This window comes from Marinicella marina (assembly GCF_030065545.1).
Lineage (GTDB): Bacteria > Pseudomonadota > Gammaproteobacteria > Xanthomonadales > Marinicellaceae > Marinicella > Marinicella marina.
Genome location: NZ_JASJNC010000002.1, coordinates 400,767 through 458,437, shown reverse-complemented (window position 1 = coordinate 458,437; position 57,671 = coordinate 400,767). Strand labels below are relative to the sequence as shown.

57 protein-coding genes (2 of these 57 cut by a window edge) are annotated in these 57,671 nt (G+C 44.0%); 19 read left to right on the top strand and 38 right to left on the bottom strand.

Going from position 1 to position 57,671, the window contains the following annotated elements; all coding sequences use genetic code 11:
• The 8 genes in view from metG to QNI24_RS04690 are tightly spaced (at most 10 nt apart) and all read left to right on the top strand, a layout consistent with a single transcriptional unit that may run on beyond the window.
• A protein-coding gene (metG, locus tag QNI24_RS04725; protein ID WP_267175134.1) for a methionine--tRNA ligase crosses the window boundary here: on the top strand, window positions 1–846 show its final stretch. Its footprint begins 1,203 nt before the window's first position; only the last 846 of its 2,049 coding nucleotides appear in the window; its start codon lies off the left edge, out of view; its stop codon occupies window positions 844–846.
• A 10-nt stretch (window positions 847–856) separates the two neighbouring features.
• Window positions 857–1,435: an electron transport complex subunit RsxA gene (rsxA, locus tag QNI24_RS04720; RefSeq protein WP_267175133.1), complete on the top strand. Its 579-nt coding sequence runs from the start codon at window positions 857–859 to the stop codon at window positions 1,433–1,435.
• A complete protein-coding gene (rsxB, locus tag QNI24_RS04715) occupies window positions 1,432–2,031 on the top strand; it encodes an electron transport complex subunit RsxB (RefSeq protein ID WP_410174819.1) in 600 nt (199 codons plus the stop codon). Before rsxA ends, rsxB begins: the two co-directional genes overlap by 4 nt.
• On the top strand, window positions 2,028–3,584 hold the full coding sequence (gene rsxC, locus QNI24_RS04710; protein ID WP_267175132.1) for an electron transport complex subunit RsxC: 1,557 nt from the start codon (window positions 2,028–2,030) through the stop codon (window positions 3,582–3,584). The genes rsxB and rsxC overlap by 4 nt, the downstream gene beginning before the upstream one ends.
• Entirely contained in the window at window positions 3,584–4,660 is a 1,077-nt protein-coding gene (locus QNI24_RS04705; RefSeq protein ID WP_267175131.1) for an RnfABCDGE type electron transport complex subunit D, read from the top strand. The genes rsxC and QNI24_RS04705 overlap by 1 nt, the downstream gene beginning before the upstream one ends.
• Window positions 4,653–5,312: an electron transport complex subunit RsxG gene (gene rsxG / locus QNI24_RS04700; RefSeq protein ID WP_267175130.1), complete on the top strand. Its 660-nt coding sequence runs from the start codon at window positions 4,653–4,655 to the stop codon at window positions 5,310–5,312. Before QNI24_RS04705 ends, rsxG begins: the two co-directional genes overlap by 8 nt.
• On the top strand, window positions 5,309–5,965 hold the full coding sequence (locus QNI24_RS04695; RefSeq protein WP_267175129.1) for an electron transport complex subunit E: 657 nt from the start codon (window positions 5,309–5,311) through the stop codon (window positions 5,963–5,965). Before rsxG ends, QNI24_RS04695 begins: the two co-directional genes overlap by 4 nt.
• On the top strand, window positions 5,958–6,254 hold the full coding sequence (locus QNI24_RS04690; protein WP_267175128.1) for a GIY-YIG nuclease family protein: 297 nt from the start codon (window positions 5,958–5,960) through the stop codon (window positions 6,252–6,254). Before QNI24_RS04695 ends, QNI24_RS04690 begins: the two co-directional genes overlap by 8 nt.
• A 6-nt stretch (window positions 6,255–6,260) precedes the next feature.
• Here QNI24_RS04690 and QNI24_RS04685 read toward each other — a convergent pair whose 3' ends face one another.
• From QNI24_RS04685 to QNI24_RS04665, 5 genes are all read right to left on the bottom strand, one after another.
• Window positions 6,261–7,658 carry a hypothetical protein gene (locus tag QNI24_RS04685; RefSeq protein WP_283708510.1) on the bottom strand — a complete coding sequence of 466 codons (1,398 nt, stop codon included), beginning with the start codon at window positions 7,656–7,658 and terminating at the stop codon, window positions 6,261–6,263.
• 85 nt (window positions 7,659–7,743) lie between these two features.
• The gene (locus tag QNI24_RS04680; RefSeq protein ID WP_267175126.1) at window positions 7,744–8,202 is read right to left on the bottom strand and encodes a nuclear transport factor 2 family protein; all 459 of its coding nucleotides are present in this window, start codon (window positions 8,200–8,202) and stop codon (window positions 7,744–7,746) included.
• Complete coding sequence (locus QNI24_RS04675) at window positions 8,186–8,779, bottom strand: BON domain-containing protein (RefSeq protein WP_267175125.1); 594 nt, start codon at window positions 8,777–8,779, stop codon at window positions 8,186–8,188. The genes QNI24_RS04680 and QNI24_RS04675 overlap by 17 nt, the downstream gene beginning before the upstream one ends.
• A gap of 60 nt (window positions 8,780–8,839) precedes the next feature.
• Window positions 8,840–9,247, bottom strand: coding sequence for a YraN family protein (locus QNI24_RS04670; RefSeq protein ID WP_267175124.1), 408 nt, complete (start codon window positions 9,245–9,247; stop codon window positions 8,840–8,842).
• Window positions 9,205–10,974 carry a penicillin-binding protein activator gene (locus tag QNI24_RS04665; RefSeq protein ID WP_267175123.1) on the bottom strand — a complete coding sequence of 590 codons (1,770 nt, stop codon included), beginning with the start codon at window positions 10,972–10,974 and terminating at the stop codon, window positions 9,205–9,207. The genes QNI24_RS04670 and QNI24_RS04665 overlap by 43 nt, the downstream gene beginning before the upstream one ends.
• Window positions 10,975–11,014: 40 nt before the next feature.
• Between QNI24_RS04665 and rsmI the strand changes: the two genes are divergently transcribed.
• Window positions 11,015–11,875, top strand: a complete 861-nt coding sequence (gene rsmI, locus QNI24_RS04660) for a 16S rRNA (cytidine(1402)-2'-O)-methyltransferase (protein WP_267175122.1) — start codon at window positions 11,015–11,017, stop codon at window positions 11,873–11,875.
• On the opposite strand, the gene QNI24_RS04655 is transcribed toward rsmI, so the two are convergent.
• From QNI24_RS04655 to QNI24_RS04510, 30 genes are all read right to left on the bottom strand, one after another.
• On the bottom strand, window positions 11,850–12,656 hold the full coding sequence (locus tag QNI24_RS04655; protein WP_267175121.1) for a glycosyltransferase family 2 protein: 807 nt from the start codon (window positions 12,654–12,656) through the stop codon (window positions 11,850–11,852). The genes rsmI and QNI24_RS04655 overlap by 26 nt on opposite strands.
• Before the next feature lie 5 nt (window positions 12,657–12,661).
• The gene (locus QNI24_RS04650; RefSeq protein WP_267175120.1) at window positions 12,662–14,464 is read right to left on the bottom strand and encodes a hypothetical protein; all 1,803 of its coding nucleotides are present in this window, start codon (window positions 14,462–14,464) and stop codon (window positions 12,662–12,664) included.
• 2 nt (window positions 14,465–14,466) lie between these two features.
• A complete protein-coding gene (locus QNI24_RS04645) occupies window positions 14,467–15,339 on the bottom strand; it encodes a class I SAM-dependent methyltransferase (RefSeq protein WP_267175119.1) in 873 nt (290 codons plus the stop codon).
• A gap of 13 nt (window positions 15,340–15,352) precedes the next feature.
• Window positions 15,353–16,147, bottom strand: coding sequence for a glycosyltransferase family 2 protein (locus tag QNI24_RS04640; protein ID WP_267175176.1), 795 nt, complete (start codon window positions 16,145–16,147; stop codon window positions 15,353–15,355).
• Window positions 16,148–16,154: 7 nt separating this feature from the next.
• Entirely contained in the window at window positions 16,155–17,315 is a 1,161-nt protein-coding gene (locus QNI24_RS04635) for an ABC transporter ATP-binding protein (protein WP_267175118.1), read from the bottom strand.
• A 10-nt stretch (window positions 17,316–17,325) separates the two neighbouring features.
• Window positions 17,326–18,081: an ABC transporter permease gene (locus QNI24_RS04630; RefSeq protein ID WP_267175117.1), complete on the bottom strand. Its 756-nt coding sequence runs from the start codon at window positions 18,079–18,081 to the stop codon at window positions 17,326–17,328.
• The gene (locus QNI24_RS04625; RefSeq protein WP_267175116.1) at window positions 18,082–19,050 is read right to left on the bottom strand and encodes a peptidylprolyl isomerase; all 969 of its coding nucleotides are present in this window, start codon (window positions 19,048–19,050) and stop codon (window positions 18,082–18,084) included. It abuts the gene before it with no gap.
• Window positions 19,051–19,052: 2 nt separating this feature from the next.
• On the bottom strand, window positions 19,053–20,303 hold the full coding sequence (locus QNI24_RS04620) for a hypothetical protein (protein ID WP_267175115.1): 1,251 nt from the start codon (window positions 20,301–20,303) through the stop codon (window positions 19,053–19,055).
• 125 nt (window positions 20,304–20,428) lie between these two features.
• Window positions 20,429–21,811 carry a hypothetical protein gene (locus tag QNI24_RS04615; RefSeq protein ID WP_283708509.1) on the bottom strand — a complete coding sequence of 461 codons (1,383 nt, stop codon included), beginning with the start codon at window positions 21,809–21,811 and terminating at the stop codon, window positions 20,429–20,431.
• Window positions 21,812–21,988: 177 nt separating this feature from the next.
• Window positions 21,989–22,399, bottom strand: a complete 411-nt coding sequence (locus tag QNI24_RS04610; RefSeq protein WP_267175113.1) for a hypothetical protein — start codon at window positions 22,397–22,399, stop codon at window positions 21,989–21,991.
• Window positions 22,392–24,536 (bottom strand): type II secretion system secretin GspD, encoded by a 2,145-nt coding sequence (gene gspD / locus QNI24_RS04605; RefSeq protein WP_267175112.1) that lies wholly within the window; start codon window positions 24,534–24,536, stop codon window positions 22,392–22,394. The genes QNI24_RS04610 and gspD overlap by 8 nt, the downstream gene beginning before the upstream one ends.
• Window positions 24,533–25,228: a hypothetical protein gene (locus QNI24_RS04600; protein ID WP_267175111.1), complete on the bottom strand. Its 696-nt coding sequence runs from the start codon at window positions 25,226–25,228 to the stop codon at window positions 24,533–24,535. The genes gspD and QNI24_RS04600 overlap by 4 nt, the downstream gene beginning before the upstream one ends.
• A complete protein-coding gene (gspM, locus tag QNI24_RS04595; protein ID WP_283708508.1) occupies window positions 25,218–25,832 on the bottom strand; it encodes a type II secretion system protein GspM in 615 nt (204 codons plus the stop codon). Before gspM ends, QNI24_RS04600 begins: the two co-directional genes overlap by 11 nt.
• Window positions 25,822–26,970: a PilN domain-containing protein gene (locus tag QNI24_RS04590; RefSeq protein ID WP_267175109.1), complete on the bottom strand. Its 1,149-nt coding sequence runs from the start codon at window positions 26,968–26,970 to the stop codon at window positions 25,822–25,824. Before QNI24_RS04590 ends, gspM begins: the two co-directional genes overlap by 11 nt.
• Window positions 26,967–27,863 carry a type II secretion system minor pseudopilin gene (locus QNI24_RS04585; RefSeq protein ID WP_283708507.1) on the bottom strand — a complete coding sequence of 299 codons (897 nt, stop codon included), beginning with the start codon at window positions 27,861–27,863 and terminating at the stop codon, window positions 26,967–26,969. The genes QNI24_RS04590 and QNI24_RS04585 overlap by 4 nt, the downstream gene beginning before the upstream one ends.
• Window positions 27,860–28,576, bottom strand: coding sequence for a prepilin-type N-terminal cleavage/methylation domain-containing protein (locus tag QNI24_RS04580; protein WP_267175107.1), 717 nt, complete (start codon window positions 28,574–28,576; stop codon window positions 27,860–27,862). Before QNI24_RS04580 ends, QNI24_RS04585 begins: the two co-directional genes overlap by 4 nt.
• Complete coding sequence (locus tag QNI24_RS04575) at window positions 28,573–29,010, bottom strand: type IV pilus modification PilV family protein (protein ID WP_267175106.1); 438 nt, start codon at window positions 29,008–29,010, stop codon at window positions 28,573–28,575. Before QNI24_RS04575 ends, QNI24_RS04580 begins: the two co-directional genes overlap by 4 nt.
• A complete protein-coding gene (locus QNI24_RS04570; protein ID WP_267175105.1) occupies window positions 29,010–29,456 on the bottom strand; it encodes a GspH/FimT family protein in 447 nt (148 codons plus the stop codon). Before QNI24_RS04570 ends, QNI24_RS04575 begins: the two co-directional genes overlap by 1 nt.
• A gap of 24 nt (window positions 29,457–29,480) precedes the next feature.
• The gene (gene gspG / locus QNI24_RS04565) at window positions 29,481–29,894 is read right to left on the bottom strand and encodes a type II secretion system major pseudopilin GspG (protein WP_267175104.1); all 414 of its coding nucleotides are present in this window, start codon (window positions 29,892–29,894) and stop codon (window positions 29,481–29,483) included.
• 5 nt (window positions 29,895–29,899) lie between these two features.
• On the bottom strand, window positions 29,900–31,111 hold the full coding sequence (locus tag QNI24_RS04560) for a type II secretion system F family protein (protein ID WP_267175103.1): 1,212 nt from the start codon (window positions 31,109–31,111) through the stop codon (window positions 29,900–29,902).
• Window positions 31,111–32,844 carry a type II secretion system ATPase GspE gene (gene gspE, locus QNI24_RS04555; RefSeq protein WP_267175102.1) on the bottom strand — a complete coding sequence of 578 codons (1,734 nt, stop codon included), beginning with the start codon at window positions 32,842–32,844 and terminating at the stop codon, window positions 31,111–31,113. The genes QNI24_RS04560 and gspE overlap by 1 nt, the downstream gene beginning before the upstream one ends.
• Before the next feature lie 96 nt (window positions 32,845–32,940).
• On the bottom strand, window positions 32,941–33,546 hold the full coding sequence (locus QNI24_RS04550) for an exosortase H-associated membrane protein (RefSeq protein WP_267175101.1): 606 nt from the start codon (window positions 33,544–33,546) through the stop codon (window positions 32,941–32,943).
• A 32-nt stretch (window positions 33,547–33,578) separates the two neighbouring features.
• Window positions 33,579–37,424, bottom strand: coding sequence for a phosphoribosylformylglycinamidine synthase (gene purL / locus QNI24_RS04545; RefSeq protein WP_267175100.1), 3,846 nt, complete (start codon window positions 37,422–37,424; stop codon window positions 33,579–33,581).
• Between the two features lie 142 nt (window positions 37,425–37,566).
• Window positions 37,567–38,295: a thioredoxin fold domain-containing protein gene (locus QNI24_RS04540; protein ID WP_267175099.1), complete on the bottom strand. Its 729-nt coding sequence runs from the start codon at window positions 38,293–38,295 to the stop codon at window positions 37,567–37,569.
• A gap of 201 nt (window positions 38,296–38,496) precedes the next feature.
• Window positions 38,497–39,768: a tetratricopeptide repeat protein gene (locus tag QNI24_RS04535; protein WP_267175098.1), complete on the bottom strand. Its 1,272-nt coding sequence runs from the start codon at window positions 39,766–39,768 to the stop codon at window positions 38,497–38,499.
• Between the two features lie 17 nt (window positions 39,769–39,785).
• Window positions 39,786–40,418 carry an energy transducer TonB gene (locus tag QNI24_RS04530; protein ID WP_267175097.1) on the bottom strand — a complete coding sequence of 211 codons (633 nt, stop codon included), beginning with the start codon at window positions 40,416–40,418 and terminating at the stop codon, window positions 39,786–39,788.
• 4 nt (window positions 40,419–40,422) lie between these two features.
• Complete coding sequence (locus tag QNI24_RS04525) at window positions 40,423–40,827, bottom strand: ExbD/TolR family protein (RefSeq protein WP_267175096.1); 405 nt, start codon at window positions 40,825–40,827, stop codon at window positions 40,423–40,425.
• 57 nt (window positions 40,828–40,884) lie between these two features.
• Window positions 40,885–41,409 (bottom strand): MotA/TolQ/ExbB proton channel family protein, encoded by a 525-nt coding sequence (locus QNI24_RS04520; protein WP_267175095.1) that lies wholly within the window; start codon window positions 41,407–41,409, stop codon window positions 40,885–40,887.
• 2 nt (window positions 41,410–41,411) lie between these two features.
• Complete coding sequence (locus QNI24_RS04515; RefSeq protein WP_267175094.1) at window positions 41,412–42,776, bottom strand: MotA/TolQ/ExbB proton channel family protein; 1,365 nt, start codon at window positions 42,774–42,776, stop codon at window positions 41,412–41,414.
• Window positions 42,777–42,779: 3 nt separating this feature from the next.
• Window positions 42,780–43,553 carry a DUF3450 domain-containing protein gene (locus QNI24_RS04510; RefSeq protein WP_267175093.1) on the bottom strand — a complete coding sequence of 258 codons (774 nt, stop codon included), beginning with the start codon at window positions 43,551–43,553 and terminating at the stop codon, window positions 42,780–42,782.
• Between the two features lie 241 nt (window positions 43,554–43,794).
• Between QNI24_RS04510 and QNI24_RS04505 the strand changes: the two genes are divergently transcribed.
• On the top strand, window positions 43,795–44,208 hold the full coding sequence (locus tag QNI24_RS04505) for an RDD family protein (RefSeq protein WP_267175092.1): 414 nt from the start codon (window positions 43,795–43,797) through the stop codon (window positions 44,206–44,208).
• Between the two features lie 9 nt (window positions 44,209–44,217).
• Here the strand turns inward: QNI24_RS04505 and lptG are convergent, their stop codons facing one another.
• Together lptG and lptF are read right to left on the bottom strand one after the other, a co-directional pair.
• Window positions 44,218–45,300: an LPS export ABC transporter permease LptG gene (gene lptG / locus QNI24_RS04500; protein WP_267175091.1), complete on the bottom strand. Its 1,083-nt coding sequence runs from the start codon at window positions 45,298–45,300 to the stop codon at window positions 44,218–44,220.
• Window positions 45,300–46,394: an LPS export ABC transporter permease LptF gene (gene lptF / locus QNI24_RS04495; protein WP_267175090.1), complete on the bottom strand. Its 1,095-nt coding sequence runs from the start codon at window positions 46,392–46,394 to the stop codon at window positions 45,300–45,302. Before lptF ends, lptG begins: the two co-directional genes overlap by 1 nt.
• Window positions 46,395–46,543: 149 nt before the next feature.
• Here lptF and QNI24_RS04490 point away from each other — a divergent pair, with 149 nt between their 5' ends.
• From QNI24_RS04490 to QNI24_RS04450, 9 genes are all read left to right on the top strand, one after another.
• A complete protein-coding gene (locus QNI24_RS04490) occupies window positions 46,544–48,010 on the top strand; it encodes a leucyl aminopeptidase (protein ID WP_267175089.1) in 1,467 nt (488 codons plus the stop codon).
• A gap of 111 nt (window positions 48,011–48,121) precedes the next feature.
• A complete protein-coding gene (locus QNI24_RS04485) occupies window positions 48,122–50,893 on the top strand; it encodes a valine--tRNA ligase (RefSeq protein ID WP_323373309.1) in 2,772 nt (923 codons plus the stop codon).
• Between the two features lie 178 nt (window positions 50,894–51,071).
• Entirely contained in the window at window positions 51,072–51,659 is a 588-nt protein-coding gene (locus tag QNI24_RS04480; protein WP_267175088.1) for a peptidylprolyl isomerase, read from the top strand.
• The gene (locus tag QNI24_RS04475) at window positions 51,656–51,961 is read left to right on the top strand and encodes an STAS domain-containing protein (protein ID WP_267175087.1); all 306 of its coding nucleotides are present in this window, start codon (window positions 51,656–51,658) and stop codon (window positions 51,959–51,961) included. Before QNI24_RS04480 ends, QNI24_RS04475 begins: the two co-directional genes overlap by 4 nt.
• Window positions 51,954–52,754: an MlaE family ABC transporter permease gene (locus QNI24_RS04470; RefSeq protein ID WP_267175086.1), complete on the top strand. Its 801-nt coding sequence runs from the start codon at window positions 51,954–51,956 to the stop codon at window positions 52,752–52,754. Before QNI24_RS04475 ends, QNI24_RS04470 begins: the two co-directional genes overlap by 8 nt.
• A 4-nt stretch (window positions 52,755–52,758) precedes the next feature.
• Complete coding sequence (locus QNI24_RS04465; protein WP_267175085.1) at window positions 52,759–53,580, top strand: ABC transporter ATP-binding protein; 822 nt, start codon at window positions 52,759–52,761, stop codon at window positions 53,578–53,580.
• Complete coding sequence (locus tag QNI24_RS04460; RefSeq protein ID WP_283708506.1) at window positions 53,577–54,521, top strand: MlaD family protein; 945 nt, start codon at window positions 53,577–53,579, stop codon at window positions 54,519–54,521. Before QNI24_RS04465 ends, QNI24_RS04460 begins: the two co-directional genes overlap by 4 nt.
• On the top strand, window positions 54,518–55,078 hold the full coding sequence (locus QNI24_RS04455) for an ABC-type transport auxiliary lipoprotein family protein (protein WP_267175083.1): 561 nt from the start codon (window positions 54,518–54,520) through the stop codon (window positions 55,076–55,078). Before QNI24_RS04460 ends, QNI24_RS04455 begins: the two co-directional genes overlap by 4 nt.
• A gap of 1 nt (window position 55,079) precedes the next feature.
• Window positions 55,080–55,481 (top strand): hypothetical protein, encoded by a 402-nt coding sequence (locus QNI24_RS04450; protein ID WP_267175082.1) that lies wholly within the window; start codon window positions 55,080–55,082, stop codon window positions 55,479–55,481.
• Window positions 55,482–55,897: 416 nt separating this feature from the next.
• Here the strand turns inward: QNI24_RS04450 and QNI24_RS04445 are convergent, their stop codons facing one another.
• Window positions 55,898–57,671, bottom strand: partial view of a S8 family serine peptidase gene (locus QNI24_RS04445; protein WP_283708505.1) — the end only. The gene runs 2,129 nt beyond the window's last position; only the last 1,774 of its 3,903 coding nucleotides appear in the window; the start codon falls outside the window, past its right edge; the stop codon is at window positions 55,898–55,900.

Sequence of the window (57,671 nt, the reverse complement as noted above, 5' to 3'; positions counted from 1 at the left end):
ATCAAAAAGAAATTTAACTCAACCTTGTCCACTGAACTACACAATACCGAATTGTATGCAGAGTTTCTCAGCCATTCAGAGGAAATTGCGCAGTTGTTCGAAGCACGTAAATACAACGCTGCCATCCGCCAAATCATGGCCTTGGCTGACAAGGCCAACCAGTACATTGCTGACATGGCACCTTGGGTCGCAATCAAAGACGAAAACAAACAAGAAGAGGTACACCAAGTGTGTTCTACCGGTATCAACTTGTTTCGTGTTTTGATGAGTTGGTTGGCGCCGGTTATACCCTTCACGGCCAGCAAAGCCGAGACATTCTTGAACGTGGAATTGAACGATTGGTATGCCATCAATGAACCGTTGTTGAGTCATAAGATCAATCAATTCAAACCGCTAATCAGTCGCATTGAGGCAGAGACATTGGATAAAATTATTGAACAAAGCAAACAAGACTTAGAAGCCACTACTAGCACAAAAAAGACTGAATCAAATGGTCAGTTAGAGGCAGATCCCATCAGTGAAGAAATTGATTTTGATGCCTTTGCCAAAGTGGATTTAAGGGTGGTTAAAATCATCGATGCCCAACACGTCGAGAAAGCCAACAAATTGTTACAACTGACTCTGGACCTAGGCGGCGTGACAAAGAAAGTCTTTGCCGGTATCAAATCGGCATACAAACCTGAGGACTTGATTGGTAAACACACCGTGATGGTGGCTAATTTAGCCCCAAGGAAAATGCGTTTTGGTGTCTCAGAGGGCATGGTTTTGGCAGCTGGACCTGGTGGTGATGATTTGTATATCTTGGAACCACATGATGGCGCCCAACCGGGCATGCGAGTGAAGTAACGCTTCAGCCATGACCGATATATTCCTCATATTTATCAGCGCTGCCTTTGTCAATAACTTTGTGCTGGTGCGATTTTTAGGACTGTGTCCATTCATGGGTGTATCGACCCAATACCAATCAGCCTTGGGTATGAGCTTTGCTACGGCCTTTGTTTTGACCATGTCCTCTATTGCCAGTTACTTGGTCAATGAGTACTTGTTACAACCGCTGGGATTAGAGTATTTAAAAACTTTGAGCTTCATCCTGGTGATAGCTGTGACGGTACAAATCACTGAAATGATACTGCACAAATCATCGCCTTTGCTGTACCAGGTACTGGGCTTATTCCTGCCGTTGATTACCACCAACTGCGCGGTGTTAGGCGTGGCTTTATTGAATGTTCAAAAGCAAAACTCATTGTTGGAATCAGCCTTTTTTGGTTTTGGTGCAGCCGTTGGGTTTGGCCTGGTGCTGGTGCTGTTTTCGGCCATTCGAGAACGTTTAGAAATGGCCAATGTGCCACCCTCATTCAGGGGCTTACCCATTGCTCTGATGACAGCGGGTTTGATGTCTTTGGCATTCATGGGCTTTTCGGGGATGACCTCATGATGGCCTGGATTGACCATTGGGTTTTGGCCCTGTTAAGTATGGTGTTACTGGCCTTGGCCTTTGGTTTGTTGATTCTGTGGGTCTCGAAAAAGTTCAAAGTCGAAGGCAATCCGATTGTTGAACAAATCAATGCCATCCTGCCGCAGACCCAGTGTGGCCAATGTAATTATCCTGGGTGTAAACCTTATGCTCAAGCCATTGCAGCTGGCGAGGCACCCATCAACCAATGCCCACCGGGCGGCCAGGAAGGCATCAAAAAATTGGCCGAGTTATTGGATGTTGAAGTGCTTGAACTGAATCCAGAGAACGGTGCCGAAGAAGCCGATCAGGTGGTGGAAATCGTTGAGCCTGATTGCATCGGCTGCACCAAATGTATTCAAGTATGTCCCGTCGATGCCATCGTCGGTGCAGCAAAACAAATGCACACTGTCATACTGGATGAATGTACCGGTTGTGATTTATGTATTCCAGCTTGTCCGGTTGACTGTATCATTAAAATTCCAGCGCCATTACCGGCACCCATCAACAGAAAGCCCAAACCATCCTTGATGCACACCGTGCGCGAGGCCCAAGGATTTCCGGAGGCTTTGTCATGAATCAAGACAGGCTGTCACACTTTCACGGGGGTTTGGTGTTGCGACACCACAAAAAAGCCTCATGTGAAAAACCAATGTTACCAGCAGGACTGCCAGAGCAGCTTGTCATCGCCATCAAATCCAGTCGCGGACACACCTCGGAACCGGTGGTTGCCATTGGTGACCATGTATTCAAAGGCCAGGTCATTGCTGAACCTGAAGATTCATTAGGCACCGTTTATCACGCCCCCACATCAGGACTTGTGGTGGCCATCGAGGAACGGCAAACCGCCAGTGCCGAGGCAAAACAAGCGGTGTGTGTGGTCATTGAGCCCGACGGCGAAGACACTTGGTTAACACGCCCAGAAAAACTCAAACTGCCGGCATCTGCCCAAGAAATCATTGCACAAATCAGCGCTGCTGGTATTGTTGGCATGGGCGGTGCAGGCTTTCCGACTCACATCAAATACCACGCCACTCAAACCGATACGGCGCCAACACTGATCATCAATGGTGCAGAATGTGAACCCTATATTTCCTGTGATGAGCGGCTGATGCTGGATGAACCCGAGGCCATCGTCAGAGGCACCGTGTGGTTATTGAAAGCAGCACAGGCCAACCGCGCCATCATTGCCATTGAAGACAACATCGGCGGCGTTAAGAAACAACTGGATGCAGCCATCAAAAAGCTCGAGCTTGTTGCCCAAGGCTTTGACTTGAGCGTGATTAAAGTGCCTACCATTTATCCAACGGGTGGCGAAAAACAGTTAATCAAGGTGCTCACTGGCATTGAGGTTCCCAGCGGTTTAACCCCGCTTTCAGTGGGGCTTATCATGCAGAATGTGGCCACCGCCAAAGCAGTATATGATGCCATTGAACTGCGAAAACCACTGATCAGCAGGGTTATTACAGTCACTGGCGATGCGATTGAGTCACCACGCAATTACGAGGCCTTGATAGGCACGCCTTTTCAACACCTGCTGCAATTGGCTGCCTGTGACTTTCAAGACCTTGATAAATTGATCATTGGTGGGCCGATGATGGGTTATGCCATGCCACATGCTGACATTGGCATTGAAAAAACCACCAACTGTTTGCTGGCCTTACCAGCTGACTGCACCAAACCAGAAATTGATGCGATGCCATGCATACGCTGTGGTGACTGCGTCAAAGTATGTCCGCAGGAACTGCTGCCGCAACAATTGCTGTGGTACATCAATGGCAACGACGAACACAATGATTTAGAGAAAGCCCGTGAACACCATGTTTTCGATTGTATTGAATGCGGCGCCTGTTCATGGGTGTGTCCCAGCCACATCAACTTGGTCGATTTTTACCGCTTTGCCAAATCTGAATTGACTTACTTGGACCACAAAAAAGCCAAAGCACAACAAGCCAAAATTCGCCATGATGAACGTGAGGCCAGATTGGAGCGCATCAAAGCCGAAAGACAAGCCAAACGCCGCCGCAAAACAGCAAAATTAAGCAACAAAAAAGACGCCAAAGCAGAAATGTCAGCGGTGCTTGCCAGAATCAAACAACAAGAACAAGCCAAAGTGGATGATGAGGGTTGATGAGTAGCACAGATGTTAACAGATTAAACACCGCCAGTGCACCACACATTCCAGCACGGATCAGTGTGCAGCGGGTTATGATGTGGGTCTGTTTGACCTTATTACCAGCCACTCTGGCACATGTTTATTATTTTGGTCTCGGAATTTTATTGCAAATGATTCTGGCCATTGGCAGTGCCTACTTGTTCGAATGGTGGTGCTTGAAATGGCGCCAACAGCCCATGCAGCCATTCATCACTGACCTCAGTGCTTTGGTCACAGCCTGGCTTTTTGTGCTGTGTATATCACCAATAGCACCATGGTACGTGGCTGTGGTGGGGATGTTCTTCTCCATTGTTGTTGCCAAACACTTATTTGGTGGCATTGGCCACAATATATTCAATCCTGCGATGGTCGGCTTTTGTGTTATTTTAATTGCTTTCCCCCAGTCTATGTCTTTGTGGCTGCCACCCGTGGGCTTGCTAGAAGCCATGGACTCTATCAAAACTTTGAGTCTTTTGGAAATCATTGACTGGGTATTCACCGGCCGGCCGAATGAACACATTGATGCCGTGACTGCAGCCACACCTTTGGCAGCAGTCCAAACCGGTTTACAACAAGGCTACAGCTTGAGTGAAATGACAGCACTGCCCATTTTTGGTGATTTTGGTGGTATGGGCTGGGAATGGATAGCTAATTGGTTGTTCATAGGTGGCGCCATTTTACTGTACAAACGCATCATTACTTGGCACGTACCCGCAGCCGTTTTGATGACCACCATCGCAGCTTCTACACCGTTTTATTTATTTAATGGCGATGTGTTTTTATCACCACAGCAACACATTTTCTCAGGCGGTATCATGCTGGCGGCTTTTTTCATCGCCACTGACCCCACCTCAGGTTGCTCCTCTTTCAGAGGCAAAATTATTTTTGGTGCAGGCGTTGCCATTCTGACTGTTTTGATTCGAAATTTTGGGGCTTTCCCAGACGGTGTGGCATTTGCTGTATTACTGATGAACATGTCGGTGCCTTTGATTGACCGATTGACCATTCCAAACCCTTACGGCAAGAAAAGCAAGGTGAATGAGCATGTCTGATCAAGCCGAATCTAAGCCCATAAATAAGCCATCAAATAAATGGCTTTTGCCAATCATATTGAGCCTGATGACCTTGTTCACCAGTGGCTTATTGATGCTGAGCAATCACCTCACAGCCGACAAGATAGCAGCGATAAAATTAGCCAACAAATTGGCATCACTGCAACGATTAATACCCAATGAATTGATTGATAATGACTTATTGGCCGATGCACAAATGATCTATGAGCCAATCAAATTGGGTCACCGCCAGGAAGAGACACTTTATTTGGGCAAAACAAATGGCAGGCTGACATTCATGGCCATACCAGTGATAGCTCGCGATGGTTACTCGGGTGACATTGAGCTACTGGTTGGGGTTAAGGTTGGCGGCGATGACGGCGGACAGATAACCACAGTTGAAATCATTGCACACAAAGAAACACCTGGCTTGGGGGATTTGATCGAGCCTGAGAAAAGTGATTGGATTCAACAATTTCCCTCAAAGTCCTTAGGCTCTCCCCCTGAAAATCAATGGAAAGTCAAAAAAGACCAAGGTACTTTTCACCAAATCACTGCCGCCACCATCACGCCCAGGGCGGTAGTTTCCGCCATCAAACAAGCCTTGTTGTATCATCGTCAGTACCTTGATGATGAGGTGAGTGAATCATGAATGAATTTATCCGTACCCGTCTGCTAGACAACAATGCTGCGCTGGTTCAGATGTTGGGTTTGTGTCCATTGTTGGCGGTTTCAAATACCGCCATCAATGCCTTGGGCATGGGTTTAGCCACCATTGTTGTGGTAGTGGTCACCAATCTATTGGTCTCGTTGATTCGGCCCATAACCAAAAAAGAGATCCGCATTCCTTTATTTGTGTTGCTGATTGCCAGTGTGGTCACCACCCTAGAAATGATGATGAACGCCTACTTCCACCAGTTGTACCTCACCTTGGGCATCTTTATCCCTCTGATTGTGACCAACTGCCTGATTATGGCCAGGGCAGAAGCATTTGCGTCAAAAAATGCCTGGTTGATCTCCGTCAAAGATGGCTTTTTTGTCGGTCTCGGCTTTGCCTTGGTGATGTTTGTAATCGGTATCATGCGTGAAGTCATTGGACAAGGCACATTGTTCAGCCAAGCGCATTTATTATTTGGTCAGTGGGGTCATTTCATCGAACTGACTTTGTTTCCCAATTACGATGGTTTTTTATTGGCCATCTTGCCACCTGGTGCCTTTTTTGCTTTGGCCATATTGGTTGCTATTAAAAACAAGCGCGACATGAAAATCAAAGCATCTCATACCACCATCGTGAGTCATGACTGAGAAAAAACAATACCACCTTTACGTGTTATTGTGTGACCATAAAATATTGTACACGGGCATCGCCATTGATCCTGATGTGCGATTACAACAACACCGCCAAGGTGCACCGCTGGGGGCCAAATTCACCCGCCGCTTTGCGGATTTAAAGAAAATCTACCAAGTCGCTGTGGGCGATCGTGCGCAAGCCCAATCAATTGAAATAAAGTTCAAAAAACTCAATCGTAAGACCAAACTCAAATTGATTCAAAAACAAGCAGTTTTAGAAGATTTACTTGTCGCTTTGGGATAAGTTAAATTAACCCGCTTCGGCATTGGCGATGCGCTTCCTTACCATTGACAGTGGTGCCTTGTCATTCAGTTCAACCTCACCATAGGGTGATGTTTTGATACCCAACTCATCCAGTACTGAATGAAATTCAGGGTATGGCTTGCGCAGCACTTCTTGTTGGTAGAGCTCAGTAAAAACCTGGGTGTTGGTGATGGCATCCAATTGTGAAAATAAAGCCCTTGCTGACCAGCCGCGACCTTGCCCCAAACAGCATGTTTGCAGGCCAGCCAAAGCATCAGATAAGGTCACTTGTCCATTGGTTTCGCGCTGCAACGCCACATCAGCCTTAAGTGCAATCACTGCCCCACCCCAGTACATTTGCATATTATGCCGACGGTTTGATTGCTTTAAAACGGGTGCGCTGATTTTTGCCGCTGACCGTTGGCCACGTTCGAACCCAGCCACCAATTTCGACCACGCCGTTTTTTCATCCAACAAACCTGTTCGCAAGCGACTGATGTTTTGGTGGTAGCTGGCAAATCCTTCAGACAACCACCGGTCATAAGGCGTATAAGGAGTCAGTAGGTGACTGAATTCATGTGGTGCGGTCCAATCGGCCATCAATTCAGTACTGCCCTTATTCGCGTTGACCACCAATAAAACCCCTTGACCACCACCACGATTCACTTGGCCCCAAGGCACGGCTCCGCCATCACCGTCAATCAACACCACCAATACCTGCACATCATCCAGTGGAAAACCACCACTCACTTGAGCCACTGATTCCGCCATGGTTTTGACCCAATGGCTGATGTCTGATTGGCGATGGCGATAGGCGCCAGCCAAGATGGCCAAACGCAATTGAGAGTCTGACAATATAATTCGCTCTGTCTGCAGTTCACCAATTGCTATATAGCCATCTGAATATTTCGGGCTGGGTTTTTTTAAATAGCTGGTTTTTTGCGCTGATCGGCTGAGCAATTGCCAAGGTGATGAAATGTGAATATGGGTTGCATGGTTGAAGATGACATGGGGTAAATCTCGTACCCTCATATCATCTGGTTGCCATAACATGGCATCAATTTTCAGCAGCAATTCACCAGGGTGCTGTTGCTTCAGTTGTTTGGAGGTGACGGCATCACCATCAACTGTATAAGACAAACAGCCGGCTTGTTGGTCAGGTAACTCAATATAACCTGGGTGTACTGCTGCTTTTTGGCCTTGCCAGAGGATGTTGCTAGAGGCGTTTTGTAGTACCCGGTCATTGGCCTCAACATAATCTGGAGCTGAGGTAAAACAATGCATCACTTCAAGTGTCTTGTCTTGGTGGGCATAGTTGATGGTGATTTCATCAGCGGCCAAAGCCACAAATGACAACATCATGAGTAGCAGCATGGTGGTGCTTGTTTTAAGTTGTTGCAACATGATAGGCCAGTGAGATTGAGGTTTGCCCTGCAGGCATCAGCCAGCTGGGCCATCTCAATCAGTTTTAATTCAATGGCTTACTATGTTAGTTCTGGTCGCATTGATAAGCCGTGAAATACCACACATTGATGATTAAACCAGCATTTAACTCGTAGACAGACAAACTGCACTGAGTTTTTGCCACGCCATTTTGATCCTGCCACAAAGCACGTTCAACCTGATGTATGAAGTTGCCAGACTGTTGTGATGAAACCACTGCTGACTGTGCATCGGGGTTTTGTTTAAAATAGCCCTTCAGAAAGTTAGATAATGCATTTTTATCAGCCGTCTCTGTATACAATTGGTTTTGTTCGATGAACATGTACTGCACATCAACATCGACCAGCTGTAACATGGCATCGATGTTTTGTTGGTTATAAGCTGCGACAAAATCAACCGCCACATTCTCTGGTGGTCGCGTTTGCTTCGCCATATTGAGGTTGATGTGGCAAGCGCTGAGTAAACCGCAAGCCAGCAGCAACAAGCAATTAGTCAGTGTATTCAAATATTTTCACCACACGATCTACACCGCGTAAATGACGGATTCGCTCGACCACAGCGTCTGCCTCATCACGGCTCACAATACCCATGAGGTAAACTTCACGGTTTGCTGTGGTGATATGAACTCGGGTCGGATCGAAACCTTCCATGTCAATTTTTAGCAACGATGCTTTGGCCTTTGAACCAATGTAACCATCTTTACTGCGTTTACCAATGTGCGAAATTTCATCCACCAACTTGAGCTCATTGACCACGTTGATGACACCGTCTTTGATGGCTGCTGAATCTTCAGCCTTGATTCGGTCCTCTTGGTTTTTAACTTCACCTGCCAACAAAACCACACCATTGTAGGCCTCCACTTTGATGCGTGAATCATCAATCAATGATTTTCTGATTTCATTCTTCACGCTGGCAGTGATGATTTTGTCATCCAATACCTGACCTGCACTGCGTCGATCGTGGGCAATGTTAACGCCTGTGACTATGGCCCCGCCGATGATGACCGGCGCACATGCGGTTAAGGTACTCATCAAAGCAATCGCCAGTAAACTGACTTGGGTGAATCGGGTTGGTTTCATCATAAATGTCCTCATAACAATCTATTTTACAGCAGTCGCTTAAACACGAACTACCGGTTGGGTTTAGCAAAAAGCGTTTTTCAGCCAATTCAGGTTTTCCTCGTTGATCTCATTATCTATAGCCACCACATCAAAACGACAATACACTCGATCTGAAAGCTGTTTGTTTTGTAAATACAGTTGTGCCGTTCTGATAATCTTTTGTTGCTTGCTCAAGGTCACCGTTTCAGCGGCGTGGGCCCAATCACTGCGCGCTCTGAACTTGACTTCTATAAAAACCAGGCATTGGCCATCTCGCATAATTAAATCAATTTCACCTAATTTGGTGTTGTAGTTCTGGTCCAATAGCTTCAGACCTTGTCGCTGCAAATATTGAGCAGCAAAAGTTTCAGCTTGTTGGCCATTGCTGTGCTTTGTCTTGTTGTTGATCAAGGCAAAGCAACGATTGAGCCATTGTTGTATTCTGCCCACTTAAGCCCTCTCCTGAACTGACCATCAAAGCCCAAATTTATTTTACCTGTTAAACCCTCAATCATGCCACTGTTGACCCGGCTCATCCATTGTAAACGAGTGATTAATTGGTACGCATCATAACCCAAAGCAAATAGGTTTTTACTGTTGCCAATCCTTGACAGCTCAAAAGGCAGTATTTCATGCCACTGGCTGTTAGGTAACTCAATGGGGCTGATGGCAAACTTAACACCTTGTAAATCTCTGTTGTGCTGTTCGTTATTGAAGCCATCAAATACATGGGAGGTGGCATACACTGGGGTTTCATTGGCACGATGAAACTTAAGTTGTGGCACCATCAAACGGGCAAAATCAGGTCGTGCTGCCAGGAAAATGGCATCCATATCGGCACGAACCACTTCTTCAGAAGCCAAATTCAGTTTTAAAAAGCTTTGTAAGTTTTTGGCCCTGAGCTGACTCTCAATCAAACCAAGCGTTTGACGTAACTGCGCTGAGTAATCATTCTGCTCTGGTTGGAAATAGCTGTTATCAATGATTTGTCCACCTAAATCGACAAAACGCTGCGCAAATGCTTTGGTCATCCGTTCCCCCCAGGGGTCATTGGGTGCCAAGATTATGGCCCTTCTTTGGCCATCTTCATACATGCGTTCGGCGGCTTGCTCTGCTTCAACCTCGGGCGATAAAGTGAATTGAAAATAATCGGATTCAGATTGGTTCAACAACACCACTGGTATGGCCGGTGCGGGCATTGCTTCGATTTTTTCGATGGCTGATTTATCCAAGGGACCAATAATTAAATCAACCTCTTGCTCTTGAGCCGCATACCAAGCCGCTGAGATATTTTCTGCCTGACTTCCCGTGTCAAAAAATTGCAAATCAAATTGGTTACCCTCATCCACCACTGAAGCAGTGAGTAAACCTTTCTGAATGGCCTTGGCTGCTGCTTGGAAACGACCTGACAGAGGTAATAAAATCGCCACTGACTGTTGTTTATTGACCTGATTCATGTCTAAAAAATATTGCGCCGCCGGATGTTCCGTCCACAACAACAACCAGTTTTCCCCTGACACGCCATCAGCACCAAAGTTAACATAAGCGGCCTCGAACCAGCCTTGTGTTTCATAATCATAAGAATCATCGCCAATGGCCATGATCAACTCAGCTTGATCAATGCGAATCAGGTTATTTACAATTTCATTGTCCCATACTTGGCTCATCAACTCGTCGTCGACAGACTGTTTAAGTTGAACCAACGCAACCACAGCTTGTAAATGGCGTTGTTCACTCTGCAAACAATTGGCCCTGACTTGCCAATACCTTTGTTGCCATATTTCATCTGTAGGTGGTGAGGCCAATTCATCTGATTTCATCAGCGCTTGAGCACATTCACCGGCTTCTTGCATTAACTCGGCCTCAATCACTTTGACAATAGGTGTACGCAAGCTAGATTCACTCAGTAATTTCCATAATTGTGGCATTTCACCCAGTTGTTTCCAGGTATCAAGCAATGATTCGAATACCGCAGCATCTTTGTTGTTACTTTCCCAAGCCTGCTGTAGCCATTGTGCGGCTGAAAAGTAATCTTGTTGAGCATACAAGTCCAAGCCAGTGGTTTTTGCTTTTGAGTCCGTTGGCTTCATGCCTGGACCTGAAGGGCCTGAACCACAGGCGCTCAGTAGCAGCAATACAACAGCAATAATGATGGGGTTTTTAAATTTCGTATTCATGTTTAGGATTTTAACCCAGAAGTCATTAAAATACTGTTCGATGAATCAATCTTCTGCAACAGCAAGCGGCACACTTTATGTGGTGGCCACGCCTATAGGCAACCTCAATGACATCACCTTGCGTGCGTTAGAGGTTCTCAATCAATGTGACTTAGTGGCTTGTGAAGACACTCGCCACAGCATGCGTTTGTTTCAAGCCCATGGCATCACCACCAAAACCGTTGCCTTACATCAACACAACGAAGCAAAACAGTCGCATAAACTGATTGAACGGCTCATCAATGGAGATGATGTGGCACTGGTCTCAGATGCAGGCACGCCACTGATCAGCGACCCTGGTTTTCCGTTATTGGGTTTGGCCCACGAAAATAACATAAAAGTGGTGCCCATACCCGGGCCATCGGCTTTGATTGCCTTGCTTTCCGTAGCAGCCATCAATACCCAACCTTTTGTATTTCATGGCTTTGTTCCACCCAAATCCAAACAAAGGGTGGCCGAGTTTGTATCTTGGCTAGAGACCACAGCCACCCATGTGTATTATGAGTCATCACACCGTATAGTTGCATCGATTGAAGCTTTGATTGAAGTTTTTGGTGAAACCGCTGAAGTCGCAATGGGTCGCGAGTTGACCAAAACTTTTGAGCAAATTTTCACCGGTACTGCCATTGAGCTATTACAGCTGGTCGAAAGCAACAACAACCATCAGAAGGGTGAATTTGTGCTGGCGGTTTTAAATAAAAAACCTGCGGTATCCGATGAAATTGGTAGCCAGCCGGCTGCATTGATTGCCCAACTGATGCCACTGCTGCCACCAAAAACGGTGGCCAAAGTCGTGGCTGATCATTACGGACTCAATAAAAAACAGGTGTATAACTTTATTTTGCGCCAAGCAACCACTTAGTCACTTGATATTCCCACCGTGGTCGATGCTTCTTCAGGTAACGTAAAAGCCCTTGTCTTTTCCATTGGCTGACTTCTCTGGTGTTTTTGGATGAGTGCCCTTTGAGGTGTGTCACCGCCACTGAATCAATATAAATGATGTCATGCCCAACGGCTTTCAACCGCGCAAATAAATCCAAGTCTTCAAAGTGCAATGGAAATGATTCGTCAAAGCCATCGATGGCATCAAAACTTCGGCGCCTGACAACCATACAGGCACCATTCACCGCTTCAACTTGTAACACACCATCAACAGCAGCAGGGCTATTGATGGTGACACCCTTGACTCCTGGTATGTGGCTGAGTCGAGTCAGTTGAAACAAGATACGCCAGAAAGTGGGCAATCGACGACGAGAGGCGGCTTGCAGCGTACCATCGGTATTCAACACACGGCAGCCAATCATCGCTGCCTGCTGATTGCGGCTTAATTCTGCCACCATTGATTGTAATTGTTCATGGCTGATGAAGCAGTCAGGGTTAATAAAAGCCAGGAACTCGCCTTCACCCGCAGCAGCGCCTTGATTACAGCCTTTAGCAAAACCTGAATTTTGCAAATTTTCTATCAGTTTTAATTGTTTAGCAAATGATTGTTTTTTTAATCGCACCAATGAGTCGTCAGTTGAATGATTATCCACCACCACTACATTAATGCCTGAATCAATACCCTTAACTAATTTACTGAGGCATTGCTGTAACACATCACCGGCATTGTAATTCACCACAACCACATCAATGTTGTGCATCGAACTCACTGCCCCAGACAAAATGCCCACAGTTTTGGCCAGACATCCATGGCATCAACCACTTCTTTTAAGTCATGCCTGATTTTAGCAATGCATGACTCTAAGTCCATGGTCTCATCCCAGTCACTCAACACTGGAGACTGGTTGGATTTAATGGCTTTGCCATTGGCTTGTACTATTTCACGAACATCGGCCTGCCAGTAAATGGGTGCGTCAGGAACTTGATCGAGTATGTTCTGTAGAGACATCACCAAATCCGAACGGGTTTTAGTCATGTACTCCTGTAATCTATTGGCCAATGCTTGATCAGAACCTGTTTGTAAGTCTGTTATCGCAGCTTTGATACTGGTGAACCGGGCATTGACATCACGAGAGTGAATATTAATAAAAATGGAGGAGATATAATCTGCCACAAAGCTGTTAAAATTTGGCCTTCTGGCGATGTGATTAAAGCTACTGCGGTCACGGGTGCTGACTTGTAAGTGGCCCATCATGAAGGGGAAATGTAATGAGACTTGATCAGGATAACAACCCAACATCATGCAATTAAAGAAATGGTCTTCATTCTTATTGATAGGCATCGCAAATGGGGTCAATGTACTGTTATCGATGGCAGATGGCGCAAAATTTGAGCAGCGCAGGGCTTGGTAATTTGGCGAGTAATGCATCAAGTGCGAGGCTTCTATGTTTTCCAAATAGGTTTCACGATCCTGCCAAAAGGCCTCACGTTGCTCGCCCTCCAATAAGTACAGCCAATAATTACTTTCAGAGCGGGGACTGCCCCAGGTGCCATTACCAGTGGATTTAATCAGTGAATTTTCATTTAAGCGATCTAAATCAATCAGGCGCCAACCATACAATGAGGTGGGTTTAACTTGATTTTCTTGATTCAGCCAATGACCAAAATGATCACCACATGCTGAAATCATTTGTGCCATGATTGGCGACTCCACTTCAGCACTTTTTTCTTTGATGTCACGCACCGACAAACCAAAACCGACATCCAAACTGGCATGATCAGATAAATTGATTTGTTCAACATCATGATTGGCTGCCTTGCGCGGTTGAATCAAATAATCATCGTCATAAAAAGTGAATTTTTTGCCAGCCAAAGCCAACAAAGCCAAATTCCATACCCGACCACCAGTGAAACCATCACGCTCTGTTAGCAACCATTCAATTGATTGACGGTCTTGTTCAAATTCATCACACAACATGCCAATGAATTGATTTTGCCAAGACTGGCCATGGTATTTAACGCTCATCTCAGCGTTCATGCATATTTTCTGATTGGCTTCTTGTGATTTCACATCTGGAGAGTCATCAAAAACCAACACGGTTTTATCCAGGGTTTCGGATTCTTCATAACTGGCCAAGGATTCTAGCAGGCGCTGTAGATTCTCTGGTCTTTGGCATGTTCTGATGACCATACCAGCATACGGCACCTCACGGGATTGTTGGTGCTGGCTTTTTATCTTTGCCAACCAGTCATCGGCACTGACCAACAACCCTTTGTTTTTCAGAAAACCCAACACTTTTTTTATCGCCTCTTGCTGACCTTTAAGTTCTGCAATGTTGGCCTCGATGACATTCACATGTTCATGCATGGGCTTAAATTGTTGGGTCAAGCCCATCGCTTGAAGCACTTGGAGTGTCATCACATGATTAACACCCTCTTGGTGATCCATAAAAACCAGTTCTTCTTGTGACAGTTGCTGCACTGTGCCTGATACTGAGGCATAGAGTGTGTTGTCTAAAGGTGCTGGTTTACTTATTTGTTGTTCACCAAAATTAAATTCAAATTCCATATTTATTTCCTCTCAAACCATCTGATACAACGACCGATGATTGGGTGATTGAGCCAAGATTGTTGCTTTTCAGCCAAAGCTTTGTAGTCATTCTCAGCTTTTATGTGCGCCCTGATGACCGCGTTGTAATGACCATAAATTTGTTCTGATTGCTCAGTGAAGTTATATAAGTCCTGACCCTTACTGTTGCTGAGGTCTCCATTACTGGCGGCTACTATTAAGTAAACCGGCTCAAACAATGGCTGATTTGAAACATTGTTCTTACTGTCCAAACAATCAAACTGAACTGTTTTTGGGGTGGTATCCAATCGCCATATGGCCGATGAAAACAGCAACTTCTGTCCAAACCAATGCTGCTGTGTGAACACCTCATCAATCATCTGCTTGAACTCGTCTTGATACAATTCACGCACATGATACTCATTATTGAAACCGGTCTTATCACTGTATTCTTTTTTATCAGGTGTTGAAATCAACAACACACCATCAGGTTTTAATACCCGTTTAAATTCTGCCAATAAGGCTTCATGCTCAGCCAAATGCTCAAGGGTTTCAAAAGAAACCACTACATCGAAGCTGTCATCCTCGAATGCTAAGTTAAGCACGTCAGATTGATGAAATTTGAGATTAGATCTTTGATACCTGCTGGTAGCGTGTTCGACAGCAGTGGGGTCAATATCAACACCATCGACTGAGCTTGCAGTTTGTGCCATCAAATGGCTGCCATAGCCTTCACCACATGCTGCATCTAACACTTTTTTGTCAGCAACCCAATCCAATGCCATGGTGTACCGATGGTAATGTTCATACCAGATTTCACGTTCGCAATCAGGCAGGAACCGTTCACCTGTAAAAGTTAAACCGCTTTCAGTCATGTTTGATGGTTGTTTAAAAAGCGCCTATTTTAGCAATGATTGACTTTCTTGTTGTTGCTAACGGGTCCTTTTCAATGAATTTTTGAATCAACTGCAGGTAATCTGGGTGCTTTTTAAGTAGTCGCTGCATGGTTTCTTCATTGGGCCTTAAGTCTTTCTCTTTAAAAGACTGGTTCCCAATATGCGCCACATAGCAATTATCCACCAACACATTACGCAAACCAGCTTGGCTTACTCGCAAGGAATAATCATTCTCCTCACCATAGCCCCATCCAAATGTGGACTCATCAAACAGCCCCACTTGTTGTTTCGCAGCAGCTGAAATTAACATACAAAAACCAACTGCAGTAGGCAATTCCGGATACAATGGTTGGTGTTTTTGAGCCAGTTGTGTGGCCAAATCATCGATGTCATCCGGTACGGGGTTAACTTTCAATGTTTCCGGCAGTGAGCAAATTTCAGCGTTGTTAGACCAGGGTGTCGCTGTACCTATATCGGGGCAAATAATGGTGGCTTGTTTGAACCTGTCTAACCAAGCGCTGGTAACCAAAGTGTCTGAGTTCAAAAGAATGCTGTGTGATGAACTGTTTCTCAGGCCTATGTTAGCTGTTTTCACAAAACCCATATTGTCTTGATTGTGCCGCACTTGCCAATGACTGGGCATATCATTCAGCAGCGATTTAATTCTGTGGTCAGTAGATGCATCATTGATCAACAGCACATCGTCATTCAAATTATGCTTCTTCAGTGCCAACAAAGCCGGTTTAACAACATCATAGGCATTATAAATAGGAACAATAATTTGCACAGTCAACTTACTTCCAATCAGTTGTTATTTGATAGACACCATGTTCACGACTTTGTCCTTTGACTTTGACTAATTTTTTAAACGTATCAATCATTTGTATGTTGTCAGGTGTCATGGTGTGAAACTTAAATTCATACATACCCGGCATCAGCTTGAGTCCAGGCAATTTCAAACGATAGGTAATCATGCCATTTTCATCGATTGTTGGCTTGGTTTTAAACAGTTCTGAATAAGTACCATAAACCGGCTGATCATCATGTGTAGCAATCCCAAAACAAATACCAGGAATTTTATCATCTGGCGTATATACTTGAACTTCTATATCAATGTCGCTGTTAAATGGAAATTCATAACTCACTTGACCTTGGTGTCTGATGATGAAGTCATGGATGTGGTAAGTGGCACGATTGACTTGATCTCCTGAAGGCATGCTGTTGTGATCGGTAATTGAAGCTTGATAGGCTTGAGTCACTTCAAACACATCACCATAGCCTTTCATCACACCTTGCTCTAACCACAGTGCTTTGGCGCAGAGTTTTTGCACATGGTAAACACTGTGTGACACCAACAGTAAGGTACCACCATTTTTTAAGTATTGATCAATCCAAGTAAGGCATTTTAATTGAAAACTGTGATCTCCAACCGCAAGCACTTCATCAGTTATCAACAAATCAGGTTTGGTTTGCGTGATAACCGAAAAACCCAATCTAACAACCATGCCTGATGAATAGTTTTTCACTGGCTCATTGATGTATTCACCGATGTTGGCAAACTTAATCATGTTATTTATTCTTTCATCGGCATCATCACCTTGTAAACCATACAGAGCGGCTGACATGCGCAGATTCTCAATACCTGTATATTCAGGGTCAAACCCAGAACCCAACTCCAGTAAAGCTCCCACAGTACCGTTAATTTCAAACCGACCAGAAGTCGGCTGAATAACACTTGAAATAATTTTTAATAAAGTACTTTTACCGGCACCATTTTTACCAATGATGGCCAGTGACTCACCTTTGTTTACCGAAAATGAAATGTCTTTTAAGATGTGTTTACCGCTGTCATCGTTTTTATTAAGCAGTATTTTAAGCATGCCCCTAACCCGTTGTTGGTTGGTAGCTACATGCGGGTAGAATTTATTGATGTTCTCAATCTTAATCAAACTCATTGAGGAGTCCTCAGGCAAAATCATCAAATCGAGGCGCTAGTTTTTTAAAGAACCAGTTACTTATGAGTAATAACAGAATCGATAAAACAAATATTTTGAACAAGCTCAACCAACCCAATTCATTCAAACCAAAAGTAACATCATGAATAAAATTAAAAATCGGTAACAGAGGATTGATTGAAAAATAAGGTTGAGCAGATTCTGGAATTAATGTCCAAGAATAAATGATTGGGGTACAAAAGAATAACAGGGGCAGAAGTGCTGACACAATTTGCTTGAGGTCGCGGTAGAACACATAAAAAGCAGCAAACAATAAACTCAGAGCAATGGCCAAAACATACAAAACCAATAAGGGCACAAACAATAACCAAAGGTTGATACTCAATGTCAACCGATCCATTATCGCCAACAAAATAAGGATGGCTAAAAAGCCAATCCCATGTAGCAAGAAGTTTGCTGTGGTTCCTGCAGTAACTACATGCCTGAGATCTATTTTAACTTTGCCTAATAAATCCTTTCTGTTGACCACAGCATTGATGGAACCAAGTACAGACTCAGAAAAAGCCATCCAAGGCCACAAACCAACCGCTAAATAGGTAATGAATGCATTGGCTGGCAGATCAGGCACCCTGGCCTTAAACAAAACACCAAATACCAGGTTATAAATCAAAAGTGTAATCAACGGATGGAAAATGATCCATACTATCGCAGAAGAATTACCAAGGTAACGGTCTGTTACCTCTTTCTTCAGAAAAAACTTAAACATTTACTCTTCAGTCAACAGCGGATTATACCTTTCAAAAACCTGTGCCATCACTTCAGGGTCCATATTAACTTTGTTTTTTGCTTGTGTATTGATGATATTCTGTAGTTTTTTCTCTACAATCTGTGGCAATAAATCAGCCTTGATTTGATCACTGTAATCCTCAAGTTTTGGTTTCACCTCATCTATTTTCGCATTAACCCTTATCAAGTAGAAATAACCTTCGTGTTTGAATAGTTTTGGTATGGTTGAATTGATATTTGCTTCAAAGATTTCATCAGTGAACGGGAAGTCTAAGTCTACCGCCCTAAATTCTTTCAAGTGACCTTGATTGTACTTTACTGAATCATCATCTGAAATTTCAGGTGCAATATCACTGAAATAATCAAAACTGTCATTACTAATCAAATCAATAAGTATTGCTTTCAATTCTTCAACTGTGAATTTTTGTTCATTGATCTTTATCAGTGAAAGGTCTCGTTTTTCAGGTACGGTCCATTCCTTCAAATTTAGCATGAAGTATTCACTCACCAATTGATCAATCGCTCCTTTTTCAAGTTCAGACTGCAGATACGTAGGCATTCTGGCAAAATATTCTTTTTTGATAATGAATGCTTTGAGTTTCTCTAAAGTGTCACTTTTATCAAGCCCAAGCTTAACGAAAAAGGCTTCATCATAATCATCGGCCATTTCATCAACCGTCTGATTAACCAAGTCAGGAATCTTGTTAAATCCCTCATGCGTATCAAGACCTTGTTCATTGATATAATCATGAACGATGTTGAGGTTGAGCATGGTGATGATGTTTTTTTCAATCTGCATCTTGTCATTGATGAAGCCAGGACGGCTCTCAGGGCTTAATGATAAAACATAAGCGTCTAAATCAGAAACTGGAACAGAGGAAGAACCCTGTTCCAGTATGGTTTGTTCTGGTTGTAGACTAAGAATCAACCAAAATAAAGCTTTTATCATAATTACTGATCTTCTAATTCATTGAAAAATACGGCACATCTGCTGTCAGTTTGGAAGCCACATCTGCCAGGAGTTTGATCAAATGGATCATTGTCATGCAAGAAGTTCAAATAATATGATTGGCCCGGCTGAATCACACAGAAGGTGTTAGGGTCATCACTTGGATTGGTTGAGATCCTTACTTGTGGAAATTGTGTGGTCACGAACAATCTGGTACAAATAGCAGTAGATGGATTAAAGTCTCCAGGGCAACGACTGATACTCATAGTGGTCGCAAATGGACTATTAAAGTTAGATGGTGTTGGGAAGAACTGAAGCTTTCTTCTGAAATTTGTTTGTGATGTACTGAATCCTGAAATTTCCATATACTGGGTGACGTTAAAATCAGCAATGGCGTTGGTGTCATCATTGGTACCAAATGGAAAACCATCATTCAAAAGTGTGTAATCTGTCTGAACTGGACCTTCTGTTAAATTATTTGGCAACACTGTAGAAGCACAGGCTGGATCTACTTGTGTTTGGAAAATAATGGTTCGAGTTTGAACCGGCAAATTATCACAATCCAACGAAACAGTTGTGGTTTCTGTGATTGATAAAGGTGATGTTGTTCCATTTGTACCTATTGAAGCACTGTTCCACCCTAATAATGTTGGGTTTGAGCTGGCTGCACATGTAGATACATCTGAAGCACTCCATGCGATAGTTGCTGTGGCACCTGGCCCAGTTACCACCACTGAAGTGGCAGAAGAACCATTAACTGTGAATGAATCAATAGAAGGATCGGTTGAAATCACTCCTTGCTGTTCGCTGATAGTGAAAGACTCTGTCACACTACTTAAACCATTACTACATTCAAGCTGTAAGGTAGCTGGTAAATTATCAAATAGAACAACTTCGGGTGAAGGCGGGTTCTTACCATCAGTGGCAGTCCTATTGCCTTCCCAAGTTGAATTGTTACCAACCGTACTGGCATTACAAGTATCGGCATTGGCAACGACCCAGCTGACTCCCACAGATTCGCCTATGGTGATGTCATATTCATCTGGGAAAAACCCCAGAATAACAGGTTGGTTTTCTGGAACAATTAAAAATGATCCATTTTCAGTAGTGACTGTGACATCACCACTTTGGTTGTCAATAACCACATCACCGGTGATGTTGACTTCTTCGTCATTGTTACTGAAGATTAATTTCTCTGCACCAACAGTAAAACTGAAGAGCAGTGTGATGATTAGAATTGACCGTTTTCTCATTTCGTTCTCTAATTAGGTTTAAAACTCGGATTATACATCAGAGCTTGTTAATATTTTATTCAAAAAAAAAGGCAAGATAAATCTTGCCTTTTCAGTTCTTTAAAAAGAATTATTTCAATCTGTGCTTATGGCGCAGATGAAATCAAACCTTTATGTACGAACAAGCCAGCGTACTGAGCCAACAAACCTTCTGCGGCACCCGCATTAGTGAATTGTTGTGCTGAGAAACCAGCTACTGGTAAACCAGTGTAGCCTAAAGCGTCTGTGTAAGCATCAAAAGATACACGTGCCCAACCATTTTCAGTTGCAACAGGTGTAGCAGGAGTTCTAACAGTAACTAAGTTAGTAGAACCAAAGATGCTAGCAGCTGAAGCGTCAGCATTAGGACGTAAGAATCTTAATACGTTTGACTCATAACAGAACTCTGGGTTCTCACCTTCAGGAGGACGTGGAGAAATCACACCGCCAGCTGGAGTTTCTTCTTGCTCTTCACGGTCCCACATAGTGATGCCGAATTCGTGACAAGAGTTAACACCATTCCAGAAAGTATCGAATGGAGGAATAACTGGAACCGCACCCAAAGTATTTACGTGTGGGTTTTTAGTTGGGAATGTAACAACCCACTCAGTTTTACCAGCAACGATTGAATCTAAAGCGTACTCGTTGTAGATTTCTTGCTTAGTGAACAAACCAGAAATAGCTTGTGCGCCATTAGGGTAAGTCAAGTTAACACCAACACCTTCGTCGAAGATAGCGATGTTAGTATCACCAGAAGCGATAGAAGGTGCCAAGTTACCTGGAGCAGTGTGCTGACCAGCACCGTTCAACCAGAAATCATCAACAGCAATCGCGTCATAAGTCATGGCAACGCCTTCAGCAACGTTAACCAATACTGCAGAACCGAATAAACCGCCTTCAGTTGGCTCAGTTACGTCTTCGTTATAAGTTTCGTCTAACCAAGCGTCAGCGAAGAAACCACAGTTAGCTGGAACACCAGTTTCACCGTGATCAGAAGAAGCGTATGAAACAGTACCAGCTGAGAATGAACCCATTTCTAATACTTCGAAGTGACCTTCAACAGCTCTGTCTGCCAAAGAAGCATTTCCAGCAGCAACTGACAAAGGATCAGTTTCTTGGATAGCGAAAGGCAAGAAGTCTTGGCTTGCTTTTGGCAAGTAAGGAGCACAAGAAGTGTCTCCAGTTGAGTGATTACCGTTTACAACAGCGCCGTCAGCGTTCAATACTGGAGTCAAAGCACCAGTCCAAACGTCAAAAGCAGACAAGTAAACGTTGAAATCGAGAACCTCAACAGAGTTCTCACCTTCTAAGAAACGTACTTTAACAGCTTTTGCATCAGCAGTTGTGTTAACAACTGAGTACAAAGTGTTTAAGCCATTGCTTACTGTGTAGTAAGGATAAATCAGTACCTCACCAGTACCTTCTGGGTTGATGTGCTGTGCAGCATTTGCTAAACCAGCAACGCCTGCTAAACCAGCAACAACACCCATAGTTAGTTTGTTTTTTTTCATTTCTAACTCCAAATTTAATAAAAATATCAGGGCTATATATAAATATCCCCGCTCATATGAACGAAGCTATACAAGATAGCAACGTGAATGATAAATTATCTGCAACAGATAAACAAGTACTTTTTTATATTAATCTTCCTATCAAATCGCTTGATTTCACTTAATATCTTCGCTCTTCGGCACATGCCTCCAAGCACCATCAATCTTGATCCAATTCTCATAAACCGTGGTTTTTGCTTCGGTCTTGCCAAAACTTCGGCGAGGGAAAGTATAGGTGTAATCAACTTCAACTGAAACATTGCAAACTGACTCAGATTCACAGTTTGATGTTTTGTATTTAGCAGCAGTCCATTTCATGTTTATCATGGCGGTGGCCATCCTCACTTGAAAGCTTTGTAAGTTCTCAATTTCTTTGTAACCAGGCGAAAAATAGCTGTATGCACCTTCCAAATCATTGCTGATGATGGCAGCCCATCGATTGTTGACGCTGGTTTCTAAATCTTCATTAGTTTGGCAGCCAGTTAACAACAGCATGGATAGCGCGGCAATCCCTAATAGTTTAATCATTTTCATTCTCATTGTTGGTTTCATCGTCTTTTACATTAAGTGGCTTCAGGCCTCTGAATTTTTTTGCATACTCAGTGGTTAGTTGCCGGGCTTGTTCAGGGTTCTCAATTACAGTTGGGGTGATCAGCAACATTAATTCTGTCCGGTCTGTCGATTTTGACTTTCTACCAAAAACGCCACCCAAAAATGGGATGCGACTCAAGCCTGGAACACCGGAACGATTGAAGCCGTCATTTTCACTGATTAATCCACCCATAACAATGGTATTACCACTTTGTACGGCGATTTCTGTATTTAATTGTCGCGATGCAATCGGTCTTTGACCATTGGCATCAGGTGCACCCGGTGTACTGACGTCTTGGCTGACTTCCATATAAACCAACCCGCCCGGATTAACCCGTGGTGTGATATCAACCTGTACACCAGTTTGGATATACCGAGTATTGGAAATGGTGCCGTTGTTCACGTTACCACTACCAACCGATCCGACATTGGTGATGGGAATTTGATCACCGACGTTGATGGTGGCATTTTTGTTATTCAAAACCAGCAGCGATGGACTGGATAAAACGGCCACCCTGTTTTCACTTTCCAGTGCGTCTAATCGCGCCTCGGCTTCGGTGCCCAGAAAGCGGTAGGATATACCACCACTACCAACAGTTGAGCCTGAAGTGCTGAAATTATATGGCCAGCTTTTAGTCTCAGGGTCTGGTGTGACCACAGGTGTCGTGGCTATTTCGTCTCCAAACAATAACTCCATGCCGTAAGAAACAGCATCATTCAATGTGATCTCGATGATTTTCAGTTCCACCAATACTTGTAGCGGCTCAATATCCAATCGCTCAATGGCCGATAAAATCTTTTCATAATCCACCACACCCGCCTTAATCAACAATTGATTGGAATCTTCGATGGCAGATATAAAGATGTCGTTGATACCCGAACCGCTTGAGTTATTACTGGTTCTGCGGCGATTGGTGTTGGTGTTACTGGCACCCGATGAACTGACCTCTTTGCCAGTTTGCCCAGGGACCACAGAACCGCCACTGGCTTTTCTGGAAGAACTGGAGCCACTGGTGCCGCCAAACACGTCATTGAGATAAGCTGCCAGATCATCGGCTTTGATGTTTTTGACACTGTATACATATAAATTAGAGGCGCCGTCTGAATCAGCACGATCTAAACGGTCAATCCATTTTTTCGCTTGGTGCAAGTAATCTTCTTGTGGCGTGATAACCATAATGGCATTTAACCTTTCTAAAGGCAAAAATCGGAACATGCCAGCCAGCGGGTTATCTGCGCCTTCACCAAATAGCGCTTCCAGTTCAGTTAAAATATCCGTTGATTCAACTTGTTTCAGGTAAAAAATGCCTGTTGACATGCCTGAAAGCCAATCAACATCAAAAATTTCAATGGTATCTAAATAGTTGGTTAATTCACTGTTGGTACCAGATAGGAACAAGATGTTTCTGGCATTATCGGCTTTCACCACCGCACCAGCTTTGGCATAAGGCTCAAGAATTTTTTCCATCTCAGTTGGCGATACGTAGGTCAAAGGCACCGCCAAGACCTGATAACCACCGCCGTCTGCGTTTTTGCTGAGCCTGGGAGTCAACAAACCTTTGATGGCCTGACCTTCTGGTAACACGTGATAGCGGTCATCGACCCGCACCAGTGCTGCCTTATTCCAACTTAACATCATTTCCAAAATGGGTACGATTTGTTTTTTAGAAACAGGCTTGGCCGTGGCAAAGGTTACTTTACCGCTCACACCTGGGGCAATGACGTAATTTTCTTTCAACACCTCACCCAAGATGAAATGGACCACCGCCTGCAGTGACTCACCTTCAAAATTAAAAGTGACCTCGCCTTCTTCAGACATCGGCGTGCGGGTCCTTGATGCGGCATCAAAATTGATGAACTCACCGGTGCCCGGATAGTATTCAGCCACTTCACGCTCGGTGGCGTTGACACTGCCGTCATTAAACACTTCACCCGAATACACGATTGATTCTACGCCTTCTAAATAGTTGGAGTTGTCCAATTCTTTTCTGAGGTCTTTTTGTTGGGTGGCACACCCTGTCGCTAGCACAGCGAACAACACAGTTAAATATCGTTTATTTATGGTTTTTATCATTCTTCTTTTCCTTTGGCGGCATTTGCCCTCATTTGTGCTCGACGTTCTGCTATTTTGCGTCTGATTTCTTCGGCACTGTTTTTCTTCGGTTGGTCTTTATTGGCGTCATTATTGCGGTTGTTGGCCGCCTTATTTCTGTTGCGGTTTTTGTTGTTGCCTACAGCAGCATTCAATTGGCCATCAAACACTTCTAAACTCAGCTCTACAGGCTCTTCACCATCAGCAACAAAAGTCACAGCGCGCGGATTGATTGTATCCAGCAACCACAAACCTTGTTCACCTGGTAGCGGCATGCCCTGTTTTAACGTGACATTGGCATTACTCAATTCATCAAAAACCATGGCATAGCTGTTTTCAGGGGTGATGATGATGCTGGTAACCCTCGCTTTTAAAGGCTCTGGCTCTGCAACATTGGTCACACCAGGATCATCAATTGGATTTTCGAGCGGCTCGAACGGCTTGCGATCCATGCTGAATAGCGGCGCATCTGTGATTTGGTCCAAAGTTTTGTTGTCAATTTGCGCCAATGCAGCATCATCACCCACTTCTAGCTGAGCCAAGACATTGGGATCGAAAGGTTCGGGCTCCAATGATTGAATGCCACGCCCCCAACCAAATAACTGCAAAGCTGAAAGCAACATCAACAGACCAATCAACACCATCAAACCATTGGCAAATATATTATTTTTCATCGTCTGGCTCTATTGGGTTTTTAAGGTATGCAAACAAATCAAAGCGAATCTCCAAATTCATCGGCGCACTGGCTTGTTGGGCGTTTTTGCGGTACCTGTTGACATTTCTGGTCTCAACTCGCAAATCATTGATAAACAATGACGGCGTGTTCTCCTCTATCATTTCAACTATTTTGGCAAAGATTTCATACTGGCAGCGCATTCTAACACGCAAGGTAATTTTTTCAAATTGTTGCGGTTCGCGATCCTGGGTGGGCGATTGGCTGACAATTTGACACTCAGCCGTTTGATCAGTTTGTTGGTTGACCATGTTTTTGAATATCGATGTAATCTCGGCATTGCCCAAATTTTTTGAATCTGCCTGCAGGAATTCATTGTTCGAACCCACTTGAGCCCTGACTTCCTGTAATTTATTCCGCAACTCCGGCGTTTTTGCTGCCTCATTGATGAATTGTTGTCTTGATTCGTTCAACGATTCAATTTCTTCATTGAGTCCAGCATGAGCAACAAAAAACCAGTGAAAAAACAAAAAATAAACAACCACCATAGATAACACCAACACCATCAAAGCCGACCAGCGACTGATTCTCGGATCAAGATTCATCATTCACCTCCAGTTCCTCGGCTGGTTTGAATTCGGACCTGATGGTGAATTTCTCTTTACCGGTTCGACCTTGAGTGACATTTCCAATGATCCTGGGCTCATACCACAATGAAGATTGGTTCAAAATAGGCACCAGCGCGTTGGCATTGTCAGATTCACCCACCACTTCCAGCCTTTCTTGGTCTATCATGATGCGAGTCAGGAAGGTGTTCATTGGAATTTTTTGTGTTAATTCTTTGAACATCAACAGTCGACTTGGCGTATCTTTTTTCAAATTGCCCAAGAAATTAGCCGCTTCAATTGATGCGTTCAGTTCATTTTCAATCAGCTTGGCACGACGCGCATCTTTTTTTAATTCAGCGACTTGATCCTCTAAGGAGGCAATTTTTGCTTGCTTGTTATCCAATGAAGTGAACATCACGAACCACAGCAACAAAATAGCCAATGCCAGCAAACCGACATTCCATTTGATTTTGGTCCAGTCTTTTTGTTTACGCATGGCCTTGGGCATCAAATTAACCCCTAAGGACTGCGGGTTATCATGACTACCGACATTCACATCGATGCCAGTCAACTGCAAGCCTTTGGTCTCAAACGATTGAATCACACGATTTAACAGGGGCTTTTTAATAGCAGTGAGGGTGATGGGAAATTTTTCACTGCCCTCAACCACTTCTCCCTTGCTGTAGGCAAACTCAACTTCATCGGCTTTGAACGGTAAATATTTATCCAGCTCAAAAGTAAGCACCGATTCGATGTCATTGATGACAGCCACTGGCATGGCCACATTCCTAACCAACACATTCGAATCATCCATCAAGTAAGTCAATGTGGTGTCCTTTTCCACTGTGCCCAAGTAATGACTCAATTGGTGCCACCAAGATTTCTCTGCAGCAGCATCATCCAGCTGCAGTTCTTGTATTTGGCCATCATCTTGTTGCCAGAAAGAAACCTCATCTTCTTCAGATTCAGCTTCGGTAACATAGACAGCAACCGAATCAGGAAATAAGTTATTGCGGTACTGACTGGGCACCATGGCCTTCAATTCACCGGTCCACCAAGTCATAAAAGCATGGATACCAGATCCTTGATACCATTGTGAGATGGGATCAGTTATTTTTTCTAAAGTAGTCATCATTTGTGTTCGTTGTCTCTCCAGCGCACCACCCTAAATGGTCGCCCTTGTAAGTTACCACCCATGCGAATGGTGGCATCAATCTCAGCATATTGATTATTTGGCAAAGTGGCCTTGCTGACGATACTGAATGTGGTTCCTCCACCCCTGAATTGGCCGGAATAGCCCTCAGCCAAAATAGGCAGCGCCGCATTCACATCCTCTATGGCCTGGCGGTCTTCGATAAACATGTCAGCCATTTCACCAGTAACGCCGTCTATGGCCATCAAAACTTCGCGTGGCGCGAAAGCTAAATTAACATTTTTCCGGCCTGAATACACGGTTAATGCTGGCTCAATTTTACGATAGGTTTCATAATCTATGCCCATCACCTGTATCAATTCCGGTACAGTGTCAAAAGGCGCATCCTTGGCACCATGGGAATAGCCAGCAGAAAAATAATCATCATCCTCAGCACCATCCAAACGGATTTCTTCATCGGCATCTTTCCAGTCCAAGATCTTGTCAACCATACCAATGGCCTCATCGTAATCGATGCCCAATGAGGCAAACAATCCCACCAAAAGTTCCTCGCTGGCCTGATTCAAATCAATTTTTCCTGATTCATCGGTGATCTTGACTTCAATTTGCGCCCCATCAAGTTCAAATAAGTGACCACGACCATCTGCAATCCACCGAGTCTCCGGATCTGGGTTGCGCAGTTCAAACACCGCTCGATTCAATCCGGCCTCGGCCAAAAACCGGGCTTTGGTTTCATTGAACAAAATTCTCGATTGCAAACTTTCGGTACGCGCAGAAAGCGCAAAACTGCCAGCAATCACTGTCATCAACAGTGCCACCCATAGCACCAGCACCAATGCAATGCCTTGTTGTTGGTGGCGCATTGTGCACATCATTTCTTATCACCCGTGCGGCTGTTGACATTATTGGTCAGGCGGTTCAATGTACTGGTTCTGCGTCGGGTGGAAATTGACGACCCATCTAATTGTATGGCCACTTGTAACAAGGGCCATTTTTCTTTGGCTGAGGGCAACATTTCCAAGTCCAGCTGCACCATCAAAGGCATCGCCAACGGGTTTTCAAGTTCATTGGTCCAATCAGTTGGTAAACCTTCTTCATCCAATTCAACAAAAGCAAAAGCACCGTCACGGATGTTTTCAAGCAACACCATCGGCTCAGCGTCATCAAACCCTGAAATTTCATCTTCACCGTCGTAATTACTGATTAACCCGTGGGTGTACTGCAAGACTTTGCCGTTACCGTCATTGACCAGTTCAATTTTTTGTATGTGTGGACCACCAGTACCCAAGTAACCTGGCATTGGGGAAACAAAAGTTATGGCATTTTCCTCACCAATGAACTTCAACATTTCACCTTCATCAGACTCAGCCACACCTAGACCCATGGCACGCGAAAGTTGGTGCCTGATGATGCCTTGTATGACACGCATTTCATTGATGGCGGTGATTCTCTTTTCGCCTTTTTCAGCGGTTCGTCGACCTGAATCTATACCAGAAAATATCATCGCCATGATCATGGCGAGCAAGGTAAACACCACAATCACTTCAATCAGGGTAAAACCTTTGGACTGATGCATCATAGGTTTCATTGGCCCAATCCCTGTACTTCAAAATCTGGCGACATTGCTTTCAAGGTCACAAAATCCATGGACCGAGTCTTGTCATAACCATCCTGCCATGACAATGTCAACACCACCCTGAACAGTTCAACCGGTGCAAAGTCCATTTCAACATTACCTTCATAAGGCACATCAAAAGGCTCAATGGTCAAATCCCAATCAACTTCTTCTGCTTTGAAAGTACCAGAATCAGCAGTTTCAACCACTGGAATCAACAACCCTACCTCGTCCATTTTACTCTGTGCCAACAAAGCAATTTTGGTGCGTTCAGATGACTTGATGGTGTTGGTACTGGAATTAGAAAGAATCTCCAATATCACCATGAAAGTCATGGCCAAGATGGTGAACGATGCAATCACTTCAATCAGCGTAAAACCATTTTGTTTGGGTGCGGTATGATGCATCAGATTTCACTGTCCTTAAACAGTCTGATTTCACCAGTCAACCAAGCCACGTTGATGCGCCAGAAACGCTCATCATAAATCAAGGTGACACGACCACCAGTAGAGGAACCATCTGAAAAGAACCTGAAACCGGCAGTGTCCTCAGAGGGCACTTCAGATTCAGCCGCAAAAACTTTTAATTCCATGCCTTCTGGCAACACCACTTTGGGTTTGCCCGGTGCTTGGTAGGACTTTTCAGTGACGTTAATCATCAAACGCTGTTGCTCATGCTTTACCACCGCCTGCGAACGGGTGTAACGCAAGGCTGCTACCAAGTCTTTACTGGCACCACGAATTTTACTGGCTTTCAATGATCCAGACATGTTGAAAGCAACGGTACCAGCTAACACGGCAAGCATCACCAACACCACCAACACTTCGATCAATGTAAAACCAGAACGCTTCATTAAACACTCAACTGAGACTTAAAATTACTGCCAATTACCAATGTCTGCTGCCAGTTTTTCACCACCTGGGCTTTTGTCCTTGCCATAAGAGTAAATATCAAATGACTGGCCATGCTGTGAGTTGGCGGAAAACATGTAGGGTTCGCCCCAAGGATCTTTGAGTTCTTTCTCTTTGACATAAGGGCCCATCCACATAGAATCGCCATTGTCATTGTATAACTCATCCAAACTGTCAGGCATGTTACCTGTGTCCAGATAAAATTCACTGACAGATTGCGTCAGTTTCTGAACTTCAATTGCTGCTTGTTTGTACTTGGCTTTGTCTTGGCCACCGGTTACGTTGGATACCACCAAACCGAATATCACTGCCAAAATGGTCATCACCACCAAAACCTCAATCAAACTGAAACCTTGTTGTTTTCTTTTGTTATTCATCATTTCTATTATCCTACTAGTTCGCTCATGTTCATCATCGGCATCAGGATGGCGAACACAATGGTAAAAATAAATCCTGCCAAAATCAGTACCAACACTGGTACCAATACTGACAACATACGCTCGATGGTGTTTTTTACTTCACCATCATAAGTATCGGAGGCACGCACCAGCATCTCATCAAGATTACCGGTTTCTTCTCCAACACTGAGTAATTGTTGGGCCAATTTAGGAAAGGCCTCTTCTTTGGACAGCGCATCAGACAAAGGTGCACCGTGTTTGACTTTTTCTGTGGCTTCAGTGATGGCTTTGAGTATCACTGTGTTATTAATCACTTTTTTTGCCACCGACAAACCAGTCAACAATGGCACACCACTGTCAGCCAATGTGCCTAAAGTTCGGGTGAACTTGGCGGTTTCTACTCGGGTGATCAATTCACCAAATAAGGGCAACCGCAACATGCGTTGATCCCAGTTATAGCGAAATTCAGGTTCTTTGAGTTTTTGTTTGAATAAAATGACCACCACAATACCCAGAATCACCAAAACCCACCAAAAACTTTGCACCAATGCTGCCATTGCAAAAACCACTTGAGTAATCATTGGCAATTCAATGTTGGCGTCCTCAAACAACGGTTTGAATTTGGGCACCACTTTGGCTAATAAAATAAACAGAGAACCCACCGCCAAGACCATCAATATGGCTGGGTAAATCATTGCTGAGACCACAGAGTCTCTGAGTTCTTTTGAGCTCTTCAAATAATCACTCAAACGCTGCAAAGATACTTCCAATGTACCGCCCATTTCACCGGCACGAACCATGTTGGTGTACATGGTGGAAAACACCCCATGCTGATCCTCCAAAGCATCAGATAAGGTACCTCCACCGCGTACTTTATCGCGGACTTGCTCGACCATGTTGCGCACCCGCTCATCATCACTCAGGTCAATCATCACCGAGAGAGAACGATCCAATGGCATGCCTGAATTCAACAAAGTAGATAATTGTTCGGTAAAGAAACCCACTTGTTTTTGGGTGATCTTACTGCGTTTGGCCATCAGGTTTTCCCATGAAAAACCTGGTTTGAGTTCTTTGGCTGAAACTGGGATATTACCAGCTTCCTGTATCTTGGCAATCACCTCAGCCTGCGATGCAGCATCTAAGTGACCTTCCAACTGCTCGCCGGTGGGGGTGATTGCTTTGTATATAAACTGTGCCATTATTCGTGTGAGACCCTGATAACTTCTTCGAAACTGGTGTCGCCTGCCAAACATTTCAACAGGCCATCCTCATACATGGTCAGCATTCCCTCATGCTGCGCTTGAACTTGTAGCTCACCCGCTGTTGCACCTTTCATCACCATGCGGCGTAATTCTTCGGTCATGGTCAGGCATTCCAGAATAGACATGCGACCACCGTATCCTGTGGGGTTTTCTTCAGAGGGTTTAGGTCTGTAAAAATGAATTTCTTTGTCATCGGTGAAACGCGACAAGTTCAATTCCTCAACCATTTCTGGCATCACTCGGTATTGTTCCATACTTGACTTGTCCAAACGTCGCACCAATCGCTGTGCCAGCAGACCATTAACCGTTGAGGTTAACAGATAATCTTCCACACCCATGTCTATCATTCGGGTGATGCCACCAGCGGCTGAATTGGTGTGAATGGTAGACAATACCAAGTGACCCGTTAAAGCCGATTGAATGGCAATCTTTGCAGTTTCTAAGTCACGCATCTCACCAATCATGATGATGTCTGGATCCTGTCGAACGATGGCACGCAAAGCCGATGAAAAGTCTAAACCAATCGAAGCTTTGGCCTGAATTTGATTGATACCCGTCAGCTGGTATTCAACAGGATCTTCCACTGTAATGATCTTGCGGTCTTCGGTATTCAGTCTTTGTAAAGCAGTATACAAAGTGGTGGTTTTACCCGAGCCCGTTGGGCCGGTAACCAACAATATCCCGTGAGGCATTTCCAACACTTTTAAAAATGGATCTAATGTGTGTTTTCTGAAACCCAGTTGATTGAAGTCGAAGACAATGCTTTCGCGGTCCAAAATACGCATGACCACACTTTCACCATATGAAGTAGGCACGGTGGATACCCGCAAATCGAGCTCTTTACCCTGCACCCGCAACATGATGCGACCATCTTGTGGTAGGCGACGCTCCGCAATGTTGAGCTTGGCCATGATTTTAATCCGGCTGATTACGGCCGCGGTTGAACGTGCCGGCGGTGATTCAACTTCATGCAAAACACCATCCAAACGGTAACGAACTTTTAAGCGATTTTCAAACGGCTCGATGTGAATATCAGAGGCCCTTGACTCAACCGCACGTTGCATGATCATGTTTACCAGCCTAATGACTGGCGCTTCACTGGCCAAATCCTTCAGGTGCTCAACATCTTCAACTTCACCGTCTTCATTGGACAGGCCTTCAACCAATTGTCCCATGGCTGATTTGCCACCACCGTAATAGCGCTCAATCGCATTCTCTACATCCGATGGCAGACCAATTTTAATTTCCAATTCTTTTTCAGCCACCATTTTAATGGCCTTGTTGATGTAGTCCTCGTATGGATAAACCATAACCACAGTCAATGTTTCCTCATTCTCATCAATCGGCACAAACTGGCTTTCACGCATGTACCTAATAGGAAACTCAACATCCACATTGGTGGTTTCAGGTAAATCCTTGTCTGAAATCATCGGTAAATCCATCAATTCATGAATCGATAAAGCCACATCCCTTTCTGAGGCCAGTCCTAAACGCACCAACAATGGCACCAATGAGACCCCAAAGCTTTCTTTGTTCAAGCGCAATCCACGCTGCAGGTCTTCATCTTTCAGCCGACCTTGTTCCACCAAGTATTCACATAACTTTTCTTCAAAAGTTTCTACTTTGGTTTCCAATTGGGTTTGTTGTTCTTCGATTACATTCTCAGACATAGCTTTTTCTATAATTCAGTTAGTGTGCATCTCTCATGACAGAATCAGACCATAGACTCATCACAAAGTTTCTCATTATTATTTTGGCAGTGGTTATTATGACATTTTGTGGTCGTTCAGTTGTGTGATCTTCTCGATAAATTGTCGATTCAACAAGACCCAAAGTACGATTGGAATCACGGCTGGAAAAATCAAGTAGGACATTTGATACATCGCAGCCACCAAATTATGACTGATGCCTGTGGCATCAATAGCAGCAAAAGCGTCACCGCCACCAGAGAATAACAAAGACTTACAGGTTTCCCAAAACACCCCATTGGCTTGCACCACACTGACCACCGCAAAACCAATCATTAGCTGCACCACCCTTTTAGACATTGATAAATCTGGCACAGAAATCACCAAGCCACTGAACACCGCCAAACCATAACCATATTTCATCGGGTTCACGGTGACATCCAACACCGCCAATTGCGCCGATTGTCCAGCAAAGTCTTGTGGAAATATCAAGGTTTGAACTTGAAACAAAAACTGTTGCTGGGTGATGCCATTGAACAAATCAGGCTGCCAAGCAGAAAGCACGGCATCGGCCAACCATTTAACAGGCAATACCCACACCGAGGCTGCAAAGAACCAAATAAAGAAACACAACGGCAAAAACAGCAGAGCGCTGAAAAATAATTCTTTGATGGGCGACTTCATAGATTCAATAGCATGGCCACTTTCACCTTATCTCAACTGACAAATAATCTGGCATTATAAAACATTCTCATCCACGGTGAATTCTCACCCCAGTCAGCAGGTGCGTATGACATTTGTGCTGTCCTGAAAACCCGCTCTGGATGTGGCATCATAGCCAACACCCTACCACCAGCTCCACTGACAGCAGCCACTGCTTGTTCAGAGCCATTTGGATTGAATGGATACTGCATGCTAACCTTTCCATAATTGTCTATATACTGCGCGGCGATAGAATCTGCAGCTGAACCTGTTTGCTCAAACTGTGCCCGCCCCTCTCCATGTGCGATGGCCACTGGTATTTGGGCACCAGCCATTCCTTTGAAGAAAATACTGTCACTGTCGTTTATTGTTAGCTGCGAGAAACGCGCCTCAAATTGTTCACTTTCATTGCGCTTGAAGTCTGGCCAATGCGCTGTGCCCGGAATGATTTCACGCAGTGCTGACAACATTTGACAGCCGTTACACACCCCCAAAGCAAATTTGTTTTCATCGACAAAAAACTGACTGAAAGCTCGTCTTAATTGGTCATTGAATAGAATGGTTTTGGCCCAGCCTTGGCCTGCACCCAACACATCACCGTAGGAAAAACCACCACAAGCAACCAACCCATCAAACTCATTCAAACTGATCTTGGCATCGATTAAGTCCTGCATATGAACATCTGTTGCCAGAAAACCAGCTCGCATGAAAGCAGCGGCCATTTCATTCTGACCATTCACGCCCTGTTCTCGCAGGATGGCCACACGTGGTTGTTGTGCCAGATCAACTTCAGCAATCACTTCATGACTGAAATCAAAATCTACCGATGGTCTGATTCCCGGGTTATCCGCGGTGATACCTGCGAACTCTTGTGCCACCACTTTAGGATTATCACGATTTGATGCCATGTGATGACTGGTTTCAGACCAAATTTTCTCCAGATTGCTCAAAGCCCAAGCTTCATTGACATCATTGTTTATGACCCTCACATTTTCATCCGCTGTTACTTCACCAATCAAATGGACTGACTCATTGAGCTCATGTTCCGCCAGCATGGTGTTGAACGTTGTGATTTGATCAGCAGTCACTTCAACCACCAGACCAGGCTCTTCATTGAACAAAATGGCATCCAGCTCACCTGCAAACTCAGACACATCTAGCTTCACTCCACAATGTCCGGCCATGGCCATTTCAATCACAGTGGTCGCCAATCCACCATCAGAACGATCATGGCAGGCACTGATGATTTCTTCAGCAACAGCCGCCTGCATGAAGGCGAACGTTTTAGCCAATAACTCAGGGTGATTCAAATCAGCACATTCATCACCCATTTGGTTTTGACTTTGGTACAAAACTGAACCGCCCAAACGTTGTTTGCCACCAGCTAAATCAAGCAAATACAGACAACTGCCAGTTTGAGCCGACAATTGTGGCGTGACGTGTTTGCTGACGTTGTCTACAGGCGCAAAGGCTGAAATAATCAGAGACAAAGGCGCAACCACTGTTTTTTGTTCGTCACCGTCTTGCCAGCTGGTTTGCATCGACATTGAATCTTTGCCTACCGGAATGCCGATATCCAGCGCTGGACAAAGCTCAAGTCCAATTGCTTTTACCGCCTCATATAACGCTTGGTATTCACCGGGCGATGCACTGGCTGCCATCCAGTTGGCTGAGATTTTGATGTCACTTAATTTTTTGATGCCAACGCCCATTAAATTGGTCAAAGCTTCGGTGACCGCCATGCGCGCAGATGCTGCAGGATTCATCAGTGCCAGAGGCGTGCGTTCACCAACCGCCATTGCTTCACCGGCCAATGAATTGTAATCCCTCAAAGTAATACCACAATCTGCCACTGGTACCTGCCAAGGACCAACCATCTGGTCACGATGAATCAAGCCAGACACGGTACGATCACCGATGGTAATCAGGTATTTCTTACTGGCAACGGTGGGGAAACGCAAAACCTGCTCAAGCTGTTCACGTAAGCCCAAACTGGAAGGCTTGAATGGTTGCAATTGTGGTTTTTCAGCTTCTATATCGATGACTGTTCTTGGCGTGTTGCCAAACAATAAGCTCATGGGAATATCTACTGGCTTGTTTTCAAACAACTCATCATTGACCGTTAATGTTTGCTCGGCAGTGGCTTGACCCATGATGGCATAAGGACAACGCTCGCGGTGACATATTTGTTCAAACTCAATCAATTTTTCAGGTTTGATCGTCAACACATAACGCTCTTGTGATTCATTACACCAGATTTCCATGGGAGACATAGAAACATGGTCTATCTGCAAGCGCCTTAATTCAATCTCACCACCCAAGGCTGCATCATCGAGAATCTCAGGAATGGCATTAGAAAGCCCGCCTGCACCGACATCATGAATCGAACGAATTGGACTCTCAGACTCTTTGAACCAACAGCGGTCTATGACTTCCTGACAGCGCCGTTGCATTTCCGGGTTACCCCTTTGTACGGAAGCAAAGTCTAAATCTTCTTGACCATCAACACTGGTGATCGAACTGGCCGCGCCACCACCCAGACCTATCAACATGGCCGGGCCACCCAGGACCACCACATAATCACCCGCCAAGGTATCTTGTTTGGTGGTGTGAACGTGGTTGATGTTACCCAAGCCACCAGCCAACATAATTGGTTTGTGGTAACCACGCCATTGATTTTCTTGCCCTGAGTTGATTTCAAAATTACGGAAATAACCACAGATGTTTGGGCGGCCAAATTCGTTGTTAAATGCAGCAGCACCAATGGGCCCTTTTTGCATGATTTCAAAAGCTGTAGCCATGCGTTCAGGCGTACCCGGGGAATGTGTTTCCCAAGTTTGGGCATATCCTGGGATGTGCAAATGACTGACTGAAAACCCACACAGTCCTGCTTTAGGTCTGGCTCCTTGACCAGTGGCCGCCTCGTCTCTGATTTCACCACCTGATCCAGTGGCCGCACCTGCGAATGGTTCAATGCCAGTTGGGTGGTTGTGGGTTTCAACCTTAATCAACACATCGATCTCTTGGCTCTGCGCGTGGTACTGGTTGTTCTTATCGGTGGTCATGCGCACACCTTGACCACCACTGAATACCGCCGCATTGTCTTTGTATGCTGACAGTGCTGGCTGTGATGTTTTGGCCTCAGTGTTTTTAATCATTTTAAATAAAGACCAAGGTTGTTCCTCATCATCTATGTGCCATTGGGCATTAAATATTTTATGCCGACAATGCTCTGAGTTAGCTTGAGCAAACATCATCAGCTCTACATCTGTTGGTAATTTATCAGCCGCTCTGTATTGTCCATACAAATAATCGATTTCATCGTCCGATAAGGCCAAGCCCAATGATTGGTTCATGTCATCGATTGCCTGTTTGCCATTTGTATGGATATCAACCACACTTACCGCTGCCGGCTGATGATGATCGAACAATGCTTTCAACTCACCACTGCTCTGGTAACAACCTTCAGTCATTTTGTCATGAATGATGTTCAAACTGTCTTGGCTTTGGTGCGCCAAAGTAACTAACCTGCCCGCTTCAACTCGGTTGATGTTTTCTAAACCACAGTGATCAAAAATATCAGTGGCTTTGGTTGACCAAGGTGAGATGGTTCCAGCACGGGGCATAATGATCAGTTGTTTGGTCGATATGGTTTGATCGAATAACCGTGCATTCAACAACTGCTCAACCTGATTGATTTGTTCTGTTGTTAATTCATCTGTGCATTCCACCACATAGAAGTAATGGGCATCATTGAGGTTTTGTTGACTGTCTTTTTGGTGCAGTTCCTGATTGATTTTATCAAGCCTGAATGGTGAATAGACTGTTGATCCAACGAAAGTGAGCAGCTGAAAATTCATGTTTTGAGCAGTTTAAAAAAACCGGTATTTTACATGATGTTAAACCCACTCGTAAGAAACCAAGACAAAAAGCAGTTTTATTGCATAAAAAAACCGGCAATCACTTTAAGTGATGCCGGTTTGTCGTTCAATCCGTGAAGTCTTATTGCATGCTTAAGGCATCAAGGCGCTGTTTCAACTGAGCAGGTGGAAGATAACCCGGCATGATGGTTCCGTTGTCCAGAACCAATGCGGGTGTACCAGAGACACCGGCAGAAACACCAGCGTTATAATGTGCCGTGATTGGGTTATCACAGGTTTTAGGTTCAACCGTTTCGCCCGCTTTTGCTAAAGTCATGGCTTGTTGTTGGTCTGCAGCACACCAAACGTTCACTGCTTTGTCATAGGAACCTGATTTCAAACCAGCTCGCGGGAAAAACAAGTAGGAAACCCCTATACCCAAGTCATTGTACTGTTGCATTTCGGCATGTAACTTACGACAATAACCACAATCAATATCAGTGAATACAGTGACATGGTATTTCATGTCTTCAGGGTAAAAATTGATTCTTTGTGAATCACCCATATCAGCTAACAGTTCTTTACGTAAGACTGATTTTTTTTGATCAGTCAAATCAACCCTGTTTTCAATGTCAAATAAGCTGCCATTGACAATGTATTTACCATCTTCAGAGATGTATAGAATTTCACTGCCACGGCCACCATCAACCAAAATCTCTTTGATGCCTTTTACTGGGGTGTCTGCCACAGAAATGACCTTAATGTTAGAAGATGTGACTTTACTCAAAGCCGCTTTGTATTTTTCAATATCAGCATTGGCAAAAACCGTGCTTGTCAGTAGCAATAATGCCAAAGTAATTAATTTATTCATTGTTTATCCTTCTATCTAGTTACCAATATGACCGATAAAAGCACATATTGTTTCATATTTCTCGTGACATTCTAACCAAAAGACGTGAAATTTCCATCGCTAATGCGAATTAATGGTTTTTGTCATAACAAAGTGATTATAAAAAACCATAAAAAAAGGGCTTGATGTTGCCACCAAGCCCTCACGATACATGATGATTAATTATGGTCCGCTGCTGGCTGTTTGTTGCGCAGCTTTTCGTTCTAGTGTAGTCAAGTGATTCAACCACTGTTCAGCATTGCCTCTGGCTTTGCTGTATTTGACTGCATTATTAAAAGCAGTTCTGGCTTGGGAATAATTTTTCAAACTGGCGTGACTCATGCCCAACATCAACCAGGCATTGCCTGTTTTGTTGTCATCTAAACCACCTTTCTGTAATGCAGAGGTTATTGATTCAATGGCTTTTGACCAATCTTCCAAATCCAGGTACAAATAGGATCGTGTCAAATCCATGTCACCATCAGTGGCATAACCACTGGCTTTGTCATAGGCAGCCAGAGCTTTTTTTAATTCTCTGGCTTCGTACCAAACAGCGCCAGCCTGTTTCCAATTCTTAAAATTTGACTCAACTTTATTGGCGTCCAAGGCTTCTTGCAATGTTTCAGCAGCCTTATAAGGAATACTGTTATATGAATACATCTTAAAAAGCTGCATGTAATCAGTTTCTTTTTCCAACAAATTTTTCTTTTTAGCTAACTCCAATACTGCCAATGAACGTTTGTCATCTTTCAGCGTAAAGTAAACCGATGAGAGTTGCATCCAATACGTTTTCTTATCAGGCGACATTGTTATTAAAATGTTCAACACCTCAGCCATCTCGCGGTATTCAGTCAACTCTGAATGAAAGGCTAATAAAAGTTGGTACCATGACTCCTTGGGTTTTTCTTCAAGTTGAATGGCTTGCTTGATAGCTGCTTTACCTTCACGAAACTGTTCTAATTGTGCATGCGCATTGGCTTTGATAGCAAAAGCAGATGAAGGAATTTCATCCACCACAGCAAAATACTCATCAAGTGCTCTCAACCCACCTGCATGGTTGTCGCCTAACATCAACAATTGCGCATACTGCAGCATCATGCCAAAGTGTGTGGTGTTAGGCATGGCATCTAGGTCGATAGATTTTTTAAAATTAGCTGCAGATGCTGTGTAATTTCCTTGTAATGAATCTATATGACCAAGCAATTGGTAAATTACCGCTTGTACATAATCACTGACACCAGATCTAGAAACCATGGCCGTCAAGCCTGATTTTGCTTCAGCGTATTTTTCATCAGCTAACATTTCGCTGTATTTGGTAATTTTTTTGCTCTGTGGTTCAGACATCACACCAACTTGACCAGAAGGTTTTCTGACTGGATTATCAGTTTTTAATGCAGCAGCATGAACTGCTAATGTCGAAAAACAAAAAAGTGTGATAAGAATTTTTTTATACATAATTACTGCCTCTGAAATTAGTCGTCAGGTAAATCAAATTCAATGGTTTGAGTAGCTACCTGCTCAACACCTTGACCATTGACAACCTTAGGCTTGAATTTGAATTTTAAGATCGCCCTGATGGCCTCTCTGTCAAAAATTCGCCTGGGCTTGGCATCCACAACTTCTGGATTAGAAACCGTACCTGTTGGCGTGATGGTGAATTTAACTTTAACCCAACCTTCGATTTTAGCCATTAGAGCCTTTCGAGGATATTGTGGTGCAATCCTTACAATAGGAATGACCCCACCTTCTTCAGTCATGTTGACTTGACCAACTGCACCCAAGAATGGTCCGTCTCCTCCAACGCCCAAATCAAGATTTGGAATGTTGGGTGTTGGCATGTTATTAACAACCTGCTGGTTCTGTTGAACATTCATTTTTGGTGGTGGTGGTGGCTCTTTTGGTGGTGGTGGCTTCTTAGGAATAACCCTTTTGCGCTGTCTGACTTCTTCATCAAGTTTTACCTTGGTGAAGTCAATCGCAGGCAAATCGCCATCACCGCTGTTATTTTTTGCTGCTTGACTGACCAGTGCATGCATCACAAGATACAACACAACAGTTATCACTGCAGCAATAATAGCAACCATAATGTAACGTGGCAAACTCATAAAATTACCCCTGACCTTTTTCAGCTGCGATAGAAATACTGGCAACACCAGCAGATTTAATTTGGTCCATTACTTCTACTAAATCACCCGTTCTCGAACCACGATCAGCAATGATCACAGCACTGGCTTCTGGGTTCTCTGCATGCATTTTCTCTACTCGAGAACGCACAGCCCTGAGGTCAACTTCTTGTTTATTAATCCAAATAATACCATCTTCTTTGATGGCGACTAAGATGTTACCTTTTTTCACTTGCTTGGCTTGAGAGCTACTCGGACGTGAAATCTCAACACCCGTTTCTTTTACAAATGAAGTGGTAACAATAAAGAAGATTAACATAATGAACACCACGTCCAACATGGGCGTGATGTTAATTTCTGCTTCGTCTTCTCGAAAATGTCTTTTTTTCATATTTTTTCTCTGCTTCTAGTATTTCGGACTTTGATTCAATCAAAAAGTTCAAAATCATTAATGTGATTGCATCCTGTCTTCTAGTTTCTCGGATTCGACAATGGCTTTGTGTTTGAAGTAAGTCGTAAAGAACACTCCTGACAAAGCAGCCACCATACCGGCCATGGTCGGGATGGTTGCCTTAGAAACACCTCCAGCCATCGCTCGGGCGTTACTGGTACCAGCAATCGCCATGATGTCAAAAACCTGCAACATGCCGTAAACCGTTCCGAACAAACCAAACAACGGACTGATGGCAACCAGGGCTTCCAACAATCCCAGCCCTGAGCGCAATTCAATCGAGGCCTCGGATACTTTTGATTCTTTGATTCTTTTGGCATACCAAGTTGTGGTATCTTCGCGTGATTCCCATTCTGAAATGATTCTGTTCCTCAATTTCGGGTAAGTCACAAAGTAATACCAAGAACGCTCAAGAATCATCAACCACATGACAAACAACAATACCATGATGGCCCAGAGCACTGGGCCACCCATATCGATGAAAGATAAAATGTCATACCATCGCTCTTTGAGCCAAAACATCTTTATTTCTCCGCCATTTTGGCAACAATACCCGCACTTTGCTCTTCAAGAACTTGCGTTTGTTTTCTTGCCATAGACTGCAATACAGAATGCAATACGGTCAACGGAATGGCTACGACCAGACCCAATACCGTAGTTACCAGTGCCATCGAAATACCACCAGCCATAGATTTAGGATCACCTGTACCCATCAATGTGATCATTTGGAAAGTCTGAATCATACCGACTACAGTACCTAATAGACCCAACAAAGGTGCAATCACATACAGAACTTTAATGAATGATAAGCCTGACTCTAATGGGCCAGTCTCTCTGAGAATTGCTTCATCCAGTTTCAGCTCCATAGTCTCAATGTCTGAATCAGGATTTTCTGTATAAACAGACATGATACGACCCAGCGCATTGTTTTGGTTAGGCTGTTTCTTCTTCAACTGAGATTTCATCTTACCGCCTGAGCCCAACAGCATGAAGAACTTGATGAGGGCAATAATCAAACCGAAAGCACCCAGTGACAGAATCACATAACCAACTGGTCCACCTTGTTTGATTTTTTCTTCGATACTTGGTGTTTGTACCACCAACTGAAGAATGGTGCCACGGGTGTAATCAACTGGTACTTGTGCCAATTCACCTGGTTGTGAGCTGACGAAACTTTTGGCCATGCCAGCATATTGTGCAGAAGGTTGCTTCTGCAAACGTTGCAATTCACCTTTACCTGTTCCAGTACCTGCATCAGCTGCTGATTTCCAAACCAAGAAATTGCCATCGGCATCAAAGGCATTGAAAGTACCCACACGAATCACTTGGACACCGTTTTCAATCTCACCGCTTTCATCACGGATGCTGGTATTGAATCTAGAAATTTTACCTTCTTCAACAATCTCTCTTTGCATCTCATACCAAAGTTTACGTAACTCTTGGATGTTAGGCAATTTTGATTGCGATGCCAATTGAGTCAGAAATTCAACCCTGTCATCAATCTCAGCAGAAGTCATAGATTCTTCGATAGCAGAACGCAAATCGCCAGCCAATACTTTAACTGTACCGGCCATTTCACCCAAGTTACCAGCCCTTTCAGCCAATGTGGTTTCCAAGTCGGCCAAAGTGATTTCGTTTTCATCAAAAGCCAGCTTCAATTCTTCGGTGCGTCTTTCTAAGGCAGCTAATTGAGCCCTTGCTTCTGATAATAGGCGACTTTGTTGATCGCGTTCACGTTTGAAAGTGGCTTCGCGTTGTTTGTTGACTTGTGAGCTCTCTGTTGCAGCCCGCTTAACCACGTCAACCAATTGATCCAATGTCATGTCTTGCGCGTTAGCAAAAGACGACATCATTCCCATAACAATAAAAGTAATGATCATTTTTTTCATGTCTTATTCTCCTGCAACGTCAAACAAAATGGGCAGGCCTACTAAGTTAGGCGCAGCTTGTTTGGCAGCAATTCTGATACCTTCCTTGATGGATGCATTGTAACGATCATCCAAAGGCTCAAATTGATTGGTGTTGGTGTTGTACCAACCAGAACTCTTTTCATCCAATGTTTGGTATAACAAAGCTGTTCTACCAATTTGTAAGAAGTTAACTTTAACACCACCATCAATATCTGCTTGATAGGTTGAAACTGAGCGACCGTAATCCAATTCGATTTGATACGCTTCGGTTACTTTTCGGTATTTCTCAGAAGTGGTCACGTTAGATGCATTCAGCATGCTTTCTAAAGTTTCAACTCGCTTGATGCGCTCATTGATTCTGAAAGGCACATCAGACTCAACAATCTGTCTTAACATGTCAACCATTTCAATGACCATTGGCACCACAGCTCTGTTGGTTGATTCCAACTCTGTCATTTGGTTATTCATAGATTGAATTTGTGAGTTTTGGTCATTAACCACAGACTCCAACTGCTGATTGTATACGGTCAAACTTTCAATTTCTGAAATAACGGTCCGGTATTGAACCAATAATTCCTCGGTTTGATCACTCAAGCGATCAATGTTCTTTTGTGAGCTTTCTGCCGCTGTGTTGCTGTTTGTAACGACTTGCACGGCTGTTTGTAACTGGGCAAAACTTGCCATTGAAGTTACCAATAAAGCCAATATCACCAAATTTTTGGTAATAGAAACTTTAGAAATTTGAGATATCAACATACCTTCCCTTCCATTAATTAAGTTTAAGAAAATGTGGGGAAATGACTTTTTAGACGTAACTTTCACAAGTTTATGTAACAAAAATCACTCCGCACTCGACTTAGTGGGGAACAAGAATAACTGCCTTTTTTAAAAAATTAAAGGAATAATTACATAAATTTTCTTTTTTTTTCCTTACCAATTGACACCAAATTTCTTTAAAATCCATGCACCACAATGCTTTAGAGATAAAATAGAAAATATGTATAAAAGCCAACTTTGGAAACACCTTGCCGCACTTGTCTACGACATTTTTCCTATTTTAGCCTTATTTCTCACAACGTCACTTATTTTGATCTTGTTCAGACAGGGCCAAGAAGTACAGCCTCGAACGTTCTGGCTGCAAGCGATTTTGTTCTTGGAAGTATTTTTATATTTTGCTTATTCTTGGAAATTGGGCGGACAAACTTTGGGCATGCGAGCATGGAAAATCAAAATTGAAAATCACCAACAATTAACTTGGCCTGATGTCACTTGGCGATTTTTGGTCGGCATATTCTCAACGGCTTTATTGGGTCTGGGTTGGTGGAGCAGAAGATTCAACCTCAATAACCTTACTTGGATGGACATGGCTTGTAAACAGCGCGTCATAGATGTCAGTGAAAAATCAAAATAACAGCTGATATCAACTGAGCTTCAGTTTCCCAGCCAAACTCAGCAACAAAAAAGCACTGAGCAGCAACGAGGGCAGTACAGTAACCAACACAGGATTAACGTGGTACACCTCACCATAATTAAGGAAAGTTTTATTAATCAAGTAAACCACTATACCAATAACAATGCCCATCACCAGTCGTTGGGCAAAGCCGCCGGCCCGGGCTTGACCAAATAGCACCACCACGCCGCACAATGCTGTGGCAAACACCAATAACGGAAAGGCCAGTTTGGACCATTGGGCAATGGCATAAGAGGATTGTAAGCTGCCACTGTCGCCATTGAACTGCTTGAATTTCTTGATGTCTCTGACACTTAAATATTTCGGTCTGGTGGTACTGATGTTTAAAATTTCAGGTCGAATTCTTGAATCCCATTGCTGGCTGGCCAAGCTTGATGTTCTAACGCCCTGACTGGTAAATTCCGATATTTCCAAATCGTTTAATAGCCATTGTTGATCTTTAAAAGTGGCCTGTTTGGCCTTTGAAACCCTGACTAATTTTTTCTGTTCCAGCTCAAACACTGTGACATCAATTAATTCATAAGAACCATCTGCCGCATCTTTTCTCATTTGGTCGGTGCGAAAAATCACATCATCATCGCGCAACCAGATGGCATTGGATGCAGAAGTTGCTTTGCCCATAGAGACTTGTTCATTGCGAAACTGTTGCGCCATCTGCTCACCAGCCGGCGCCACATACTCGCCCATTAATACCACCAACACCAACCACAAAGCCACACTGGCCAGCACAGTTCGAGCCACTTTCAGTTTACTCACACCTGAGGCCATCATCACCACCAACTCTGAGCCACTGGCTAAAGCACCCAAACTGACCACCACTGCCACCACCACACTGACGGGAAATAGCTCATAAACTTTGCTGGGTATGGTGAGCATCACATAAAAGAATACATCACCTAAGGTATACACCGAAGTGATGTCATTGAGCTCCTTAATCAAATTAAACAACACATCTATGGCCAACAATAAGACCACTGCCAGCAACAAGCCACTGGAAAAAGTTTTGAAAATATAACGATTGAGTATGCCCATCAAGACTCACCCACCACTGCTACAGACTGATGTGTTGCTTTAGGCCCATCCAGTTTCAACAAGCGCCAAGCGGCATAAAACAACACGATGGCATACACCCACCAAAGCCCCATTTGAATGGGAATACTACCTTGTTCCAACATCGAATGACCAATGGTCAATAAATTAACCATGAATATATATGCCAACAATCCCACCACCAAATTAATGAACTTGGCCTCACGGTGTGAAGTTTTTGCCAATGCCACTGCCAACACAAACAACACCAATACTGAAAATGCGGGGCTCAATCGCCATTGAAGCTGCGCTTTATCCAGCAGTTCATCTGACTTTATTAATTCTAGGGTTGGCTTGGATTTTTCATCCAAATCAGCCAACTGATCATCCAAATCAGGCAAGCGAATGTCATTCCTTTGAAACTGCATCATTTGGTAAGCATTGGAACCTGGCTTGCCTTCATTCCTGAAACCATTGAATAAGGCCACATATTTATGACCATTTTCTTCAAACTGATAACCATAGTCGGCCGTGAGGGTATCAATGCGGTCAGGATGATAGATGTTAGCAAATATGTTCTCGACACGCTGATTCTCAACATCAATTTTTTCGACAAAAATCACCCCTTCATTGGAAAAGAACTTTTGGAACTTGCCCTCAGTCAGTCCCATCAATGAAATGTTCTTATTGGCTTCTGCGGTCAGCTCCTTTGACAGTTTGGCCGCTTGCGGCGAGAGCACCAATGTCACCACCATTATCAAAGCAAAGACCACCCACATCAATGGTAACAGGGCTTTCAGTATGTCTTTAGACGACCAGCCACTGGCATGTAGTATCACAGCCTCTTGGTTGCGGTACATTTGGCTTAATGAAACCAACACACCCAGATAGAATGACAAGGGAATCAAAACCGATAAAACATCGACGGAACGCAAACTGAGCTCAATGAATAATAATTCAGGTGGTAATACCCCACGGGCAATTAACCGCAACGTCGAGGTGAACAGTGTGCCAACCATCAATAAGAACAACAACATCAAAACCACCAATGAAGTTTTCATGGTCTGTTTGCGAATGTAGTTGGCAAGAATGTTCATGGCTGGTTTTTTAAAAGTAGCCGCGTATTTTAGCAGAACCCCAAATCATAATCGTTGGCTAAATTTAACATTATGAAAGATGGCATTAGCACTGGTTAAAATTATACAGGTTGATTAAAATGTCCAGTTCGTTCAATTCTGGAGCAATCATGAAATTAAAAGCAACCCATAAATCAATCGACACAAGTCAAGCTGACCAAGTCCTCATCACACACTATAAAGATCAGGATAAAAATGACATGATTGAACAACTGGGATCAGAAATTCAATCTCAGTTTGCTGACCGAATAAAAAATCAAGACTTAACCGGCAAAGCGGGTGAATCAGTTAATCTGTATGCCAGCAACGGCCAAATCGTCACTGTCATCGGTATGGGCAAAGCAGACAAAATCACTGCAACAGCCCTGTATGAAGCCACCCACAAAGCCACCCAAGCTGCCGCCAAAAGTCGGGTCGAAACGCTGGCCAACTTCATGGCACCCAACGGCTGCGGTGATGTTGATGCGGAACAAGCCACCAAATTGATTACCTTGGCATCAGCTCATGGTGAGTACCGCTATGAAGACACCAAAAGTTTCAAAAAAGGCAACAAGCACAAACTCAAAGCCATTGAAGTGGCTGTAAATGATGATCAGGCAACTGCTTTTGAACAAGCCAAAGCCATGGCCTCAGGGGTTTCTGCTGCCAGACACTTAGGCAACAACCCACCGAATATTTGCACCCCTGCTTACATCGCTGATTATGCCAGCAAGTTTGCGGCCAAGAATGACAGTTGTGAAATCAATGTACTGAATCACAAACAAATGAAAAAAATGGGTATGGGCGCTCTGATGGCTGTCGGCCAAGGCAGTGCCAACAAGCCCAAGATGGTGGTGTTGAAATACAACGGTGGTAACAAGGACGATGCGCCGATTGCACTGGTGGGCAAAGGCATCACCTTTGATACCGGTGGCATTTCGCTGAAACCAGGCCCTAACATGGATGAGATGAAATATGACATGTGTGGCGCTGCTACTGTCATTGGTGGTTTTGTTGCTGCCGTAGAATTAGGGCTTCCAATCAACTTGCTGACCTTTGTACCTGCGGTTGAAAACATGCCCGATGGTAAAGCCTACCGCCCCGGTGATGTCATCACCTCATACTCGGGTAAAACCATCGAAGTATTAAATACCGATGCCGAGGGTCGCATGATTTTATGTGACACCCTGACCTATGCCCAAGAGTTCAAACCTTCAGTGATTCTTGATTTTGCTACATTAACAGGTGCTTGTGTGGTGGCTTTGGGTCACCAAGCCTCTGCCGTCATGACCAAAACCGATGGCTTGTACGATGATTTAAAACAAGCAGGGCTTCAAGCCCACGATCGCGTTTGGGAATTGCCATTGTGGGATGAGTACCAAAAACAAATAGACACCACTTTTGCGGACATGCAAAACATTGGCGGCTTTCCAGCAGGTACCATCACCGCAGGTTGTTTTTTGTCACGCTTCACCGACGGCCAGAAATGGGCGCATGTCGATATCGCGGGTACTGCATGGAACAGCAAAAAAGAAGGCGCAACCGGCAGGCCTGTGGCCATGTTGGTACAATATTTGATCAACGAAAGCCAAAAGTAACCAAGCAAAATACACAACAGCGACCATGACGTCATCCTTGCGCCAAATTCGAAGATGACAGATGGGTGGACTTGTGCAGTAATAAATTGAGTAAATCAACTGACAATCAAAATGATAGATAAATACGACCCAACCCAAATCGAAACCAAGTGGTATGAAACTTGGGAGAAGAACGGATACTTTAAGCCCAATGATAAAGGCGAAGAATCATATTGCATCATGATTCCACCACCAAACGTCACCGGCACTTTACACATGGGTCATGCCTTTCAAGACACCATCATGGATACCTTGATTCGTTACCAACGCATGCAAGGCAAAAACACCTTGTGGCAACCTGGAACAGACCATGCTGGCATTGCAACCCAAATGGTGGTCGAGCGTCAGTTAAATGCCCAAGGCACTTCTCGGGTTGAATTAGGTAGGGATGCTTTTGTTAAAAAGGTGTGGGAATGGAAAGAACAGTCTGGAAACACCATCACCAATCAATTACGTCGCATGGGTGCATCACCAGATTGGTCACGTCAGCGCTTTACCATGGATGCTGGCCTGTCAGATGCGGTATTGAAAGTATTCGTTGATTTACATGAAGAAGGCTTGATTTACCGCGGTCAAAGACTGGTTAACTGGGACCCTACCTTAAATACTGCATTGAGCGACCTTGAGGTTGAGTCAGTAGAAGAAAACGGTTTCATGTGGCATTTTAATTATCCTGTGGCTGATGCCAATGGCAACGCCACTGATCAATTTTTAACCATAGCCACCACCCGCCCTGAAACCTTATTGGGCGATACGGCTGTGGCGGTTAATCCCGAAGATGAGCGCTTTCAGCATTTAATTGGCCAGCAGGTGTTATTACCTATTTGTAATCGTTTGATTCCTATTGTGGGTGATGAACACGCCGACCCAGAGAAAGGCACCGGCTGTGTCAAAATCACCCCAGCACATGACTTCAATGACTATGAAGTGGGCAAACGCCATGATTTGCCGATGCTCAATGTTTTGAACAAAGATGCCACCATCAACAAAAATACCCCAGAGGCTTTCTGGGGCATGGCCCGATATGAAGCCAGAAAAGCAGTGGTGGCCGAGATGGAACAGTTAGGGTTATTGGTCGAAATCAAACCGCATGTTTTAATGGTGCCTCGAGGTGATCGTTCGGGTGATGTAATTGAACCATTGCTCACCAATCAATGGTATGTCGATGCCAAAACACTGGCAAAACCTGCGATTGAAGCAGTTGACAACGGCGACATTAAATTTGTGCCCGATAATTGGAAAAATACCTATTATGCTTGGATGAATGACATTCAAGATTGGTGCATCTCACGCCAGTTGTGGTGGGGACACCGCATACCGGCTTGGTATGATGAAAACGACAACATTTATGTCGGCATGTCAGAACAAGCGGTGCGGGACAAACACGGTCTATCAGATGAGCTTAAACTGACCCAAGACAACGACGTTTTGGACACTTGGTTTTCATCCGCATTGTGGCCTTTTGCTACTTTAGACTGGCCTGAAAACTCGAAAGAACTACAAACCTACTACCCCACCAATGTGTTGGTGACTGGCTTTGATATCATCTTTTTTTGGGTGGCCAGAATGATCATGATGGGCATCAAGTTCATGGACAACATACCTTTTAAAGAGGTTTATATCCATGGCTTGGTGCGAGATTCTCATGGCCAGAAAATGTCCAAATCAAAAGGCAACGTTTTAGACCCGATTGATTTGATTGATGGCATCAGCTTAGATGAACTGTTACAAAAGCGCACCCAAGGATTGATGCAAGACCAACCAGAGAAAGTGGCAAAAATTGAAAAAGCCACACGCGATGAATTTCCAGACGGCATCAAAGCCTATGGTTGTGATGCGATGCGTTTCACTTTCGCCTCTTTGGCCAGTACCGGTCGAGACATCAACTTCGATATGGGTCGAGTTGAGGGTTACCGCAATTTCTGCAACAAGATCTTTAACGCATCGCGTTTTGTTTTCATGAACACAGAAGGTCACACAGCCCAACCCTTTGATGCCAGTCAGGCCAGTACCGTGGAAAAGTGGATTCTATCGCGATTACAACACTGCATCAGCGAATACCGCAAGCACATGGATCGCTACCGCTTGGATTTGGCCAGCCAGACCATTTATGATTTCTTCTGGAATGAATACTGTGATTGGTTCTTGGAACTGTCGAAACCCTTGCTAAAAACTGAACACAAAGAACAAGTTCAAAGCACCTTATTGTATGTGTTAGATCAAGCACTCAGATTACTGCACCCCATCATGCCGTATGTCACAGAAGAAATATGGCAAGAGGTGCGAAAGAGATTGAAACTGAAAACCGAATCGATCATGATCAGTGCTTTTCCATCTGTCGATGAAACTTTGATTGATGACAAAGCTGAAGAAGCCATCACATGGATCAAAAATTTCACCTTGGGTGTCAGACAAATCCGTGGTGAAATGAATATCCCACCATCCAAAGCACTTGATGTGGTTTTGGCGCAAACCAATGAAACCGATCGTGCTCATTTAGCAAACCACAACAACTTGTTGAAAACCATGGCACGTTTAGACCGTGTCTCTTTGTTGACTGAAGGCGATGAAGAGCCTGCAGCTGCAACAGCCTTATTGGGTCAAATGAAAATCCTCATACCACTGGCAGGTTTGATTGACAAAGAAGAAGAAACCAAACGCATCAACAAACAAATCGATAAGGTCAACGGCGAAATCAAGCGCGCCAGCGGCAAGCTGAATAACGAAAAGTTCGTTAACAAAGCACCGGCTCATTTGGTTGATGCCGAAAAAGCAAAGCTGGAACAAAACCAGGTGGTGCTGAGAGAGCTGGAAGAACAGTTAGAGAAGCTCAAGTCGCTTTAATCAGTGACTTGAGTGAATCAAAACAAACCTCCCCTGATTCAGAGGGGAGACAATCTCAGTTTCACACCACATCTGAATGAAGCGATACACCATCCCCTTACAAAACTTAGCGCTGTAACTATCAATCACCTTCAGCTTTGGGTAAAATAATTATTTGCCTCAGTAATATAATCAACAGATGAAAGCTCTTTTAGTTATTTTTCTTGCTGCTACAGCGAACCTTGCACAGGCGGCCTGCCCCACCGAACCAGTCTACCCCAATGCCAGTTATCCAGAACTGACCATCAGCACCAACTTAGGTGATATTGTGGTTGAATTGGATCGTGGCCGCGCCCCTTTGACCGTGAATCGTTTTTTGCATTACGTGAAATCCAAAACCTATGACAACAACTTAGTACACCGAGTTGAACCTGAATATGTGATTCAAACAGGTGCCTTCAAAACTGACTTTTCAGACGTTAAAAGCTGTGGCAACTTGGTCAATGAATCAGGTAATGGCTTAAACAATGACCGCGGCACATTGGCTATGGCTCGCTACGATGACCCACATTCAGCTGGCAGCAGTTTCTTTATCAACTTGAAAGATAACAATAATTTAGATCCCAACAAAAAATCATGGGGATACACTGTTTTTGGCTACGTGGTTTCAGGCATGGAAGTGATAGATTTAATGGTACAAGGCGAAACCGCTTATAATACACAAATGGACGTGCCCAATGCACCTGTTAAACCGATAACCATCAAGAGTGTGAGATTGAACCAATGAGTGAATTTATTCGTTTTGATAAAACCGACGATTTAACTGTTATTTATGTCAACGGCGAGGTCGACCTTTCGAATTCTGCTGAGGTTCGAAAAACCATTTTAGCCGCTTTAAAAACAACCCCGGAGGTCAAAGTCGATTTATCTGGCGTTGAGTACATTGATTCATCAGGCATTGCTGCCATGGTAGAGGGCTTGCAGTTTGCTAACAGCAACGGACGCAGCTTTTCCTTGACCCAACCCAGTGCCCAAGTCAAAAGCATCATGGAGCTGGCTCGTTTAGATCAGGTTTTCACCATTGAGTAAAGGCATCATAAAAAGGATTGAAAACATAGGGATGTGGACATTTCAAGCTGTCGAACGCGTTGGCTTCGCCATGCGCTTGTTGTGGGACAGTTTTTATTGGTTGCTGGTTGGACGCCGTTACAAACAAAAACTGCGGCTGCGCCAAGTGGTTGAACAAATCAGGGTCAACGGCTTTGATGCCGTCCCGATAGTTACTGCGTTGGCTTTTGTGGTTGGTATGATGTTATCAATCCAGTTGTTGTATGCTTTATCTGATTTTGGTGCGGAATCACAGGTCTTACTGGCCATTGCCAAATCAGTCACCAGAGAATTTTCACCGTTAATTACTGGTGTTATCGTAGCTGGTCGCTCTGGCGCAGCCATAGCTGCCAGAATTGGTTCACAAGTTGTATCACAAGAAATAGATGCACTGAAAGTGATTGGCGTGGTTCCGGTGCGGTATTTGGTTTTGCCTCCGCTACTCGGTCTGATGATCTCGATGCCCATGTTAATCATTTTGGCTGATGTGATGGCCATCTTCGGCGGCTCGGTCTTCGGCGCCCATCAATTGAACATGAGTGTCAGTGCCTATATGGTCGAATCCTTCAATGTCCTGGTGGTCGGTGATGTGATGCAAGGCTTAGTTAAAAGTGTGGTTTTTGGCGTAATCATTGTCTTGGTCGGTGCCACCACAGGATTTCATGTCACCGGTGGTGCTGAAGGCGTAGGCCGAGCCACCACCAGCGCGGTTGTTATATCCATCTCTTTCATTGTACTGGCTGATATGATTGCCAGTTACTTTTTGACCCAGTAAGCCCATGTCTGAACCCAAAAAAGATAAAAAAACAGTGATTAATGTTAAGAACTTAGTCACCCACTATGGCCAGAGAAAAATTCTGGACGGGGTGGATTTGGACGTTAAAAAAGGCGAAATTCGAGTGATTATGGGTGGTTCAGGCTCAGGTAAGTCAACATTGTTGTGGCATATTTTAGGGCTTTATGAACCCACTGAAGGCAGCGTTGAACTGCTTGGCCAGGACATCCATAACATCAGTTTCAATGACCAATTAAAATTAAAACAAGACATCGGCGTTTCGTTCCAAAGCGGCGCCCTATTCTCATCCATGACAGTGGGCGAAAACGTGGCACTGCCATTGCGAGAATTCACCGACTTGGATGAAAACACCATCAGAATCATTTCTCGCATGAAACTCGAAGTTGTAAACCTCGGTGGTTTTCATAAACTCATGCCCTCACAATTATCTGGTGGCATGATTAAAAGAGCTGCTTTGGCTCGTTCCATTGTGATGGATCCCAAACTGTTGTTTTTTGATGAACCCTCTGCTGGCCTGGATCCAGTGGTGGCCTCAGAGATTGATGACCTGATTTTATCTTTGCGTGACACCATGGGTATGAGCATGATCGTAGTGACCCATGAATTAGATAGCGCTTTTAAAATTGCTGATAAGATAACAGTATTGGATAATGGCAAAAACCTGATCACTGGTACGGTAGAGGAAATCAAGGCATCACCGAATAAACGCGTGATGGATTTATTACAAAGGCGCTCCAGACATGATAAATTAAACCCATCTGAATACCTACGACGCTTAACACAGGAAAACTACACACTCTCATGAAAAGGCACATCAGCAATTATTTTTGGGTAGGATTGTTCACCTTAGCGGTTTCAATCTTTACCCTGTGGATTTTGATTAAAATGACTGGCAAAGAAGCCGATGCCGTTGAATACCACAGTTTTTATCAAAACGTGACTGGCTTGGGGTACGGCACACCGGTTTTTTTTGAAGGATACCGCATTGGTCAGATTGAATCAATCAAACCCGAATACAAACAAACCAAGCTTGATTTCAAAGTCACTTTCTCGGTTTTACAAGAATGGAAAATACCTACAGATTCAGTTGCACAAATCACTTCGGCAGGTCTGTTAGCAGACATGTCAATCAACATCAAAGGTGGTGAAGCAGAAGCATCCTTCCAACCCGGCGCCTTGATTCCTGGTCTGCCTCCAGCTGACTTGTTTGCCCAGTTGGCCGATGTTTCGGACAACGTCACCGATATCACTGAAGAAAAAATCAAACCCATGCTGGACATGCTTTATGAGCGACTGGACAGCATCACCTTACAGATCGATCAAGGACTTCCTGACATCATGAATAATGTTGAAGCTTCCAGTAAGGAACTGACACGCTTGATGGAAAATGCCAACCAACTGCTTGGTGATGACAACATAGAAAATATTGATCAATTCATCGCCAATCTGGCCAAGCTCAGTGAACAAATGCAACTATCAGTCGCTGAACTGGATTCAGGGCTGGAGAACATCAATGGTTTAGTCTCTGATGCCCGAGGCTTGATCACAGCAGATGATTCGGACATGGCTGAGATTTTAAAAACTGCGGCTAAAAGCATGTTGGCGCTGTCGAATAAACTGGACAGCATTACCAATGAGATTGAAAGTGCCAGTATGAACTTGAATGAGGCCACCAACGCCATCAGGAAAAACCCTTCTAGTCTGATATTCTCATCTGATGCTGAAGTGGTGGATGATGAACTATGAATTTTATTAAAACCTTATCAATAATAACAGCGGCGACCATCATTTTGTCTGCTTGCGGCAACAAACCAGCACAAACCAAAAAGTACTACCGCTTAAGTCCCTCAGCAGCAGTGACTGCCTCTGAAACCAAGCCGGCCACTTTGGTGGTGAAAAGACCCAAAGCGCTGAGTATATTGGGCGGACGGCCCATAGTCGCCACCAAGGAAGACGGTTCTTTGGTGCAGCTAAGCCATCACTTTTGGCTGGAATCTCCAAAAGTATTGTTACAAGACAAACTCAAAGTTTGGGCCAGTGAACATTGGCAAAGCGTCAGTTACCAAGTACCCAATGATAACACCCATCACATCCTAGACAGCCGCATATTAGCCTTTGAAAAACGCCAAAAGCTGGCTGTGGTATCACTTGAATTCAGTTTGTATGACCATGAAAATAAACTGTTGTTCAACCAGACCTACGATAATGAACAAGCCATCGAGGGCGAAGGTTTCAAAGCATTCACAACAGCTTTAAGCCGTTCTGTAGATGCCATCCTCATTCAACTGACTGCTGATTTATAAGATGTATTCAAACCAATTGCTCAATGAACTGGGCTTGTTGAACCTGAAGCTCAAACAGAACAACACAACAACTCAAATGCCAGTCACTGACTCAGCACCACCAGTAAGTCAACAGCAAACCCCATCAGTGAGCAAACCTGTCACACCTCCCAAGATGGATAAGAACGAATTCAGGTTATTGGTAAAAATGCTCAAAGCCATTGGTCATGACTGTGTGTTTGACGCCATAGCGTACGATGGCAAAGCAGTTAAATACAGCCTTTCTGAGGTCACTTTGATATTTGATGACATCAACACCCCTGATACTGCTACCACTACCCATCTGGCCAGCTTACATGATATCTTGGCAGATGACTCGCTCAAAAGACCAGTCTGGGAAAAGCTCAAAACGCTTAAAACCTAAGGGCCCAAAGCTTTGCTTTGTTACCTGTTAATCAAGCCTTATTGATTTTGCACCACAGCTTCATTTATAACCCGCTGATTATTGTAGAAACTCTTTTTATCAACTTCCGATTAAAAATCTGTTATTCGACTAAAAGTTTTTTTAGCGAGGTAATCAAGAATCTGATTGCACTGGGTAAATACGCTGTCATTTTATCTTCAACTTTTTGGTAGTGAGTACTCTGGTGTTAATTTAATATGAGAACACACACGATTCAACTACTCCTCATCCACATCAGAAACACTGTTTCAATAGCTGCATTAAAACATTCATTCCCTTAACCAATTCGCACTGACAGTGTAAAAAATTTCAGGCAAAAAAAAGCGCGGTTTAACCGCGCTTTTTTTGAAGTTTACCTTCGTATTGTTTTGAGCTATTTACTCAAAACCATTTGCGAAGATAAGATCAGGCAGACCGGTAACAGTCATGGATACTGGTACCACAACTTGAGGCTCATCTGGGTCATCACTGTCTACACAAACTGCAGCAGTGTAAACACCTGGAGCAAGGCCTGTGGCATCAAGTGTTACAGTTAAGTCTTCATCACTTCCAGGTGCAATGGCACCAGAACTTGGATTCACGCTCAACCATGGCGCACCACAGTCAATTGAACTAAAGAAACCAAATGACAAAGAGGTAAATATTGGATCAATACCTGTCAAGTCAGTCCAATCTGTAAAGCCAGCACCAAATATATCAGTAGGATCGATTAACTGAGCATTTCCTGGGGTGATGTCTTCACCTTGGAACCAGTTCCAACGATTGGCGCCAGTGAAGTCACCAAATGCAGTCACCCAATATGTTCCTGCAGGTAACTCAAGTGCAGAACCATTGGCACCCAGTATGTCAAAGACAACCGCACCAGTACCATCACCAATGTCTAAATTAGCATCGTTAATTGGTATGGTAATAGTGAACAGTTCACTGCCAGCACCGTCTTCAGGGTGACCATCAGGAACACCAGCATTATCGCCATAGATTGACAATGTCATTGCAGCAAGTTCTGCAGTGATGTCAGGCGCACCGTTACTCAAGAAACCATCGAAACGAGCCGTATCAATCGAAGCACCTTCAGTCAGGACAAAAGAGTCTGCACTGTAAGCACCTGCATTGGTTACACCGTCATTGAAGAAATCACTCACAATACCGCCTGTACCATTTGTTGGTTGATCAAAGACAGTTACATCAGCAGATCCTGTTGTGGCTATAGTCCAGTTCAAATCAGCACCTGCCACATCAGAGTTACTGATGTTCAAGTTCAAATCAGTGGTGGTATCAGCATCAAGAGAAGCACTCAAAGAAGCTGGCGCCACAGCGATGTCTGGCTGCTCTGGGAAACCAGTAACAACTAACGGAAGATGTAATTCTGGTTGTGAAGGCGCTTCACCACTGAAAATCAACGATGCTGCCTGGATAGTACCAGGATCGCCACCTGCACTGTCTCCTCCACATAAGAACCATGTGCCATTAGGATCAAATGCAGCAACTAAAGAAGCAAAGTCAGCAAGTGATGATACTTCTTCACTTGGATTAGGGAAATAATCACAAAATCCATCAACTTCACAAATTGTGCTACCTGCATCACCCATTGTTTCAGCGTCTGTTGTACCAGTATCCGAGAATGTTACTGGGGCAGTAGCAACTAGATCAGATGAATTACCAAAACCACCCGCTGGAACACCTGGTCGGTTTAACATAGCTAACTCGTCATTATTTGGGTTGAAGACTTTCAAAGTTACATCACCAGCCCATGTATGATCAATAGCCATTTCGACACTCATTGTTGATGTTGGAGATACTCCAGATACATTAATTGTTGAGCAGGTTAAGTTTGCAGCAGGGTCATTAGTCTGATAACCATTATCAGTGATAGCGATTGGTGCACCTAAATCGAAGTTTTGACTTTCAGCTTGTGGAGTCAAAACCAACTCACCAAAGCTCACAGCACCGGCAGGTAAAGCAGATCCGTCAATATCAACTGTTAAATTAACTGATTGACCAGGATTAACTGTAAAGCTACTGGGTGTTACGGTACCTACCACATCTGATAAAGAAGCAGAGTAAGTCACTGGATCAGCTGCTACACTTCTGAACTCACGAGTGAATGAACATGAACCGACACAGTTATCATTTTTATAACTGGCTAAGTTC

Bases quoted from the DNA above. Each gene is read 5' to 3' on its own strand.
- QNI24_RS04535 (WP_267175098.1), bottom strand. From the start codon at position 39,768: ATGTATAAAAAAATTCTTATCACACTTTTTTGTTTTTCGACATTAGCA.
- lptF (WP_267175090.1), bottom strand. From the start codon at position 46,394: ATGAACATTCTTGCCAACTACATTCGCAAACAGACCATGAAAACTTCA.
- QNI24_RS04530 (WP_267175097.1), bottom strand. From the start codon at position 40,418: ATGAGTTTGCCACGTTACATTATGGTTGCTATTATTGCTGCAGTGATA.
- gspE (WP_267175102.1), bottom strand. From the start codon at position 32,844: ATGTCTGAGAATGTAATCGAAGAACAACAAACCCAATTGGAAACCAAA.
- QNI24_RS04635 (WP_267175118.1), bottom strand. From the start codon at position 17,315: ATGAGTTTGATTAAGATTGAGAACATCAATAAATTCTACCCGCATGTA.
- QNI24_RS04560 (WP_267175103.1), bottom strand. From the start codon at position 31,111: ATGGCACAGTTTATATACAAAGCAATCACCCCCACCGGCGAGCAGTTG.
- gspD (WP_267175112.1), bottom strand. From the start codon at position 24,536: ATGATAAAAACCATAAATAAACGATATTTAACTGTGTTGTTCGCTGTG.
- QNI24_RS04695 (WP_267175129.1), top strand. From the start codon at position 5,309: ATGAATGAATTTATCCGTACCCGTCTGCTAGACAACAATGCTGCGCTG.
- QNI24_RS04585 (WP_283708507.1), bottom strand. From the start codon at position 27,863: ATGATGTGCACAATGCGCCACCAACAACAAGGCATTGCATTGGTGCTG.
- QNI24_RS04655 (WP_267175121.1), bottom strand. From the start codon at position 12,656: ATGCACAACATTGATGTGGTTGTGGTGAATTACAATGCCGGTGATGTG.
- rsmI (WP_267175122.1), top strand. From the start codon at position 11,015: ATGAATCAATCTTCTGCAACAGCAAGCGGCACACTTTATGTGGTGGCC.
- QNI24_RS04475 (WP_267175087.1), top strand. From the start codon at position 51,656: ATGAGTGAATTTATTCGTTTTGATAAAACCGACGATTTAACTGTTATT.
- QNI24_RS04610 (WP_267175113.1), bottom strand. From the start codon at position 22,399: ATGATTAAACTATTAGGGATTGCCGCGCTATCCATGCTGTTGTTAACT.
- QNI24_RS04630 (WP_267175117.1), bottom strand. From the start codon at position 18,081: ATGTTTAAGTTTTTTCTGAAGAAAGAGGTAACAGACCGTTACCTTGGT.
- rsxC (WP_267175132.1), top strand. From the start codon at position 2,028: ATGAATCAAGACAGGCTGTCACACTTTCACGGGGGTTTGGTGTTGCGA.
- QNI24_RS04645 (WP_267175119.1), bottom strand. From the start codon at position 15,339: ATGACTGAAAGCGGTTTAACTTTTACAGGTGAACGGTTCCTGCCTGAT.
- rsxA (WP_267175133.1), top strand. From the start codon at position 857: ATGACCGATATATTCCTCATATTTATCAGCGCTGCCTTTGTCAATAAC.
- QNI24_RS04465 (WP_267175085.1), top strand. From the start codon at position 52,759: ATGTCTGAACCCAAAAAAGATAAAAAAACAGTGATTAATGTTAAGAAC.
- QNI24_RS04600 (WP_267175111.1), bottom strand. From the start codon at position 25,228: ATGAAAAATAATATATTTGCCAATGGTTTGATGGTGTTGATTGGTCTG.
- QNI24_RS04515 (WP_267175094.1), bottom strand. From the start codon at position 42,776: ATGAAAAAAATGATCATTACTTTTATTGTTATGGGAATGATGTCGTCT.
- QNI24_RS04615 (WP_283708509.1), bottom strand. From the start codon at position 21,811: ATGGGTGTTGTTGCTGGTTTAGCAGGCGTTGCTGGTTTAGCAAATGCT.
- QNI24_RS04505 (WP_267175092.1), top strand. From the start codon at position 43,795: ATGTATAAAAGCCAACTTTGGAAACACCTTGCCGCACTTGTCTACGAC.
- QNI24_RS04480 (WP_267175088.1), top strand. From the start codon at position 51,072: ATGAAAGCTCTTTTAGTTATTTTTCTTGCTGCTACAGCGAACCTTGCA.
- QNI24_RS04485 (WP_323373309.1), top strand. From the start codon at position 48,122: ATGATAGATAAATACGACCCAACCCAAATCGAAACCAAGTGGTATGAA.
- QNI24_RS04570 (WP_267175105.1), bottom strand. From the start codon at position 29,456: ATGAAGCGTTCTGGTTTTACATTGATCGAAGTGTTGGTGGTGTTGGTG.
- QNI24_RS04665 (WP_267175123.1), bottom strand. From the start codon at position 10,974: ATGAATACGAAATTTAAAAACCCCATCATTATTGCTGTTGTATTGCTG.
- gspG (WP_267175104.1), bottom strand. From the start codon at position 29,894: ATGATGAATAACAAAAGAAAACAACAAGGTTTCAGTTTGATTGAGGTT.
- QNI24_RS04620 (WP_267175115.1), bottom strand. From the start codon at position 20,303: ATGAGAAAACGGTCAATTCTAATCATCACACTGCTCTTCAGTTTTACT.
- QNI24_RS04460 (WP_283708506.1), top strand. From the start codon at position 53,577: ATGAAAAGGCACATCAGCAATTATTTTTGGGTAGGATTGTTCACCTTA.
- QNI24_RS04510 (WP_267175093.1), bottom strand. From the start codon at position 43,553: ATGTTGATATCTCAAATTTCTAAAGTTTCTATTACCAAAAATTTGGTG.
- QNI24_RS04575 (WP_267175106.1), bottom strand. From the start codon at position 29,010: ATGCATCATACCGCACCCAAACAAAATGGTTTTACGCTGATTGAAGTG.
- rsxG (WP_267175130.1), top strand. From the start codon at position 4,653: ATGTCTGATCAAGCCGAATCTAAGCCCATAAATAAGCCATCAAATAAA.
- rsxB (WP_410174819.1), top strand. From the start codon at position 1,432: ATGATGGCCTGGATTGACCATTGGGTTTTGGCCCTGTTAAGTATGGTG.
- QNI24_RS04650 (WP_267175120.1), bottom strand. From the start codon at position 14,464: ATGGAATTTGAATTTAATTTTGGTGAACAACAAATAAGTAAACCAGCA.
- QNI24_RS04525 (WP_267175096.1), bottom strand. From the start codon at position 40,827: ATGAAAAAAAGACATTTTCGAGAAGACGAAGCAGAAATTAACATCACG.
- QNI24_RS04685 (WP_283708510.1), bottom strand. From the start codon at position 7,658: ATGTTGCAACAACTTAAAACAAGCACCACCATGCTGCTACTCATGATG.
- QNI24_RS04455 (WP_267175083.1), top strand. From the start codon at position 54,518: ATGAATTTTATTAAAACCTTATCAATAATAACAGCGGCGACCATCATT.
- lptG (WP_267175091.1), bottom strand. From the start codon at position 45,300: ATGGGCATACTCAATCGTTATATTTTCAAAACTTTTTCCAGTGGCTTG.
- QNI24_RS04675 (WP_267175125.1), bottom strand. From the start codon at position 8,779: ATGATGAAACCAACCCGATTCACCCAAGTCAGTTTACTGGCGATTGCT.
- QNI24_RS04490 (WP_267175089.1), top strand. From the start codon at position 46,544: ATGAAATTAAAAGCAACCCATAAATCAATCGACACAAGTCAAGCTGAC.
- QNI24_RS04450 (WP_267175082.1), top strand. From the start codon at position 55,080: ATGTATTCAAACCAATTGCTCAATGAACTGGGCTTGTTGAACCTGAAG.
- gspM (WP_283708508.1), bottom strand. From the start codon at position 25,832: ATGAATCTTGATCCGAGAATCAGTCGCTGGTCGGCTTTGATGGTGTTG.
- QNI24_RS04705 (WP_267175131.1), top strand. From the start codon at position 3,584: ATGAGTAGCACAGATGTTAACAGATTAAACACCGCCAGTGCACCACAC.
- QNI24_RS04690 (WP_267175128.1), top strand. From the start codon at position 5,958: ATGACTGAGAAAAAACAATACCACCTTTACGTGTTATTGTGTGACCAT.
- QNI24_RS04625 (WP_267175116.1), bottom strand. From the start codon at position 19,050: ATGATAAAAGCTTTATTTTGGTTGATTCTTAGTCTACAACCAGAACAA.
- purL (WP_267175100.1), bottom strand. From the start codon at position 37,424: ATGAATTTTCAGCTGCTCACTTTCGTTGGATCAACAGTCTATTCACCA.
- QNI24_RS04550 (WP_267175101.1), bottom strand. From the start codon at position 33,546: ATGAAGTCGCCCATCAAAGAATTATTTTTCAGCGCTCTGCTGTTTTTG.
- QNI24_RS04590 (WP_267175109.1), bottom strand. From the start codon at position 26,970: ATGATGACTACTTTAGAAAAAATAACTGATCCCATCTCACAATGGTAT.
- QNI24_RS04520 (WP_267175095.1), bottom strand. From the start codon at position 41,409: ATGTTTTGGCTCAAAGAGCGATGGTATGACATTTTATCTTTCATCGAT.
- QNI24_RS04580 (WP_267175107.1), bottom strand. From the start codon at position 28,576: ATGAAACCTATGATGCATCAGTCCAAAGGTTTTACCCTGATTGAAGTG.
- QNI24_RS04540 (WP_267175099.1), bottom strand. From the start codon at position 38,295: ATGAATAAATTAATTACTTTGGCATTATTGCTACTGACAAGCACGGTT.